This window comes from Streptomyces sp. NPDC102274, from assembly GCF_044766385.1.
Classification (GTDB): domain Bacteria; phylum Actinomycetota; class Actinomycetes; order Streptomycetales; family Streptomycetaceae; genus Streptomyces.
Genome location: NZ_JBIWLW010000002.1, coordinates 399,570 through 455,731 on the forward strand (window position 1 = coordinate 399,570; position 56,162 = coordinate 455,731).

Below are 56,162 nucleotides of genomic sequence, written 5' to 3' on the forward strand. Positions count from 1 at the left end.
AGCCACACACGCGGACGTGAGCAGCCACACACGCGGACGGGCGGCGCACCCTTCGCGGGGTACGCCGCCCGTCATCCGCCTGTCATCAGCCCGGCGGCCGGCCGGTCACACGCGCGGGCGCGCGGCCGGTGCAGCGGTCAGTGCCTGGTCAGTGCGCGCCACCCTGGGCCTCAAGTCGCTTGTACGAGGCCTCGATCTCGGCCTCGGCCTCGGCGCGGCCGACCCAGTCGGCGCCCTCGACGGACTTGCCGGGCTCCAGGTCCTTGTAGACCTCGAAGAAGTGCTGGATCTCCAGGCGGTCGAACTCCGAGACGTGGTGGATGTCGCGCAGGTGCTCCACCCGGGGGTCGGACGCCGGGACGCACAGCAGCTTGTCGTCCCCGCCGGCCTCGTCCGTCATCCGGAACATGCCGATGGCACGGCACTTGATGAGGCAGCCCGGGAAGGTCGGCTCGTCCAGGATGACCAGCGCGTCCAGCGGGTCGCCGTCCTCGCCGAGGGTGTTCTCGACGAACCCGTAGTCGGCCGGGTAGCTGGTCGAGGTGAAGAGACGACGGTCCAGACGGATCCGACCGGTCTCGTGGTCCACCTCGTACTTGTTCCGCGAACCCTTAGGGATCTCGATGGTGACGTCGAACTCCACGGGTGGCTCCTCCATGATCAACACATTTGTCAGTGGTGCTGCGTCTTCACGCAGGAGACCCCCCGTACGGGAGCGGACAGAGGGCCCACTCCTGGCCGGGGTGCCATGCTCGTCGCGAGGCGCAGTGATTAAGTGTCCCCCACGCAGCAGTGTGATCGCGAAAGGGGCTGGTCAACCATGCTTGAGCCGAAAGTGTGGCAGCTCACGGCGGGTTCCGTCGTGGTCGGCATGGCGCTCGCCGCCGTGGCGGTGGCCGCGGCCGGTCCCTGGGACTCCGGTCAGCGTAGGGCCGAGCGGGAGTGGGCGGTCGCGCAGAGCCGTACGGGTGGCGCACATCACGGCCCGAACGCCCCGCGTACACCCGCGCCCGCCCCCAGCGCCCCCGGCGTACTGTCCGCGCTCTCCGCACCCGGTACCGAGCCCCCGAATGCCGGAACGGCGTCCGTGGATCTCAAGAAGAAGCTCGGACCGCTCCTCGACGACCCCGCGCTCGGTTCGGCGCGGTCGGCGTCCGTCATCGACGCCACAACCGGTGAACCGCTGTACGGGAGGGCGGCCGGCACCCCGATGACCCCGGCCTCCACGGTCAAGATCGCGACGATGGCCGCCGCGCTCTCCGCGCTCGGCCCCGACCACCGCATCGCCACCACGGTGACGTCCACCGCGGACGCCCGGCGGATCACCCTGGTCGGCGGCGGCGACGCCACCCTCGGCCGGGCAGGACTGAGCGCCCTCGCCGACGACACCGCCCGCGCGCTGCGCGACCGGGGCGTCACCAAGGTCGACTTCCGCTACGACACCTCCCTCTACTCCGGCCGCCGGGAGCACCCGATCGGGCCCAACGACAACATCGCCCCCGTCGTCGCCCTGATGGCCGACCAGGGCCGGCTGAACACGTCCCGCAGCGGGCCCGCTCCCCGCAGCGGCAACCCGGCGGGTGACGCCGCCCGCGTCTTCGCCGAGCTGCTGCGCGACCGCGGCATCCGCACCTCGGCCGCGCCCGAGCCCGGCAAGTCGCCCAAGGGCTCGAAGACCGTCGCCAGGACCTACTCCCGTCCGCTCTCCGATCTCGTCGAACGCGCGCTGACCGAGAGCGACAACGACATCGCCGAGTCCCTGGCCCGGCAGACCGCCGTCGCGGCGGGTGAACCCGCGAGCTTCGAGGGCGCGGGCCGGGCCGTCGGCGCCGAACTCAGGAAGCTCGGACTGCCGGTCACCGGCGCCCGCTTCGCCGACGGCAGCGGCCTGAACCGCCAGAACAAGGTCAGCGCCGGCCTGCTCACCGCGCTGCTGGCCCGCGCGGCCGACCCCGCGCGCCCCGAGCTGCGCCCCGTGCTCACGGGGCTGCCGGTCGCCGGGTTCAACGGCACCCTCCGCAGCCGGTACGCGGACGCCGGGCCCGCCGCCGGACTCATCCGCGCCAAGACCGGCACGCTCACCGGGGTGAACGCCCTGGCGGGTACGGTCGTCGACGCCCGGGGCCGGCTGCTGGCCTTCGCCTTCATGGCGGGCTCCACCCCCGCCCCCGGCAGCGCCCAGCGGGCCCTGGACCGGCTCTCCGCGGCCCTGGTCCCGTAACGAGCGCCCCCGCCGGCCCGCTCCGGCCCCGCCCCGACGGCCCTCAGGGGGCCCGACGCGCCCCCTGAGGTTCTGTCCGGTCGATCTTCATGGATCAGTCTGCGGCGTCTGGTGCGGTGCATCGCAAGGCGGAGGATCGTCGTTGTGGATGGCCCGGCCGTACGTGGACGAATCCGACAACGCGGCGAGGTGCCGTGCCAGGCGTCGCGGGCCCACGAAGATCGGCCGGACAGGACCTAAGGGCCCGGTTAGGGGAAGAACCGGGCCACCCACACCCCACCGCTCCCCGGGCCGAGCACGTACGGTTGACGCATGACGAGCATCGGTGGTGCCCAGATGGTCGACTGGAATCTCGCGGTGGCGACCGCGACCCGCCTCGTGCGGCCGGGACCGGAAGTGACCCGGGACGAGGCGCGAGAGATCGTCGCCGAGCTTCGGCGGCACGCGAAGTCCTCGGAGGAGCACGTCCGCGCGTACACGCGCATGGTTCCCGACGGTCACGAGCCGCCCGACACCCCCGTCCTGGTCGTCGACCGGACCGGCTGGGTCAAGGCGAACGTCGCCGGATTCCGCGAGCTGCTCAAGCCCCTCCTGTCGAAGATGCAGGAACGCCGCCCCGGCGGACCCGGCGGCGCCGTGCTCGGTGCGGTCGGCGGCAAGGTGACCGGCGTGGAGCTGGGCATGCTGCTGTCGTTCATGTCGTCCCGCGTCCTCGGTCAGTACGAGACGTTCGCCCCCGCCACCCGCGACCTCCCCGCCGCCGCGAACGGCGGCGGCCGGCTGCTGCTCGTGGCCCCCAACATCGTCCACGTCGAACGCGAACTGGACGTGGAACCACACGACTTCAGGCTCTGGGTGGCCCTCCACGAGGAGACCCACCGCACCCAGTTCACCGGCGTGCCCTGGCTGCGCGACCACCTCCAGGGCGAGATCCAGTCATTCCTCGACCAGACCGAGGTCGACCCGATGACCCTCCTCGAACGGCTCCGCGAGGCCGCGCAGTCGCTCGCCGGCGGGCGCCCGGAGGGCGAGGAGAACGAGGACGGCCGCAGCATCGTCGAGCTGGTGCAGACCCCCGGTCAGCGCGAGATCCTCGGTCGGCTCACCGCCGTGATGTCCCTGCTCGAAGGCCACGCCGACTTCGTGATGGACGGCGTAGGACCGGCCGTCGTGCCGTCGGTCGCCGAGATCCGCGAGAAGTTCCAGCAGCGCAGGGCCCGCGGCGCCGGCCGCCTCGACCAGGCGCTGCGCAAACTGCTCGGCCTCGACGCCAAGCTGCGCCAGTACCGGGACGGGGAGCGGTTCGTACGGGCCGTGGTCGAGGAGACCGGCATGGATGGCTTCAACCGGGTCTGGACCTCGCCGAACACCCTCCCCACCAAGGCGGAGATCGCTAAACCGGCGGACTGGATCGCACGGGTGCACCGCAGGGCGGACTCCTGAGACGGGCGCGTCTCACGGCAGAAGTACGCCTCAGGTATCACCCATCCGAGGGACCGTGGGTGAGGGATAGGCGTGCAATGCTCGGGTAATGGCTCGGTTCTGTCACCATCGACGCACTCTGAGTGACGCTCTCCGTCCTTACTCCGACCGAGGCACCCCCCAAATAACATCACGAAGGGCACCGGATATGGGTCCCCATCCTGCGGTCGCGGCGATACGCCTGGCGGTCCGCCGCGTACTCCACGACGTCCTCACCGACCGGGCGGACAACTTCTCCGCAGTCCCGTCCGTCCCCACCGGCGAGCAGCCGCTCGTGCTCGTCGCCTGCTCCGGCGGCGCCGACTCCATGGCGCTCGCCTCCGCCCTCGCCTTCGAGGCCCCCAAACTTTCCGTCCGCGCCGGAGCCGTCACCGTCGATCACGGACTCCAGGCCGGCTCCGCCCTCCGCGCCGCCGAAGTCGTCACCCGACTCCGTGCCATGCGCCTCGACCCCGTCGAATCCGTCGCCGTGACCGTCGGCCGGGAGGGCGGGCCGGAGGCGGCCGCCCGCGACGCCCGCTACGCCGCGCTCGACGCCGCCGCGGAGCGCCACCGCGCCGCCGCCGTCCTGCTCGGCCACACCCGCGACGACCAGGCCGAGACCGTACTGCTCGGGCTCGCCCGCGGCTCCGGCACGCGCTCGCTGTCCGGGATGGCCGCCGTCTCCGGGGCGGCCGGTCGCTACCGGCGCCCCTTCCTCCAGCTCGACCGGCAGACCGCCCGCAAGGCCTGCCTCGTCCAGTCGATCCCCGTCTGGGACGACCCCCACAACACCGACCCCGCGTACACCCGTTCACGACTGCGCCACGAAGGACTGCCGGCCCTGGAGAAGGCGCTCGGCAAGGGCGTCGTCGAGGCCCTGGCCCGTACGGCACAGCTCTCCCGCGACGACGCCGACGCCCTGGACACCTGGGCGGCCACCGTCGAGGAGTCCGTACGGGACGATTCCGGGCAGCTGCGGTGCGCCAAGCTGTACGTCCTCCCGGCCGCCGTCCGCCGCCGCGTGCTGCGCCGCGCGGTCATCGCCGCGGGTGCCCCCGCGGGTTCGCTGTTCGCCCGTCACATCGAAGAGGTCGACCGCCTGATCACCGGCTGGCGCGGCCAGGGAGCCATCAACCTGCCCGGCCGCGTGGAGGCCCGGAGGCAGGGTGGCAGACTGGTCATCCGGCAGGGCTGAAGCGCTGATGCACTTACGGCTGTGTCTCCCGGGCCGCCAGTGCTTTGGCCCCGGACCCCCGGCCGACGACGAAAGTGATGCGGGTGGACGACAAGGACATGGGCTCCGACCTCCAGTCGGTGCTCATTACCAAGGAAGAGATCGACGCGAAGCTGGCCGAACTGGCCGCGAAGATCGACGCGGATTACGCGGGCAGGGACCTGCTTCTCGTCGGAGTCCTCAAGGGCGCCGTGATGGTCATGGCGGACCTGGCGCGGGCGCTGTCCACCCCCGTGACGATGGACTGGATGGCCGTCTCCTCGTACGGGGCGGGCACACAGTCCTCCGGCGTGGTCCGGATCCTCAAGGACCTGGACACCGACATCAAGGGCAAGCACGTACTGATCGTCGAGGACATCATCGACTCGGGTCTGACCCTGTCGTGGCTGCTCTCCAACCTCGGTTCGCGGGAGCCGGCGTCGCTCGAAGTCTGCACGCTGCTCCGTAAGCCGGATGCCGCAAAGGTCGCGATCGACGTCAAATGGATCGGCTTTGACATTCCCAATGAGTTTGTCGTGGGATATGGCCTGGATTACTCGGAAAAGTACCGCAACATGCCTTTCGTCGGGACGCTCGCTCCACATGTCTACGGCGGTTAGAGCGCGCCTCGGCGCACCTGAGCGCTCCGAAGAGCGGCGAAGTTCCAGGGAAAGGCTTCGCCGCAGCCGGGAACCCCAGACCCCCTCACGCCGTTGGAGCATGGGAAGACGGGTTTGCCAGCCGTCCCGTGCGGTCGCGGGCCACAATGCTGGGGTACCGTCCGAAGAACAGTCTTTTCTCACAGCAGCATTTACCTACGGGCAGGAGGGACGGGGCGACTTCGCTCCGTATGGATGGACGTGAAGCGATACTTCCGTGGGCCGGTCATGTGGATCGTGCTGGCCGTCCTCGCCGTGGTCGTGTTGATGCAGGTCGTCGGCTCGTCGGGCGGCTACAAGACGGTGGACACCGGTCAGGTCGTCCAGGCGATCGACAAGAACCAGGCCGAGCAGGTCAGACTGACCACCGGCGACGAACAGATCATCAAGGTCGACCTCAAAAACGGCCAGAAGATCAACGGCAGCGACAAGATCCAGGCGAGCTATATCGGCAGCCAGGGTTCGACGCTGGCCAAGACGCTCCAGACCAAGTTCCAGAGCGGCGACATCACCAAGGGCTATACGGTCTCGCCGTCGAAGCAGAGCCCGTTCGTATCGGTGCTGCTCTCGCTGCTTCCCTTTGTCCTGATTGTCGTGGTCTTCCTCTTCCTGATGAATCAGATGCAGGGCGGCGGCTCCCGCGTCATGCAGTTCGGGAAGTCCAAGGCCAAGCTGATCACCAAGGACACCCCGAAGACGACCTTCGCCGATGTGGCGGGGTCCGACGAGGCGGTCGAGGAGCTCCACGAGATCAAGGAGTTCCTCCAGGAGCCGGCGAAGTTCCAGGCCGTCGGCGCCAAGATCCCGAAGGGCGTGCTGCTCTACGGCCCGCCCGGTACGGGCAAGACGCTGCTCGCCCGCGCGGTCGCGGGTGAGGCCGGGGTGCCGTTCTACTCGATCTCCGGTTCCGACTTCGTCGAGATGTTCGTCGGTGTCGGCGCCTCGCGTGTGCGTGACCTTTTCGAGCAGGCCAAGGCGAACGCCCCGGCGATCGTCTTCGTCGACGAGATCGACGCCGTCGGCCGGCACCGCGGCGCGGGTCTCGGCGGTGGCCACGACGAGCGCGAGCAGACGCTGAACCAGCTGCTCGTGGAGATGGACGGCTTCGACGTGAAGGGCGGCGTCATCCTGATCGCCGCCACGAACCGGCCCGACATCCTCGACCCCGCGCTGCTGCGCCCGGGCCGCTTCGACCGGCAGATCGCCGTCGACCGCCCGGACATGCAGGGCCGGCTGGAGATCCTGAAGGTCCACCAGAAGGGCAAGCCGGTCGCCCCGGACGTCGATCTGGGCGCTGTCGCCCGTCGTACGCCCGGCTTCACCGGCGCGGATCTGGCGAACGTGCTGAACGAAGCGGCGCTCCTGACGGCGCGCAGCGACAAGAAGCTGGTCGACAACCACTCCCTGGACGAGGCGATCGACCGCGTCGTGGCGGGCCCTCAGAAGCGGACCCGGATCATGTCCGAGAAGGAGAAGAAGATCACCGCGTACCACGAGGGCGGTCACGCCCTGGTCGCCGCGGCGTCTCCGAACTCCGACCCGGTACACAAGATCACGATCCTGTCGCGCGGCCGGGCCCTGGGCTACACCATGGTCCTGCCCGACGAGGACAAGTACTCGACCACGCGCAACGAGATGCTGGACCAGCTCGCCTACATGATGGGCGGGCGCGCGGCCGAGGAGCTCGTCTTCCACGACCCGACGACGGGCGCGGCCAACGACATCGAGAAGGCCACGGCCACGGCTCGGGCGATGGTCACGCAGTACGGCATGACCGAGCGGCTCGGCGCGATCAAGTTCGGCGGCGACAACACCGAACCGTTCCTCGGCCGGGAGATGGCGCATCAGCGCGATTACTCGGAAGAGGTCGCGGCGCTGGTCGACGAAGAGGTCAAGAAGCTCATCGAGACCGCGCACAACGAGGCGTGGGAAATTCTCGTCGAGAACCGCGACGTGCTCGACAATCTGGTCCTGGCGCTCCTGGAGAAGGAGACGCTGAACAAGGAACAGATCGCCGAGGTCTTCTCGACCATCGTGAAGCGCCCGTCCCGTCCGGCGTGGACCGGCTCGTCGCGTCGTACACCCTCGACGCGGCCGCCGGTGCTCTCTCCCAAGGAGCTCGCGCTGACCAATGGCGCCTCGGGTTCGAACGGCGGGATGCCCGCGGTGACGAGCGGCGAGACGCCCAACGAGGCGGTCCCCGAGGACCGTCCCGAGAGCTGATCCCGGGCGCCGCACCTGGCCCGGAATGGATGCCGCGCCCCCCAGGTTTTAGCCTGTGGGGGCGCGGTATTCGTTTGCCCGCCCACAGGACGGCACAGGAACGAGGCACACATGACCGACCCGGTGATGCTGGACGGGGAGAGCCCCATCCGCGAATTCGACGAGAAGCGGGCCGAGAATGCCGTGCGTGAACTGCTGATCGCGGTCGGGGAGGACCCGGACCGCGAGGGGCTGAGGGCGACCCCAGGCCGGGTGGCGCGGGCGTACCGGGAGATATTCGCGGGGCTCTGGCAGACACCTGAAGAGGTGCTGACCACGACGTTCGACCTCGGTCATGACGAGATGGTCCTGGTGAAGGACATCGAAGTGATGTCTTCATGTGAACATCATCTTGTGCCATTTGTCGGGGTGGCTCATGTCGGTTATATCCCGTCCTCCGACGGGAAGATCACCGGGCTCTCCAAGCTGGCCAGGCTGGTGGATGTCTTCGCCCGCCGGCCGCAGGTCCAGGAACGACTGACCACGCAGATCGCCGATTCACTGATGGAGATCCTGGACCCGCGCGGGGTGATCGTGGTCGTCGAGTGCGAGCACATGTGCATGACCATGCGGGGCGTACGGAAGCCGGGTGCCAAGACGATCACTTCGGCGGTCCGCGGCCAGCTGCGAGTTCCGGCCACCCGCGCGGAGGCGATGAGCCTGATAATGGCGCGCTGACCCGGCCGTCCGTGCGAGGACGCGCGAGCCCGCGCCTGTTCAGGCGGCCGCGCCCGTTCAGGAGGCCGGGCCCGCCGGGGCGGTGCCGTTCTTGTCGTCGTGGTCTTCCGGGAGTTTGCAGACCCGCTCCAGGAAGAAGGCCGCGATGATCACCGCGAGGCCCGCCAGCACGGAGAAGGCCGCGTAGATGGCCTGGTCGCGGCGGGCGGGGATGTCGAGGGAGCCGAGCAGGAAAACGCCCGTGCCGCCGTACATGCCGGAGACGAGGGCCGCGACCAGGGCGCTGGCCTGGCCGAAGACGACCGCGCGGGCCGCCATCAGCGGGTTCACGCCCTGCGCGCCGGGGCGGCGCTCCCGCTGGGCCTTCAGCCGGGCGCGCAGCGAGAGGGCCGTGGCGGTCAGGACGACCGCGATCACCGCGAGCACGATCGGCGCCGCGAGAGGGACGCTCGGCAGCGTGCCGAAGGAGTCCCACAGACGGGCGGCGCCCCAGGAGAGCACGCCCGCCACCACGAACAGGCCGGCGAGGACGCCGATCCGCAACTGCTTCACCGAGAAAGCCCTTCGCCTCGCTGTACCGACCCTCGCCGTGCTGACACGCGCCGCACCGGTTTTCGCCGTACCGGCCCCGCCGAGCCTAACCATTAGTCGGGCAGGCGGAGTTCCAGATCGGTCCGGGTCTGGACACCGCCGCGGCCGACGTCCGCCAGCAGTTCGGCGACCGGGCCATGGCCCGGGACCTGCGCTTCCGGGTCCACGTCGTGCCACGGGGCGAGGACGAAGGCGCGTTCATGGACCCTGGGGTGGGGGAGGGTGAGCCGCGGGTCGTCCGAGACGACGTCCGCGTACGCCACGATGTCCACGTCGATGGTGCGCGGCCCCCAGCGCTCCTCGTGGACCCGGTCGAAGGCTTCCTCGATGGCCTGGCCGCGCTCCAGCAGCGAGGACGGCGGCAGCGTCGTCTTGATCACGACGACCGCGTTGAAGTAGGACGGCTGGGAACCGGGCTCGACGCCCCAGGGCTCGGTCTCGTACACCGGGGAGACCGCCTTGACCCGCAGCCCCGGGGTGTCCTCCAGCGCGTCGATGGCGCCCTGGATCGTCTCCAGACGGTTGCCGAGGTTGGAGCCGAGGGAGACCACGGCGCGTTTCGGGTTGGACAGCGTGCTGTCCGCGGCGTCGACCTGCGCGACCACGGAGGCGGGCACCGGCTGTACGGTCGGGTCGCCCTGGGGACCGTTGGCGGAAAACACACTCATACTCGGCTCCGGGTGATGGTGATGGTCACATCGTCGAAGGGGACGGTGATCGGGGCGTCCGGTTTGTGCACGACTACCTCGACCTCCTGGACGCCGTCGTGTTTCAGACACTGCTGGGCGATCCGTTCCGCCAGCGTCTCGATCAGGTCGACCGGCTCTCCCTGGACGACCTCCACGACCTCTTCGGCCACGATGCCGTAGTGCACGGTCTTCGCCAGGTCGTCGTCGGCAGCCGCGGGGCGGGTGTCGAGGCCGAGCATCAGATCCACGATGAAGGTCTGGCCCTCCTCGCGCTCCCGGGGGAAGACGCCATGATGCCCACGGGCCTTGAGGCCGCGCAGCGCGACACGATCCACACGAATCACTCCTGCTGTCGTTGGTCGTCGGGGCACTCGGCCGGGTGCGGGCGGCGCGGTGCCCTTGTTTGAATCTACCCGCGGGCACGGACAGTGCTCCCGTGCGGGGGTGAGGGACAGGTGTGGGATTGCCCGGCAGCCGCCCCTGCCCGGGCCCGCCGATCGGCCCGCAGGAGCTGCCCACCCATTTATGCGGGTGTCTCGTCGTCCGTTTCCTCATCGGTCTCGGCCAGAACCGGTGAGCCGTGGTGTGACCAGATTTTCCACCCTTCGGGTGTGCGGCGGAAGACGTTGGTGGCGACGACCAGCTGGCCGACGAGTGGTCCGAGCTCGCCGCTCTCCTCGGCGGGGCCGCCGCTGAGGATGTTCTCCGTGCAGGTCACGAGGGCGGTGTCGGCGCTGACCGACACCACGACATCGGTCAGGAAGAACTGGATGTACTCGGTGTTCGCCATGATCAGCGCGTACGAGCGGAGCACCTCACCGCGGCCGGTGAGTACCGGCCAGCCCGGGTGGACGCAGGAGATCCCGTCGTCGCCGCCGTCCAGCCAGAGCGCGGACAGCACGTCGAAGTCGCCGCGCTCCATGGCCTCGTAGAACGTGGTGTTGGCCACCTCGACCTGTTCGATGTCCGTCCGCGCGGTCACTGGGCTCCTTCGACGGCGCGGGCGACCCGTACCGCGTCGGCGGTCGCCCGTACCTCATGGACGCGGACCGCCCAGGCGTTCTGGTGGGCGGCGATCGCGGAGACGGCGGCGGTGGCGGCGTCGCGCTCACGGGCGGGCGGCGGGGAGCCCTCGCCGCCGGCGAGGACATGCCCGAGGAAGCGTTTACGGGAGGCCGCGACCAGAAGCGGCCGGCCCAGAGCGCGCAGTTCGGTGAGGTGCGCGAGGAGCGCGAGGTCGTGCTCGGCCTGTTTGGCGAAGCCGAGACCGGGATCGATGACGAGCCGCTCGGGGGCGACGCCTGCGGCTATCACCGCGTCCATCCGCGCGCGCAGTTCGGCGACGACCTCCGCGACGACGTCCGTGTAGACGGCGCGGCTGTTCATCCGCTCGCTGAAGCCGCGCCAGTGCATCACCACGAAGGGCACGCCCGCGGCGGCGACGGCGGGGACCATGGCCGGGTCCGCGAGTCCGCCGCTGACGTCATTGACCAGCGCGGCGCCGGCGGCGACCGCCTGCTCGGCGACGGAGGCGCACATGGTGTCGACGGAGACGGTGACGCCTTCGGCCGCCAGGCCCCGTACGACGGGGATCACGCGCCTGAGCTCCTCGTCCTCGTCGACGCGGGTGGCGCCGGGCCTGGTCGACTCGCCGCCGACGTCCACCAGGTCCGCGCCCTCGGCGACAAGATCGAGGCCGTGCTTGATGGCGGCGGTGGTGTCGAACCAGCGGCCACCGTCGGAGAAGGAGTCGGGCGTCACATTGACGACCCCCATCACCGCACAGCGGTCCCACTCCGGCAGCCCCTCGACCGTGCCCCGCGCGCGCAACGTACTCATACGCCCACCCTAGGGGGTCTCCCCGGGGGTGGGCCGCCCGGCCGGATCCGCTCGACGGGCGTGTGACGGGCGCTGGACCGGGCCTCTTCCACCGGACAGGGGCTGCTCCCCTCGGGCGGACGGCGCTACTTTGAAGACACGCCCTAGGCCGTACGGACCTCGTGGTCGGGCGGGTTTCCGAGGTCGTGGACGCAGGGGTGGCGGTCGCGGGCGAGGCGGCGCAGGGGGCGCGGCAGCGAGAGGGTGACGAAGCCCTCGGCCCGCATCGCGGCGAAGCCGATCCTGGGCAGTTCGCCGGTGCTGCGAAAGACCACGTAGCGCGGTTCCCAGCGCGGCTGGAACTTGGCGTTGAAGCGGTACAGCGACTCGATCTGGAACCAGCGGGAGAGAAATACCAACAGCCCCCGCCAGCCGCGCAGTACCGGTCCCGCGCCCAGCCGTTCGCCGCGGGCGAGCGCCGAGCGGAACATCGCGAAATTGAGGGAGATCCGCTCCACCCCGAGCGTGGGGGCGGCGTGCAGCGAGGCGACGATCAGCAGTTCGTTCATGCCGGGGTCGGCGGCGCGGTCGCGGCGCATCAGGTCCAGGGACATCCCGTCCGTACCCCATGGGACGAAGTGGAGGACGGCCTTCAGGTCGCCGTACGGGCCGGTCGCGTCCTCGCCGGGCCCGTGGGCCGTGGCGATCACGGAGTCGCCGTCCGCGGGGTCGCCGATCCGGCCGAGGGCCATGGAGAAGCCGCGTTCCGTGTCGGTGCCGCGCCAGTCGTCGGCGGCGCGGCGGATCCGGGCCAGCTCGCCGTCGGAGAGATCACGGACCCGCCGTACCCGCGTTGCGTAGCCGGCGCGCTCGATGCGCTTCACCATCTGGCGTACGTTCCGCATGGAGCGTCCGTGCAGGGAGAAATCCGGCACGTCCACCACCGCCTCGTCGCCGAGCTCCAGCGCGCCGAGTCCGGTCTCGCGGGTCCAGACCTCGCCGCCCGTCTCGCTGCAGCCCATGACGGCGGGGGTCCAGGAGTGGGCCTTGGCCTCGTCCATGAAGCGTTCGATGGCGCCGGGCCAGGCCTCGACATCGCCGATCGGGTCGCCGCTGGCGAGCATCACCCCGGAGACGACGCGGTAGCAGACGGCGGCCTTGCCGCTGGGGGAGAAGACCACGCCCTTGTCGCGGCGGAGCGCGAAGTGGCCGAGGGAGTCACGGCCGCCGTGCCGGGCGAGCAGGGCGCGCAGCCGCTGTTCGTCGTCCTCGGTGAGGCGGGCGGCGGGGTGTTCGGGGCGGAAGGCGAGATAGCCCGTGGTGAGGGCGGTGAGCAGCCCGAGCGCGCCGAGGGAGTCGCCGACGGTGCCGCTCACGATGCCGTTGTAGTCGATGGGTCCGTCGAGGCCGAACAGGCCGTACAGCACATGTTCGAGCCGTTCGGCCAGGCCGGGGTTGCCGACGGTGCGGCGCGGATGGACGCTGACGATGATCAGCCCCAGGCCGATGGAGCCCGCGCCCATCAGGAAGAAGTTGGCCAGCGCCTTCCAGCGGCTGCGCGGGTCGGGCAGGGCGGCGAACTCTCCGCGGTGGCGCAGCAGCAGGGTGAGCAGCACCACCGAGAGGAGGACTCCGACGAGTGAGTGCCGGTAGCCGAACTGCGCGACGGCGCCCGCGGGGAGCAGGACGACGGCGGCCCGCCAGGCGCGCCGCTTACGGCGTTTCAGGCCGTGTGCGAGCACCAGCAGGAGTACGCCGGCGCTGATGGAGAGCGCGGCGGACAGAGGGCCGAGCGCCCCCGGCAGCACCTCGGCGAAGGTGTGCATCCGGCTGTGGCGGAAGCGGGGGAAGACCCCGGCGGCGATGTCCAGCAACCCGACGAGGGTGCAGGCGGTGCCGACCAGCGTGGGGACGGTTTCGGGGCGCGGGCCGCGGAAGAGTCGGCGGGTCCGCCGGAACAAACGGCGTGTCAGTGGCTTGGGGGGTATGGCCGTGCTGTGCTGTGACCGATCCGGAACCGATCCTGATTTATCCCCATCCAGCGTCACAGACATCGCTTCCCGTGGTTCCGCGAGAGAGTGTGGTGCCCGTGTCCGCTTCTTCTTCGCGGGCCGGACATTTTGCGACCTCTAGGACGGGGGTTTCGGGGGTCGGGTTCCTCTGCGTTTCGGAAAATCTCACAGGAGAAAGCTCGGTCGACATGGGTCTTACCAGTCGTAAAGTCCTGGCCTTGGCGGTCCTGCTGGCTGTTGCGCTGTTCGTCGTGACCATCTGGCTCTGGCCGCGGCTGTCGCGGAGTACGCCGCGTGTCGTGTTCGGCCGGGTCGGACTGCTGTTCGCCACGCAGGTGGCGGTGTTCATGGCGGTCGGTCTCGTCGCCAACAACTCCTTCCTCTTCTACGGTTCGTGGTCCGACCTGTTCGGGCGGAAGCAGGACCTGGGGGCGGTCGTCGACCACTCGGCCAGTGGCAGTCACGTGACGGTGATGGACACACAGCGGACGCCGACGCCGGGCGGTTCGGTGCCCTCGGCGGCCGGCCAGGTCCAGCGGATCGTCGTCAGCGGCCCGAAATCCGGGATCGACAGCACCGCGTATGTCTATCTCCCGCCCGAGTACTTCCGGCCGGGGTTCGTGCACCGGACCTTCCCGGTCGCCGTCGTGCTCACCGGCTATCCGGGGATGGCGGAGAACCTGATCAAGGGGCTGAACTATCCGAAGACCGCCTGGCAGCTGGCAAAGGACGGCAAGATGCAGCCGATGGTGCTGGTGATGCTGCGGCCGACCGTGGCGCCGCCGCGGGACACCGAGTGCGTGGACGTCCCCCGCGGGCCGCAGACCGAGACGTTCTTCGCCAAGGACCTGCCGCTGGCGGTGTCCCGGACGTACCGGGTCGGGCGCGACCCGAAGAGCTGGGGCATCATGGGCAATTCCACCGGCGGCTACTGCGCGCTGAAGATCGCCATGCACCATCCGGAGCGGTACTCCGTGGGCGTCGGGCTCTCGGCGTACTACAAGGCGCCCGTCGACCCGACCACCGGTGATCTCTTCCGGGGCGACAAGCAGCTGCGGAACCGCTCCGATCTGCTGTGGACCCTGGACAACCGGCCGCAGGGCAATGTGTCCCTCCTGGTCACCTCGTCCAAGAAGGGTGAGGGAAATCTCAAGGCCACACAGACCTTCATCAGCAAGGTCAAGGCGCCCTCGCACGTGTCGTCGATCATCCTCGACAGCGGCGGGCACAACTTCAACACCTGGCGCAGGGAGATCCCGCCGGCCCTGGAGTGGATGAGCGGGCGGCTCTACTCGAACTGACGCCCGCCGTCGTGGCGGTCCTCAGACGGAGGCGACCTTGCTGACCGTCTCCAACTCCACGTCCGTACGGGGGATGGCCTGCGCGTCGGCGTCGATCGACCGGCGCAGCGCCTCGTGCAGCCTGGCCGGTGTGAGGACCCCGAGGAAGCGCCCCGTCTCCTCCTTGTCGATCACCGCGATCCACCCCGCGTCGTGCTGGAGCATCGTGGCGAACGCCTGCTTCAGGGAGGCGCCGACCGGCAGCCATGCCTCCATCCGGCGGGCGTGCTCCCGTACGGTCCCGGAGGCGCCGGTCTGCTCGGTGGAGATCCAGCCGTGCAGGTTGTCGGCGGAGTCCAGGACGACGGCCCAGCGGGCGCCCTCCTCGGCGAGCTTCGCCGCGGCGCGCCCCAGCGGGTCGTCGAGATGGACGAGGGGCGGCTGTTCGAGGTCGCCCTCCTCGATGGAGGTGACGGAGAGCCGCTTCAGGCCGCGGTCCGCGCCGACGAAATCGGCGACGTACGGGGTGGCGGGCGTGCCGAGCACGGCGGCGGGGGCGTCGAACTGTTCGATCCTGCCCTGTCCGTAGACGGCGATTCGGTCGCCGAGCCGGACCGCTTCCTCGATGTCGTGCGTGACAAACAGCACAGTCTTGCGGACCGCCGCCTGGAGCTTGAGGAACTCGCTCTGGAGATGGTCGCGCACGACGGGGTCGACCGCGCCGAACGGTTCGTCCATGAGCAGAACGGGCGGGTCGGCCGCCAGGGCGCGGGCCACGCCGACGCGCTGGCGCTGGCCGCCGGAGAGCTGCTCGGGGTAGCGGTCACCGTAGACGGACGGGTCGAGTCCGACCAGGTCGAGGAGTTCGGCGGCGCGCTCACGGCCCTTGCCGCGCTGCCAGCCGAGCAGATGCGGGACGGTCGCGGTGTTCTCCAGAACCGTCTTGTGCGGGAAGAGGCCGACCTGCTGGATGACATAGCCGATACGGCGCCTGAGCTGGACCGGGTCGATGGCGGAAATGTCGTCCCCGTCGAGGAATATCCGACCCTCGGTCGGCTCGATGAGGCGGTTGACCATTTTCATGGTGGTGGTCTTGCCGCAGCCGGAAGGTCCGACGAGCGTGACCAGCTCGCCCTGGGGAACCTCGAAGGAGAGGTCGTCGACGGCGATCGTGCCGTCCGGGTACCGCTTGGTGACGTGCTCGAATCGGATCATGGTTCCCCATTGTGCGGCGTGTTGTGTGAAGGCCATGTTGCTGGAATGTGGCGGGCTTCCGCGAATGTCAGTGGTCGGGGTTAGGGTCGCCAGGACATAGAGCCAGACATACGTTCGGGAAGACGGGGGAGGCGGGGATGGATGAGTACGCAAGGGTGCCTGGCGGCGAACGACTGGATCTGCGGGGAATATCTCCGCTCCCGTAGCCAGGAGTTGATCGACGCGACGGTCCAGCATGTGTGGATCACCGCGGTTTCGGTCGTCATAGGGCTGCTGGTGGCATTTCCGCTGGCCCTGCTGGCGCGGAGCAGGCCGTCATTCGCCGGACCGGTGCTGGGGCTGACGACGCTGCTCTACACGATTCCGTCGCTGGCGATGTTCTCGCTGCTGCTGCCGCTCTTCGGGCTCTCCGCCGGTCTGGTGATCACCGGCCTGGTGTTCTATTCACTGACCATCCTCGTGCGGAACATCATCGCGGGGCTCGAATCGGTGCCGGAAGAGGCACGGGAGGCGGCCCGCGGGATGGGGTACGGACCGGGGCGGCTGCTCTGGGAGGTCGAGCTGCCCCTGGCGCTGCCCGCGCTGATGGCGGGCCTGCGCATAGCCACGGTGTCGACGGTCGCGCTGACCACGGTCGGGTCCATCGTCGGCCGGGGCGGGCTCGGCAATCTCATCGAGGACGCGCTGCCGAGTTTCTTCAAGGCGCAGGTGCTGACGGCCTCGGTGCTGTGCGTGCTGCTCGCGGTCGTCGCCGATCTGCTGCTGCTCGGAGTGCAGCGGCTGCTGACTCCCTGGACGCGCGTACGGCCGGCGCGTACGTCCCGCCGTAATGCCGCGCGGAGCGGGCCCGCCGGGGCTGATCCTGCCGGGACCGGTTCTGCCGGGACCGGTCCCGCCGATGCCGTGAAGGCGGTGGGCTGACCATGGGAGTTCTGGGTGAGGCGGTCGGCTGGCTGACGACCGGTGCCAACTGGTCCGGCGACGGCGGGGTGTGGCAGCGGCTGGAGGAGCACATATTCGTCAGCGGGGTCGCGCTCGCGCTGGCGTGTGCGATCGCCCTGCCCACAGCGCTCTTTCTGGGGCACATCGGCAAGGGTGGCGCGCTCGCGATCAATATCTCCAATGTGGGCCGGGCGGTGCCGGTGTTCGCCGTGCTCGCCCTGTTCATGGTCTCGCCGCTGCGCAACTCGGGCTCGGTGCCCACGATCATCGCGCTGGTGCTCTTCGCCGTGCCGCCCCTGCTGACCAACGCCTACGTCGGGATGCGGGAGGTGGACAGCGCGGTCGTGGAGGCCGCCCGGGGGATGGGCATGTCCGGGCGCCAGCTCTTCGTACGGGTGGAGCTGCCCCTCGCGTACCCGCTGATCATGACCGGGCTGCGCTCGGCCTCCGTACAGGTGGTGGCCACCGCCACCATCGCGGCGATGGTGGGACAGGGCGGCCTCGGCCGGATCATCACCGCCGGCTTCAACACGTACAACACCCCGCAGGTGGTCGCGGGTGCGCTTCTCGTCGCGCTGCTCGCGCTGCTCGTCGAAGGCGTGCTGGTGGCGCTGGACCGGGTCATCGACCCGGCACCCTCGCTCGCCGCCCGGCCCTCCCGCACGACCGTGTGACGACCGACCCTTTTGGCTTCTTGGAGATGGTGAACCTCATGAGCAAGACCTCGCGCCTCGCGGGTGCCGTACTGGGAGTGGTGGCCCTGACCACCTCGCTCGCCGCGTGCGGCGGTGACAGCCTGGAGAAGGACAAGAGCGGCTCCGACGGCTCCGGTTCCGGATCCGGCTCGGGGAAGAAGGGCTCGCTCGTCATCGGCGCGGCGGCCTTCACGGAGTCCAAGGTGCTGGCGGAGCTGTACGCCCAGATCCTGGGCGACGCGGGCTACTCCACGTCCGTCACGACGGTGAAGAACCGCGAGCTGTACGAACCGTCCCTGGAGAAGGGCGAGATCGACGTGGTGCCCGAATACGCCGCGACGATCACGGAATTCCTCAACGCCAAGGTGAACGGCGCCAAGGCGGCCGAGGAGAAGCCGCTCGCGTCCAGCGACTCCGCCGCGACGGTCGCCGAGCTGGAGAAGCTCGCCGGGCCGCGCGGACTGAAGGTGCTGCCCGCCGGTCGGGCGGTTGACCAGAATGCCTTCGCGGTGACCAAGGAATTCGCCGAGAAGAACAAGCTGAAGACCCTTTCCGATCTTGGAAAGTCGAAGCTCAAGGTGAAGATCGCGGCCGGCGACGAGTGCGAGGTGCGGCCGTTCTGCGCCCCCGGCCTGAAGAAGACGTACGGCATCGACGTGGCGGGCATCGACCCCAAGGGCGTCGGCACCCCGCAGTCCAAGCAGGCCGTCAAGGACGGTGTGGACCAGGTCGTCCTGACCAGTACCACCGACGGCACGCTCGACAGCTTCGGACTGGTCGTACTCGAAGACGACAAGAAGCTTCAGAACGCCGACAACGTACTGCCCGTGGTCAATGCCAAGGACGCCGGTTCGGCGGAGATAGCCGATGTCCTGGGCAAGCTGACCGACGCGCTGACGACGGACGATCTCGCGCGGTTGAACCTCAAGATCGATGCCGAGCGGGCGAAGCCGGAGGATGTCGCCAAGGAGTACTTGGAGTCCAAAGGTCTGGTCAAGAAATAGCGACCGGACGGCGTCCGCGCGGTAACCGGCTCCAGGCAAAACGGAGTTCTGTAGAGGAAACAGGAGTGGAAGGGGAGGAGGGCCGGGCAACGGGCCGGGAAAGATTGTCCGACCGGCCCCCCATTTCGTCTCCACGCACGGTAAATTTCAGGCCATGCCACGTGGACGCCACCGCCATTCCCCACCCCTCCACAAGCTTCTGCCGCCGACGGCGGTCGCCGGAGCCGCGGTTCTCTGTGCCGCGGGCGCCTGGTTCCTCGCGGAGCCCGTGGTGCTCCGCGGTCTGGTCGCGGTGGCGGCCGCCGCGGCGGTCACCGGCGCGGGCTTCATGCGTGGCTGGGACCGCAGCGCCGGGCGCCGGGTCGCCGAGCTGACGCGCGGGCGGGAGAGCGACGGCTGGAAGGCCGAGGAGCGCCTAGCCGAACTGGAAGCGGACGTCGAGGAGTCGCGCGAACTGCGCCTCAAGCTTGAGGCCAAGCTGCGCGCCAAGCGCATCGAGCTGGCCGGGCTGCGCGGTGAACACGCCGCGCTGCTGCGCCGCTATGCCACCGCGGAGACCGAGCGCGCCACCGCGCTGGAGGGGCGGCGTCAGCTCGCCCTGGAGGCGGCGGCCGATCGCAAGGCGCTGCCCGCCGGGGGAAGCACGCCCACCAAGGCCGCGTATATCAGCGCCGCGCGGGCCCTGGACGAACTGCCGCGCAACGCCGCGGTCCAGCAGGCGAAGCGTACGGTCGAGGCGGCCCGTGCGCGCGATCTCGCCGAACGGGCGACGGAGGCGGGGGAGTCGCGGGGGAAGCACGCGGCGGCCGCCGGGGCCGAGCAGCACAGCCGCCCGTCGTCCGCCCTTCCCGCCACGCGCGTGCCCACGGCGTCCGCGATCGTCCCGTACGCCCCGGCGGGCCGCCCCGTGCGCCGTCCCGAGGGCGGCTTCGACTTCTTCGGTGCGCAGGCCGCCGCGCAGAACGCCCGCGGCGGGCACAAGAAGGCGGACGCGGACGAGACGGAGGAGCCCGCGCCGGCCGCCGAGCTGGCGCGCGTCGAACGCGAGGACCTCGCCGATGTGGTGGGGGAGGAAGCGCTCGCCGAGCGGCGCAGGGCCGAGGAACGCGGGATCGGACAGGTCATCGATCTGACCGCGCACGACGAGACCGAGCCGCTCGAACTGGGAGAGCTGCGCAACGCGGTCAGCGGCTGATCATCAGGGTCGCTGATCAACGGGGTCGCTGATCAGGGGGATCGCCGGGCGCGGGGTGTGCTGGGCGCGGGGGCCGCTGATCGCGAACGGCCGCCCGGCGCCCGCTACTTGTCGATGTCTCCGACGACGAAGAACAGCGAGCCGAGGATCGCCACCATGTCGGCGACCTGCGTCCCGGGCAGCAGCTCCGCCAGCGCCTGGATGTTGTTGAACGAGGCCGAGCGCAGCTTCAGCCGGTACGGCGTCTTCTCACCCTTCGACACCAGGTAGTAGCCGTTGATCCCGAGGGGGTTCTCGGTCCACGCGTACGTATGACCCTCGGGCGCCTTCAGCACCTTGGGCAGCCGCTGGTTGATCGGCCCGGGAGGCAGCTCGGCGATCCGGTCCAGACAGGCGTCCGCCAGGGCCAGCGCGTTGTGCGTCTGCTCCAGCAGGCATTCGAACCGCGCCAGGCAGTCGCCCTCCTCGCGGGTCACGACCGTGAGCGTGTCGCGCAGTTCGCCGTACGCGAGATACGGCTCGTCGCGGCGCAGATCGAAGTCGACCCCCGAGGCGCGGGCGATCGGCCCGGACACCCCGTACGCGTGGACCGCCTCCCGCGACAGCACCCCGACCCCGCGGGTACGGCCCCGGAAGATCTCGTTGCCGAGGACCAGCCGGTCGTACACGTCCATCCGCGAGCGCACCGACGCGATCGCGGCCCTGGCGCGCCCCTGCCAGCCCGCGGGGAGGTCGTCCTTGAGGCCGCCGACCCGGTTGAACATGTAGTGCATCCGGCCGCCGGAGATCTCCTCCATCACGCCCTGGAGCTCCTCGCGTTCCCGGAAGGCGTAGAACACCGGTGTGATACCGCCCAGTTCGAGGGGGTACGAGCCGAGGAACATCAAGTGGTTGAGCACCCGGTTCAGCTCGGCGAGCAGCGTTCTGGTCCATACGGCGCGCTCGGGCACCTCCATGCCGAGCATCCGCTCGACGGCCATCACCACGCCCAGCTCGTTGGAGAACGCCGAGAGCCAGTCGTGGCGGTTGGCGAGGACCAGGACCTGCCGGTAGTCGCGCGCCTCGAAGAGCTTCTCCGCGCCGCGGTGCATATAGCCGATGACCGGCTCCGCCTGCTGGATCACCTCGCCGTCGAGCACGAGGCGGAGCCGGAGCACCCCATGGGTGGAGGGGTGCTGCGGGCCGATGTTGAGCACCATGTCCGTGCTCTCCGCCGCGCCGCCGATACCGACCGTCGTCCGGGTGGTCTCCGTCATGGGCGACAGTCTCTCAGAGCGCCGGACGTGGATCCGGGCCCCGTGCCTCCGCAGCCGGAAAGGCCCCGGAAACCGGGAAGGCCCCCGGAGCCGGGAGGCCGACGGGCTGCATGAGCCACTGGAAGTCCCCCAGGCCGCCCCGGGCCGTCAGCTCCGCCGCCTCCCCGGCCGCCGCGAGGGCCCGTACGTACGCCGCCGGATCGGTGGTGGCGAGGGACAGCGGCGGCCGTTCGCCGCTCACCCCCAGCCGGTGCAGGGCCTCGCGCTGGGCCAGCAGCTCCGCGCCGGGCAGCGCGCAGGCGTCCAGCGCCACATGGGCGGTGAGATCGCTGCCGCCGTCCGGTACGGGAGGCACCTCCCGGCCCGCCCGGAAGCCGGTCAGCGTGCCGAAGGGCGGCCGGGCGTCCCGTAGATGGGCGTAGTCGACCGCGACCGCGAGCCCCCGCTCCAGGGTGGCGACGGCCGCCGCCCACGCCTCGTCGCGCGGCCGGCCGATCTCCGCGCGGGTGCCGGGGCGGACCGGCGCCCACCAGCGGGCGAGCCACTCGGCGTCGGGTCCGTCGACCGGTTCGCCCGGCTCCTCGGAGCCGTCCGGCCGGACGAGGACGTACCGCACGACCCCGTCGGGGCCGGTCTCCGCGATGTCGACGGGGACGTTGTCGAGCCACTCGTTCGCGAAGAGCAGCCCGCTGACCCCGGCCGGAGGCTCCGTACACCACTGGATACGGGGATCCAGCCCGGCGGGGCGCGGCGCGCGTTCGACGGCGTACGGCCGTACCGCGAGCCCGTCCGGGACCGCGGCCAGGATTCCGGAAAGCAGCTCGCCGCGGCCCGCGCCGATGTCGACGAGCGCCACCTCGTCCATGTCCAGCCGCTCGGCGGTCCGGGCCAGCAGCCGGGCGACGGCGGCGGCGAAGAGCGGGGAGGCGTGGACCGACGTACGGAAGTGCCTGGCCGGTCCCTCGGGGCGCAGATAGAAGCCCCCCGGGCCGTACAGCGCGCGCTCCGCGGCCGTACGCCACCGGAGCGGTCCGGCGCCGCACCGGCTGTCCGTCGCCCCTCGCGCTGTACCCGGTGTCCCGCGCGACTTACACGTCTCATCCGTCACGGCGTCAAGTCTCCACCTTGGGGAGTACGCTTCCGCCGACCGGATCGGCCCTCCGGCTGACCCTTCCACCTTGTCCGCCTCACTACGCTGGGTTACGTGCAGCGCTTTTACGACTTTCTCCGTGGACACCCGACGGGCGTCGACAGCTTCTGGGCTGTCCTGCTCTTCGGGCTTTCCCTGTTGTGGGTGGTCCAGGAGAACCAGGGCGTGGTGGCCATCCCGCTGGTCCTGCTGCTGAGTGTCTCCGTCGCGCTGCGCCGCCGCGCGTCCGAGAAGGTGCTGCTGCTCATGCTGGGCCTGGGCCTCGCCCAGCTCGCCCTGGACGTGCGGCCCAACGCGGCCGACTTCGCGATGCTGGTGATCATCTACACCGTCGCCGCGCAGGGCGGGCCGCGCTGGGCCTCGCGGCTCGCGCTGATCGGCGGACTGCTCGCCGCCCCCTTGGCGCAGGTGCGCTGGCCCGATGAGAGCGTCGGCGGCCCCATGAGTCAGGTTGGCGTCGCCATCGTCATCAGCGTGCCGTTCGCCCTCGCCTGGGTGCTGGGCGACTCCGTCCGTACCCGCCGCGCCTACTTCGACCAGCTGGAGGAGCGCGCCACCCGGCTGGAGAAGGAGCGCGAGGCGCAGGCCAAGGTGGCGGTCGCCGCCGAGCGGGCCAGGATCGCCCGTGAGCTGCACGATGTCGTCGCGCACAATGTCTCGGTGATGGTGGTCCAGGCGGACGGCGCCGCCTATGTGCTGGACGCCGCGCCCGACCAGGCCAAGCAGGCCCTGGAGACCATTTCGAGCACCGGCAGACAGGCGCTCGCCGAGATGCGCAGGCTGCTGGGCGTGCTGCGGACCGGTGACGCCAAGGAGAGCGGCGAGTACGTGCCGCAGCCCGATGTCGGACAGATCGAGGAACTGGTCGAGAACGTACGGGGCGCCGGTCTGACCGTGGACTTCCGGATCGAGGGCACCCCGCGCCCGCTGCCCAGCGGGGTGGAGCTGACCGCGTACCGCATCGTGCAGGAGGCCCTCACCAACAGCCGCAAGCACGGCGGACCCGATGTGGGCGCCAGCGTGCGTCTGGTCTACTTCGACGACGGGCTCGGACTGCTCGTCGAGGACGACGGGCGGGGCGCGGCCCACGAGATGTACGAGGACGGCGGGGCCGACGGGCGCGGTCATGGGCTCATCGGCATGCGGGAGCGGGTCGGTATGGTCGGCGGCACACTGGATGCCGGGCCGCGACCCGGCGGCGGCTTCCGGATCAGCGCGCTGCTGCCGCTGAAACCCGCGCACTGAAGCACGCGGAGGCGTATCGGCAGCCGCCCGGCCGCCGCCTCTACCGGCCCCTGCTCCTCCCCTATTCACCGTCTACTCCCCTACTCCCCTACTCCCCTACTCACCGTTCCCTCTCCGCCGCCGCCGCCCCGACCGGCCGCCGCTCCCTCCTACCGGACAAGGACCCGCAGATGTCGATCCGCGTCATGCTCGTCGACGATCAGGTGCTGCTGCGCACCGGATTCCGTATGGTGCTGGCCGCGCAGCCCGACATGGAGGTCGTCGCGGAGGCCGGGGACGGCGCGGAGGCGATCGAGAATCTCCGCTCCACCGCCGTCGACGTCGTCCTGATGGACGTCCGTATGCCCCGGCTGGACGGCGTCGAGGCGACCCGCCGGATCTGCGCGGAGCCCGGCGCTCCGAAGGTGCTCATCCTGACCACCTTCGACCTGGACGAGTACGCGTTCTCCGGGCTCAAGGCCGGGGCGAGCGGATTCATGCTGAAGGATGTGCCGCCGGGCGAGCTGCTCAGCGCGATCCGCTCGGTGCACAGCGGTGACGCCGTCGTCGCCCCGTCCACCACACGGCGGCTGCTGGACCGCTTCTCGCCGATGCTGCCCAGCGCGGGCAAGCCGCGGCACAAGGAGCTGGACCGGCTGACCGACCGGGAGCGCGAGGTCATGCTGCTGGTCGCGCAGGGGCTGTCGAACGGGGAGATCGCCGGCCGGCTCGTGCTCTCCGAGGCGACCGTGAAGACGCATGTCGGCCGGATACTCACCAAGCTCGGACTGCGCGACCGCGTGCAGGTGGTCGTCCTCGCCTACGAGACGGGACTGGTGCGGGCCGGAGGCGGCGGGGCCGTCTGAGCCGCGTGCTCCTGGGGATCAACGGCCCCTCCTGGGCGGCAGGACCCGGACCGCGTACGAACTCCGTCGGCGGCTGCCGGGCAGCGTCGTCCGCGACCCCGACATGTAGCGAGGACCCCCGGCCGCCCCGCCCGCTCACGGCTTCCCGGGGCCGGTGTGCCGTCAGCGCAGCACCCCCTCCAGGAAGTCGCTCCCGAGCCGGGCCACCACGGCGACATCCAGCTGACGCAGCACATAGCGTCCGCGTCGCTGGGTCGTCAGCAGCCCCGCCTTCCGCAGCACCGCGAGATGCCGGGAGACCTCGGGCGCGGTGATCCCGTACGTATCCGCCAGCTCGCTCGTCGAGTACGAGCCGCGGGCCAGGCTCCGGCACAGCCGCATCCGCATGGGGTGCGCGACCGCCTCCAGACGCAGCTTGACCGTGTCGACGGGCGTGGCGTCCGTCAGCTCCCGCGTGGAGACCGGGTATTGCACGACCGGCTGCCAGCCGGGCGTGCTCAGCGCCAGCAGATGGGGCCAGCCGAAGGCGGTCGGCAGGAACGTCAGCCTGTGTCCCGCGGCTCCCGTCGCGGCCGTACGGCCATGGGTCAGCTTGTCCACCACGATCCTCGTACGGAGCCCGTCCTCCTCCAGCGTGACGGCGGGGGAGACGGCGGCGACGGCCTCCGCGAGACCCTTGCGGCGCAGCGTCTCCGTCTTGTGCCGGGCGTCGGCGGCGAGCTGGACACGGACGCGCCGCCAGGTGTCCGCGAAGAACGCCTCCTCGCAGTCTTCGAGCAGCCGCCGTATCCAGGCCCTGACCCCGGGCGGATCCGCCAGCATCTGCCGTACGAACGCGGCTTGGCGTGGACCACGGGCCGCCGCCAGCTCCAGGGCGCGCTGCCGCACGCCCGCGTCGACGAGCGGTGAGGGCAGACCCTCGCCGTACTGGCTGGCACAGGAGATCTCCAGCGCCGCCGCCACATACGTCTCGTCGTCCATCAGATCGAGGTCGTCCAGCTCCTCGGCGAGCGTCTCCCGGGGCGTGGCGGGCAGCAGGATGTCGGCGCGGGTCGACCGCCACAGGAAGTCCGCTTCGTGCAGCCGGTCGGCCAGCTCGGGCTTGAGCCCGGCGGAGGTGGTGGTGATCCAGCCGTGCAGCCGGGCGTGGTGGGCGGGCTCGGAGAGTGCGTGCAGAGCGGCACCAAGCTCCGCCAGCGGGGACGGGCCGAAGGCGATCCGCTCCGGGGGCAGGCCGGTGATGTCGATGAACACGCTCATGAGGACATGGTGCACGCTGCCACTGACAACCGGTCCGCCGACCGGGCGTCAGCTCGGCTACCCGGCGCCCGGCGCTCCGGATTCTCAGAACGCTCCGGGCTTTCCGTAGAGCCCGGCGGGGCGCCCCTCCGCGCCGTACCAGCTCGGAGGGGCGCTCTTCAGGACCCGGTAGGCCCCCTCCCCGCGACATCCCTCAGGACTGCGCCTCCAGCACGCGGGTCACGAACTCCTCGACCGCCGCCCGTACCTCCTCCGCCGTCCACTCCAGCCCCGGCTCCGCCACCGTGACTTCAGTGAAGGAGAGACCACGAACGGCGGCCGCCGGGGCCGACCAGACCCGGAACAGCGCCGTCTTCGTCTCTTCCGCCTGCCGCACCGCCGCCTCGTTCAGCACGTCCGGGGTGTACGGCAGCCACACCTGGAACTGATGGGTGTGCGGCGGCTCCGGGTGTACGCGGAACCACGGGACGGCGGACGCCGCGAAGCCCTCGGCCAGCGCCGCGGCCACCACGCGCGCGTGCTCCACGTACGAGGGCAGCTTGGGCAGTTCGCGCTCCAGGCCCATGAGGGCCGCCAGCGCCGCCGGGTACTGCTGGAAGACCTGGCCCCCATAGCGGTGCCGCCAGACCCGCGCCTCCTCCACCAGCTCCGGGGGACCGGCGAGCACGGCGCCCGACAGCCCGTTGAGCGACTTGTAGAAGGACACGTACACGCTGTCCGCGAGGCTCGCGATCTCGGCCGGCGGGCGCCCGAAGTGCGGGGCGCATTCCCACAGCCGCGCGCCGTCGACATGCACCACCGCGTCCCGCTCACGCGCCGCGTCCACGGTCGCCACCAGCTCGTCCCAGGACGGCAGGACGAACCCCGCGTCGCGCAGCGGCAGTTCCAGCATCAGCGTGCCGAACGGCTCGGCCAGGTCCCGGATCTCCCCGGCGGTCGGCAGCCGCGGCTCCTTGGTCGGATGGACCGTACGCAGCCCGCTGACCACCGACAGCGCACCGGCCTCGTGCACCTCGGGGTGGGCGAGCGGATGCAGCGCCACCGTGCTGTTGCCCGTACGCCCCGCCCAGCAGCGCAGCGCAACTTGCTGCGCCATCGTGCCCGTCGGGAAGAAGGCCGCGGCCGGGAAGCCGAGCAGCGCGGCCACCCGCCGCTCCAGCTCCGCGACGATCCCGTCGCCGTACAGGTCCGGCTGTTCGTCCATGTCGTACACGGACCCCGCGTCCGCGGCCAGGGCGGTCAGCCGTTCGCCCATCGGCCGGTCCATCGGCGCACGGACCATCACGCGCTCCGACGCCCGCCATGCGGCGAGCCTGCGCCGCCGCGCGGCCTGTGCGGTCTTCTCGCCGTCCTGCTCGGCCTCATGGACCCCGTCAACCCCATCGACCCCATCGGTCCGATCGACCCGATCGGCTCCACCGGCCTGCTCACTCGTCTTTCCCATGGACCGATCATTGCCCACGCGCGGCGCCCTGCCCACAGCCTGTGGACAGTCAAGTGGCGGAGCGCGACGCTGGCGTAGCATGGCGAGAAATCGTCCGGTACCCACCGCGGACTGGAACGGAAGGCCCCACCGCGTGAACCCATCAGCACAGGAACCCTTCGACCCCCGGGACCGCCCCGCGCGGCTCACGGTCGGCGTCGTCGGAGCGGGCCGTGTCGGCCCCGCCCTGGCCGCGTCCCTGCGGCTCGCCGGACACCGTCCGGTCGCCGTCTCGGGCGTATCGGACGCCTCGGTACGGAGGGCGGCCGCGCTGCTGCCCGACGTCCCGATCGTTACCCCCGCCGACGTCCTCGCGCGCGCCGACCTGGTGCTGCTGACCGTTCCCGACGACGCCCTGCCCGGACTGGTCGACGGCCTCGCCGAGACCGGCGCCGTACGGCCTGGACAACTGCTCGTGCACACGTCGGGGCGGTACGGCGCGAAGGTGCTCGACCCGGCCCTGCGCGCCGGCGCCCTGCCGCTCGCCCTCCACCCCGTGATGACCTTCACCGGCACCTCGGTGGACGTCCAGCGGCTGGCCGGCTGCTCCTTCGGCGTCACCGCTCCCGAGGAGCTGCGACTCGCCGCCGAGGCGCTGGTCATCGAGATGGGCGGTGAGCCCGAGTGGATCGCGGAGGAGTCCCGTCCGCTCTACCACGCGGCCCTGGCGCTGGGCGCGAACCACCTGGTCACGTTGGTCGCCCAGTCGATGGAGCTGCTGCGCACCGCCGGGGTCGAGGCGCCCGACCGGATGCTCGGCCCGCTGCTCGGCGCCGCCCTGGACAACGCGCTGCGCTCCGGGGACGCCGCCCTCACCGGACCCGTCGCGCGCGGGGACGCGGGCACGGTCGCCGCGCATGTCGCCGAGTTGCGCGCGCACGCGCCCGGCGCCGTGGCCGGGTACCTCGCGATGGCGCGTACGACCGCCGACCGGGCGCTGGCGCACGGTCTGCTCAAGCCCGAGCTCGCGGAGGACCTCCTCGACGTCCTCGCCGGCGGCGCCACCCCCGGAGATGCCCGCGGGGACGGCGTCGGAGGCACCCGATGACCACGCGTACGCATCCTGACGCGCATCCCGAAGATGACCGCGCACGCGCATCCTGGAGACGTGGAGACCATCCGATGAGCTTCGAACTCGCCCCCACGCGCGCGGACCTCGACCGCCTCCTGGAGAGGCGCGCGGCCCCCGGGCGTATCGCGGTGGTGATGACCATGGGCGCGCTCCACGACGGGCACGCGAGCCTCGTACGGGCCGCCCGCGCCCATGCCGGACCCGACGGGTTCGTCGTGGTCACCGTCTTCGTCAACCCGCTCCAGTTCGGCGCCGGCGAGGACCTGGAGCGCTACCCCCGCACGCTCGAAGCCGATCTGAAGACCGCGGCGGAGGCGGGCGCCGACGCCGTCTTCGCGCCGTCCGCCGACGAGGTCTACCCCGGCGGAGCCCCCCAGGTCACGGTCACGGCGGGCCCCATGGGCGCGCGCCTCGAAGGCGCCTCGCGCCCCGGACACTTCGACGGGATGCTGACCGTCGTCGCCAAGCTGCTCCACCTCACCCGGGCCGATGCCGCCTTCTTCGGTCAGAAGGACGCCCAGCAGCTCGCCCTGGTCCGCCGGATGACCCGCGATCTGAACTTCCCGGCCGAGATCGTCGGCGTACCGACGGTCCGTTCCGACGACGGTCTCGCGCTGTCCAGCCGGAACCGCTATCTGTCCGTCCCCGAGCGCCGCACCGCCCTCGCGCTGTCCCGGGCCCTGTTCGCCGCCCACGACCGGCTCGGCGCCCAGCAGGCCCTGCGCGCCCGCGCCGAGTACGCGCCCACGCCCGGCGCGCGGGCCGCCGGGCTCTCCGCCCTCGGCGAGGCCCGGCTCGCGGCCGACGCCCACGCGGTGGCCGCCGCCGGCAGCGCGGGAGAGAACTGGAACGGGGCCGACGGCGTACGGGCGGCGGCCCGCGCCGTCCTCGACCAGGCGGCCAGGTCCGTACCGCCGCTGACCCTCGACTATCTCGCCCTTGTCGACCCCGCCGACTTCACTGAGGTCCCCGACGACCACACCGGCGAGGCGGTCCTCGCCGTCGCCGCGCGCGTCGGTGCCACGCGGCTGATCGACAACATCCCACTGACCTTCGGAGCCTCCCAATGACCGGAACCGGTATACGGCTGACCGCCCCCGCTCCCGGCTGGGCCATCGACGCCGACGTCGTCGTGGTCGGCTCCGGCGTCGCCGGTCTCACCGCGGCCCTGCGCTGCACCGCCGCCGGGCTCCGTACGGTCGTCGTCACCAAGGCCCGCCTCGACGACGGCTCCACGCGCTGGGCGCAGGGCGGCATCGCCGCGGCGCTGGGCGAGGGCGACACCCCCGAACAGCATCTGGCGGACACCCTCGTCGCGGGCGCGGGCCTGTGCGACGAGGAGGCGGTCCGCACCCTCGTCACCGAGGGCCCCGCGGCCGTACGGCGGCTGATCGGCACCGGCGCGCACTTCGACACCTCCGCGACCGGCGAGCTCCAGCTCACCCGCGAGGGCGGTCACCACCGCCGCCGTATCGCCCACGCGGGCGGCGACGCGACCGGCGCCGAGATCTCCCGCGCCCTGGTCGAAGCGGTCCGCGACGCGGCGCTCCGTACGGTTGAGAACGCGCTGGTCCTGGACCTGCTGACGGACGAGCACGGCCGTGCGTCGGGCGTCACCCTGCATGTGATGGGCGAGGGCCAGCACGACGGGGTCGGCGCGGTCCGAGCCCCCGCGGTGATCCTGGCCACCGGCGGCATGGGCCAGGTCTTCTCGGCGACGACCAACCCAGCCGTCTCCACGGGCGACGGGGTGGCGCTGGCGCTGCGGGCGGGCGCGGAGGTCTCCGACCTGGAGTTCGTGCAGTTCCACCCGACGGTGCTCTTCCTCGGCAGCGGCGCCGAGGGCCAGCAGCCGCTGGTCTCCGAGGCGGTACGGGGCGAGGGAGCCCATCTCGTCGACGCCGACGGCGTCCGGTTCATGCTCGGACAGCACGAACTGGCGGAGCTGGCCCCGCGCGACATCGTCGCCAAGGCGATCACGCGCAGGATGCGGGAGCAGGGCACCGAGCACATGTATCTGGACGCCACGCACTTCGGCGCCGCGATGTGGGAAACCCGTTTCCCCACCATCCTGGCGGCCTGCCGGGCGCACGGCATCGACCCCGTCACGGAACCGATCCCGGTGGCGCCGGCCGCCCACTACGCGTCGGGCGGAGTCCGTACGGACCTGCGCGGGCGGACGACCGTCCCGGGGCTGTACGCGTGCGGCGAGGTCGCCTGCACGGGCGTCCACGGCGCCAACCGGCTGGCCTCCAACTCCCTCCTGGAGGGCCTGGTCTTCGCGGAACGCATAGCGGCGGACATCGCGGCGGACCCGGCGGCGAACCCCACACCGGGCAGCGTGGCGGACGGCACGGCCGCGCCGCGCCCCGCGGCGGCGACGTCCGGGCCCACCGCCCTCCCGGCCGGACCGGCCGGCACCGTCCTGCTGCCGCTCATCGCCCCCGAGGCCCGCGCCGGAATCCAGCGGATCATGTCCGAGGGCGCGGGCGTGCTCAGATCCGCCGGAAGCCTGGGCACCGCCGCGGCGGCCCTGGAGACCGTGTACGAGCAGGCTCAGGACCAGGACGGCCCCGGCCACGGAAAGCCCGCCGTCCCCGGCGTCGAATCCTGGGAGACGTCGAATCTGCTCTGTGTCGCCCGGGTCCTGGTCGCCGCGGGCCTGGAGCGCGAGGAGACCCGTGGCTCCCACTGGCGCGAGGACCGCCCCGAGCGCGACGACACCGACTGGGCCCGCCATCTCGTGATCACCCTGACGCCCGACCGCCGGCCGGTACTGCACCGCACGGCTACGGCCGCGTTCCCGCCCGTGGACCCCGGCCCCGTGTCCACCGCCGCGGCGTCCAGCTCGTCATTCCCCACCGCGCCCAGCCCCGCTTTTCCCACCGCGCCCAGCCCCGCTTTTCCCACCGCGCCCAGCCCCGCAACCCCACCCCCCGCCGACGCCCCCAGGGAGCCGTAACCGTGAGCACGCCCCAAGACAGTCCGCGCCCCGAGCCCGTGGACGTACCGCTCATCCAGATCGGCGCCCCGGCCGCGACGCCCACCGCCCAGGGCGGCTGCGGCGACGGCTGCGGCTGCTCCGCCGACGCGGACGGCTACGGACCCGACGACCTGGAGTGCGGCCTCGACCCCGCTCTCGCGGAGCTGCTCGCCGACGCGGGCCTGGACCCCGTCCAGGTCGAGGACATCGCGCATGTCGCCGTCGCCGAGGACCTCGACCACGGCGTGGACGTGACGAGCGTCGCGACCGTCGCCGAGGACGCCGTCGCCACCGGCGACTTCACCGCCCGCGAGAGCGGTACGGTCGCGGGCCTGCACATCGCCGAGGCCGTGCTCTCCCTCGTCTGCACCGAGGAGTTCGCCGTCGAGCGCCATGCCGCCGACAGCGACCGCGTCGAGGCCGGCCAGAAGCTGCTGAGCGTCACCACCCGCACCCGCGACCTGCTCACCGCCGAGCGCAGCGCGCTCAACCTGCTGTGCCGGCTCTCCGGTATCGCGACGGCCACGCGCGCGTGGGCCGACGTACTCGAAGGCACCGGCACCAAGGTCCGCGACACCCGCAAGACCACCCCCGGGCTGCGCGCCCTGGAGAAGTACGCGGTGCGCTGCGGCGGCGGGGTCAACCACCGGATGTCGCTCTCCGACGCGGCCCTGGTGAAGGACAACCACGTCGTCGCGGCGGGCGGGGTCGCCGAGGCGTTCAAGGCCGTACGGGACCGGTTCCCCGACGTACCGATCGAGGTCGAGGTCGACACCCTCCACCAGGTCCGCGAAGTCCTGGACGCGGGCGCCGATCTGATCCTGCTGGACAACTTCACCCCCGCCGAGACCGCGGAGGCCGTGGGCATCGTCGCGGGCCGCGCGGTCCTGGAGTCCTCGGGCCGGCTCGTCCTCGGCAACGCGCGCGCCTACGCGGAGACGGGCGTCGACTTCCTCGCGGTCGGCGCGCTCACCCACTCCTCCCCGATCCTCGACATCGGCCTCGACCTGCGAGAGGCCGGAGCCTGATGCTGCTCACCATCGACGTCGGCAACACCCATACCGTCCTCGGCCTGTTCGACGGCGAGGAGATCGTCGAGCACTGGCGCATCTCCACCGACGCCCGCCGCACCGCCGACGAACTCGCCGTGCTCCTCCAGGGACTGATGGGGATGCACCCGCTGCTCGGCGACGAGCTGGGCGACGGCATCGAGGGGATCGCGATCTGCTCGACGGTCCCGTCCGTCCTGCACGAACTGCGCGAGGTGACCCGCCGCTACTACGGCGACGTTCCCGCCGTCCTCGTGGAGCCCGGCATCAAGACGGGCGTGCCGATCCTGATGGACAACCCCAAGGAGGTCGGCGCCGACCGCATCATCAACGCGGTCGCGGCGGTCGAGCTGTACGGCGGCCCGGCGATCGTCGTCGACTTCGGTACGGCGACGACCTTCGACGCGGTCAGCGCGCGCGGCGAGTACGCGGGCGGTGTCATCGCCCCCGGCATCGAGATCTCGGTCGAGGCGCTCGGTGTCAAGGGCGCCCAACTGCGCAAGATCGAGTTGGCCCGGCCGCGGAGCGTGATCGGCAAGAACACGGTCGAGGCGATGCAGGCGGGCATCCTGTACGGCTTCGCCGGCCAGGTCGACGGGGTGGTGGCGCGGATGGCGCGTGAGCTGGCCGAGGACCCCGAGGAGGTCACGGTGATCGCGACCGGTGGCCTCGCCCCCATGGTGCTGGGCGAGTCGTCCGTGATCGACGAGCACGAGCCCTGGCTCACCCTGATCGGCCTGCGCCTGGTGTACGAGCGCAACGTCTCGCGTATGTGAGCACCCGGACGCCGGACGCCGGACGACACCCGGAGGCACCCGGCAGGGGCGGTGAACGGCGCGGGCGGGGAGCACCGTCGTACCCCGTTCGCCGGTCCCTCGTTCGTCCGTCCCTCGTTCGGCGGGCGGGCCGCGCCAGAAGAGGGGCGTTAAGCGGATTTTGTCCCTTTGGCGCGTAGTGTCGCCGCATGCCCACGCCATACGGATCCCGCGGCGGCATGGCCTTCGGTGCCGACGAGCTGAGTGTGCTCCGACGTGCCCTCGCCGTTGCCCTCCATCCCGCCCCGCTCCCGAACGAGGACGTCCGGGCCTGCCTGGCCCTCGCCGAGTCCGTGGACGAGGCCGTGCGCGAGGCCGGACGCCTGCGGGCCTTCCTCCAGGCCGACCTCGCGAGGTACCGGGAAGCTCTTCCCGGGTCTCTCACGGGTTATCTGGAGCTTCTCCAGGACGCCCTGGCGGCCGGCTACCGCCCCCGGCCCGACGATCTCGCGGCGCTGCGCGCCCTGCGCGGCAATCCGGTCGCGGCGGCCCTGCTCGACCGCTGCCGGCGGCTCGCGGACAGGTCGGTGCGCGCCGTACTGGCCGGTGTCCCCGCCGCCACGGCCCCCGCGCCCCGCACGCGCCTGCTCGCGCTCCCCGGCGGACGCGCCGCCGACGAACCGGCCCAGGAGCCCCGCGAGCCCCGCAAGCCGCGAGAGCCCCGCGAGCCCCGCCGGCCCGGCCGGCCGGAGCGCCCCGAGAAGGACCGCCCGATGCCCAAGCCGTCCGAGGTCTTCCCCCCGCGCCGCCGACCCACGCCCCCGCCGGAGGAGCGCGCCGCCGGATAGCTACTCTGGACGGCATGGACTACGTATCCGCGCTCCTGCCTCCCGTGGTGATGGCCGCCTTCTTCATCGGCCTGGTCGTGACGATCGTCAAGAGTCAGGGCGGTCCCAACAAGTCCAAGGAGGACGCCGCCGTCGACGCGGCGATGGCCCGCGCGGAGGCCGCCCGGCAGCAGGGTGGTACCCCGGGTCCGCACGGCGTCTGAGGTGCGCGACAGCGCCTGAGGCGCTGTGCACTCAACATATGACCGGGACGTACGACTGATTCCAGTCGTACGTCCTTTTTGTTACGTCAATAACCGGCGATTCGGACATCTCGCACTATGGTGGCGCTGTGCCCCGACAATTGGGAGACCTGGAAGACGCCGTCATGACACGCGTCTGGCAATGGAACCGTCCGGTCACCGTCCGGGAAGTCCTCGAAGACCTTCAGCAGGAGCGGTCCATCGCCTACACCACTGTCATGACCGTAATGGACAATCTCCATCAGAAGGGCTGGGTGCGCAGGGAAGTCGACGGCCGCGCCTATCGATATACGGCGGTCTCCACCCGCGCCGCCTACGCCGCGGCCCTGATGAACGAAGCCTGGTCGAAGAGCGACAACCCCGCCGCCGCGCTTGTCGCCTTCTTCGGCATGATGTCGCCCGAGCAGCGCCGGTCGCTGGAGGACGCGGTCGCCCTGGTGCGCCGGGACGCTTCCGAAGAAGCCGATACGGAAGCGATCAGTACGGAAACGGAAGCGGTCAGTAACGAAGGCGCCGCTGTGCAAGACCGGGAAGAACCGGAAGAGCGGGAAGAGCCGGAAGCGTCCGAAGAGCCGGACGAGGGCGCCGACGCCGGGCGTGAGTCGGGGCGATAGCGTCCAGTCATGCCGCGAGCCGTTCCGCTTCCCAATGCCGAAGCAAATGCCCTCACCGTCAGACGGGCCAGGACCAGGGATGTACCGGCGGTCCGCCGTCTCGTGGGCCCTTACGTGAGCGAAGGCATCCTGCTCGACAAAGCGCCGGTGACGCTTTACGAGGACATCCAGGAGTTCTGGGTCGCGGAACGCGACGAGGACGCGAGTGTCATCGGCTGCGGTGCCTTGCATGTGATGTGGGAAGACCTCGCCGAAGTACGCACACTCGCCGTGGATCCCGCCGTCAGGGGCACCGGCGCCGGGCATCAACTACTGGACAAGCTGCTGGAGACCGCCCGCTGGCTCGGAGTGCGGCGCGTATTCTGTCTCACCTTCGAAGTCGAGTTCTTCGCGAAGCGCGGCTTCGTGGAGATCGGCGAGACGCCGGTCGACGGAGATGTGTACAGAGAGCTGCTGCGTTCCTATGACGAGGGTGTTGCGGAGTTCCTCGGTCTCGAACGGGTGAAGCCGAACACCTTGGGCAACAGCCGGATGCTTCTGCACCTGTGACCGCCGGGAAGACACCAGACCCTATGTCCGAATCGCGCACGTTTCCCGTGTTCTCGCGGGACTGAACCTCTGCCGGGGGTTTGTGTTTTCCTGAGAAAAGCGGTTTCCTTTCCGCGTACTGCATTTTTCGATGAAAGGAAATCCGGTGGCACAGAAGGTTCAGGTCCTTCTTGTCGATGACCTCGACGGCGGCGAGGCGGACGAGACGGTGACGTTCGCTCTGGACGGCAAGACCTACGAGATTGACCTCACGACCGCCAATGCGGACAAGCTGCGGGGTCTGCTCGATCCGTACACCAAGGGTGGCCGGCGTACCGGCGGTCGTGCCGCGGGGAGCCGTGGCAAGGGCCGTGTCGCCGCGGGCGGTAACAAGGACACCGCGGAAATCCGCAAGTGGGCGAAGGAGAACGGCTACAGCGTCAACGACCGCGGCCGTGTTCCCGCTGAGATCCGCGAAGCCTACGAGAAGGCCAACGGCTGAGTTCTCGTACGAAGAGTATTTCCGCGCAGCAAACGGGCCCGGTGGCACTCCGTCGCCGCCGCGTCCACGAGTCGTACGAGATCGGGGGCACCCCCACCGCTGCCCCCGTCACCGCCGCCGTACCCGAACGGTGCGAGCGCCGGCAGCGTCGGCTCCACCTCGCGTCCGGGCTCGGGGGGCCGCAGCCAGACGGCGGCCCCCACCGCGGCGGCAGCCGTGGCGCACCACCACCGGGGCGGTACGGGAGCCGGCATCCGTCCGTCCGCGCCGAGCGCGGTCAGGCCCAGGGCGATCCCGCCCCACTCCAGCCAGTCGAGCAGCCCCGGCACCTCGTCGGCGCTCCCCGCGGCCACCAGAAACGCCATCCGCTCCCCGTGGAGCGCCACCGGCCCCGTCGCGCCGGTCCGCCGCAACACGGCGTCCCCCGCGTCCGCGGGCAGCTCCAGTACGTCGAAGCGGAGCCCGGTGAGCAGCTGGAGCGGCGGCCCCGCGACGGTCGCCCAGCCCAGCCCTTTCTCGTACCACCGCGCGAACGACCGCGCGTCGTGCGCGGGGTCGGGCCGCTGCGCGCGGCCCCCTTCGAGCGGGGTGCGGGGGAGCGGGACGGTGGAGGACATACCCGGGGCAACTCCCCAACCCCGCCCGGAGTTACGCTGGGTTCGGCTTCGATTGCGGAGAGTTCCCAACTCGGGGGCGCGCGGGCGCGTTCGGGAGTGCAAGGGTGTTCGCCCGTAGCGGAGGGAATCGGGGTGCGCCGCATGGAGTGTCACTGCTTGCGGGTAGGACATTCCTAGTGGGAAGGGGCGACACGCGGTTCCGGGCGTCTCACGTTCGCCATCGGCGTACTGATGGTGGGGGTATATGCCTGGCCTGCGGGAACATCGTCTCGCACCATCGGGTTGGAGCTGTTGTCCAGTGTTCGGGGCTGGGAGCCTGGGACAGGTAGTCGGCAGTTGGAATGAGCGGTCCCCGCTTGCGGGACTAAGCTGCGGAAGGACAGGGAGGGGACCGACCCCTTTACTGCCTGACCGCTCTGAGGAGCGATTAACGATGTTCGAGAGGTTCACCGACCGCGCGCGGCGGGTTGTCGTCCTGGCTCAGGAAGAAGCCCGGATGCTCAACCACAACTACATCGGCACCGAGCACATCCTCCTGGGCCTTATCCATGAGGGTGAGGGTGTCGCCGCTAAGGCCCTGGAGAGCCTCGGGATTTCGCTCGAGGCGGTCCGCCAGCAGGTGGAGGAGATCATCGGGCAGGGGCAGCAGGCCCCGTCCGGCCACATCCCCTTCACCCCCCGTGCCAAGAAGGTCCTGGAGCTGTCGCTCCGCGAGGCTCTTCAGCTGGGCCACAACTACATCGGTACGGAGCACATCCTGCTCGGCCTGATCCGCGAGGGCGAGGGCGTCGCCGCCCAGGTCCTCGTGAAGCTGGGCGCCGACCTCAACCGGGTGCGGCAGCAGGTCATCCAGCTGCTCTCCGGATACCAGGGCAAAGAGGCCGCCACAGCGGGCGGTCCTGCCGAGGGCACGCCCTCCACGTCCCTGGTCCTCGACCAGTTCGGCCGGAATCTCACCCAGGCCGCCCGCGAATCCAAGCTCGACCCGGTCATCGGGCGCGAGAAGGAGATCGAGCGGGTCATGCAGGTGCTGTCCCGCCGTACGAAGAACAACCCCGTGCTCATCGGCGAGCCCGGCGTCGGAAAGACGGCGGTCGTCGAGGGGCTGGCCCAGGCCATCGTCAAGGGCGAGGTGCCCGAGACCCTCAAGGACAAGCACCTCTACACCCTCGACCTCGGCGCGCTCGTCGCCGGTTCCCGCTACCGCGGTGACTTCGAGGAGCGGCTGAAGAAGGTCCTGAAGGAGATCCGCACCCGCGGGGACATCATCCTGTTCATCGACGAGCTCCACACCCTGGTGGGTGCGGGTGCCGCCGAGGGCGCGATCGACGCGGCGAGCATCCTGAAGCCGATGCTGGCCCGTGGCGAGCTCCAGACCATCGGTGCGACGACGCTTGACGAGTACCGCAAGCACCTGGAGAAGGACGCGGCCCTGGAGCGCCGCTTCCAGCCCATCCAGGTCGCGGAGCCGTCGCTGCCGCACACGATCGAGATCCTCAAGGGTCTGCGCGACCGTTACGAGGCGCACCACCGCGTGTCCATCACGGACTCCGCCCTGGTCGCCGCCGCGACGCTCGCCGACCGCTACATCTCGGACCGCTTCCTGCCGGACAAGGCGATCGACCTGATCGACGAGGCCGGCTCCCGGATGCGTATCCGCCGTATGACCGCTCCGCCGGACCTCCGCGAGTTCGACGAGAAGATCGCGGGCGTCCGCCGTGACAAGGAGTCGGCCATCGACTCCCAGGACTTCGAGAAGGCGGCGTCTCTCCGTGACAAGGAGAAGCAGCTGCTGGCCGCGAAGACCAAGCGGGAGAAGGAGTGGAAGGCCGGCGACATGGACGTCGTCGCCGAGGTGGACGAGGAGCTGATCGCCGAGGTGCTGGCGACGGCCACGGGCATCCCGGTCTTCAAGCTCACCGAGGAGGAGTCCTCGCGGCTGCTCCGCATGGAGGACGAGCTCCACAAGCGCGTCATCGGCCAGAAGGACGCCATCAAGGCGCTCTCGCAGGCGATCCGCCGTACGCGAGCGGGTCTGAAGGACCCCAAGCGTCCCGGTGGCTCGTTCATCTTCGCCGGCCCGTCCGGTGTCGGTAAGACGGAGCTGTCCAAGACGCTCGCCGAGTTCCTCTTCGGCGACGAGGACGCGCTGATCGCTCTCGACATGTCGGAGTTCAGCGAGAAGCACACGGTCTCGCGTCTCTTCGGCTCTCCCCCCGGATACGTGGGGTACGAGGAGGGCGGCCAGCTCACCGAGAAGGTGCGCAGGAAGCCGTTCTCCGTCGTCCTCTTCGACGAGGTCGAGAAGGCCCACCCCGATATCTTCAACTCCCTGCTCCAGATCCTGGAGGACGGTCGGCTGACCGACTCCCAGGGCCGGGTCGTGGACTTCAAGAACACGGTCATCATCATGACGACCAACCTCGGGACCCGGGACATCTCCAAGGGGTTCAACCTGGGCTTCGCCGCCCAGGGCGACACCAAGACCAACTATGAGCGGATGAAGAACAAGGTCAACGAAGAGCTGAAGCAGCACTTCCGGCCGGAGTTCCTCAACCGCGTCGACGACACGGTGGTCTTCCACCAGCTCACCGAGGAAGACATCATCCAGATCGTCGACCTCATGGTGGACAAGGTGGACGAGCGGCTGAAGGACCGGGACATGGGCCTTGAGCTCAGCGCGAACGCCAAGTCGCTGCTGGCCAAGAAGGGTTACGACCCGGTCCTGGGCGCCCGGCCGCTGCGCCGGACGATCCAGCGCGAGATCGAGGACGTCCTCTCCGAGAAGATCCTCTTCGGCGAGCTGCGCCCCGGTCACATCGTGGTCGTGGACACCGAGGGCGAGGGCGAGGCGAGGAAGTTCACCTTCCGCGGCGAGGAGAAGTCGCCTCTGCCGGACGTCCCTCCGATCGAGCAGGCGGCCGGCGGCGGCCCGAACCTGACGAAGGACGTATGAGGCTCAGGCCCCAGGGCTGAGTGACCGAAGGGGCTGCCCCGGACCGTGTTCTCCACGGTCCGGGGCAGCCCCTTCTGTGCGTGGGGCCGTGCCTCAGCCGCGTACGGTCAGCCGGTGCGTACGGTCAGCCGGTCGCCGAAGGGCTCACCGCCGATGACGGTGGGCGGTACGGCGTGCCGGAGCGGCACGATCTCCACCCGGAGGCCGGGCAGGCTCCGCAGGGGAGTCAGATCCAGCTCGCGGCTCTCCGGTACCTCCGTGGTGATTTCGAGCAGCGAGAGAGAGGGAAAGATCCCGGCCAGGTGTGCCAGTCCCGCATATCCCGACCTGATACGGACTCTGAGATCGCGTACCTGGCGGGTGGGGGCCATGCCCTGGCCGCTGTGGACCAGCCAGGTGCAGGAGCCGAACGACAAAGTGAGGAAGCGGAGCGAGGTCCACTCGGGGAGCGAGGAGAAGTCGATCGGTTTATCGCACTCGATGGTGAGGCTCTCTACATCGGGGTGTGCGGTGGGCAGTTGTTGTGCGAGCGGCGAATCTCCGTAGCTGAGCCGCAGCGACGAGAGTTTCGGCATCTGATGGAGGGGAGAGAGATGCGCGTGCGTGAGCCGGCCCACCTCCATGCGGAGCACTTCGATCCCCGACTCCCGCAGCCCCGAGAGGTCTTTCAGGGCTGAACAGCCGGACAACCCCAGCAAGTTCAGCCGCGGCAGTTCACGGAGGAACGACAGCTCGTCCAGCGTTTTGTTGGAGCGGATGCGCAGCTGCCCGAAGTCAACACCCGGAAGAAATGAGCGGAGTTGTGTTCCGTCGCAACTGCCGGTGAGTCCGAGTGATTCGACGGCGGGCAGTTCGCGAAGGTGCCGCAATTGGTCGGCACCGGTCACGACGAGCATCGTGTCCGCCAACGGCATACACGCCAGGACCTCCCGCGCGTACTCCTCCGCCGGGAATCGGCTCCAGCTCATCGCGAACTGTGATCGCACCGAAGCGCTTTCGTGCAGCGCGTACGGACGCGCGAAGGGAATGGCCTCCGGGCCGCCGATTTCGCAGATGAGACGGGCGACGCGTTCGGCCGTCACCGAATCGAGCCCGGACGGACCGGGAAGGAAGGGCAGTACATAGGGCCCCAATGAGGCAAGTGTTTCCTCCGGCGCCATCGGATGGGGCGGAACAATGCCGCGTACACGCGCGGCGACCTCCTCACCGACCGTTTCGTCGACCACGACGGCGTTGAGGAGACAGCGGGCGGCGAGTACGTACAGCGCCTCGCGCCGCGTACGGTCGGGGGCGGCCTCCCCGGTGGCGAGCAGGCCGCCGATCAGCCCGCGGATCTCGTGGGGGCGGCAGTGGCCGACCGCCAGCAGAATCGTGTCGTGCCACCGCTCGTCATGGGCGTTCTGGAGGAGTTCAACGAGCGATCCGTCCTCGATGAACGCGCGGGCCGCCAGATAGTCCTGGAAGGTGCGGTGGATGAACTGGACTGCCTCGTCGCCGCGTTCCTGGAGCAGACCGCTGCGATTGAGCAGATGCGTGAGTACGGCCGCCGCCGAGCCCTGCGATCTCACCTGTGGCAGTCGCCGCATCGCCACCTCGATCTGGCGTTCCGCGTCCTGGTGCGAGAGCTGCGCCTGGCCGCCCCGTACCAGCCAGACCGCGATGGACTGCAACAGCTCCTGATGCTCGTCGAAGCCCATCGTGATGCCCTCGGGGCTGCTGATCCTGCGCTGGGCGTCCCGGCTGCCCAGGAGCATCGCGAGGGTGGAACGGTACAGCTCCCAGCGCGTGTCCGGGAGGAGGCCGCCTCTGCGGCGGTGCAGGGCGCAGATGACCGCGCAGAGGAGTGGGGTCCGGGCGAGGGCGCTCAGAGCCTCGTTCTGCTCGAACTGTGTCCGCAATTCCGCTTCGAGGCGGTCGAGTTCGCCGCGCTCGGCGGCAGCGCGCTGTTCGTCGGCACACATGTCCCATTCGAGCCGCGCCGCCCTGTGCCAGGCGATGACGAAGGCCTCGATGTCCTTGTCGCACATGGGCAGGAGCTGAAGCTCCTCGAAGCCCTCGGGCCATAACCAGTCCTGCTCGACGGCGAGCGGACGCACCGTGGCGAGACAGCGGGTGCCGGGGTAGAGACTCAGCAGCTCGGTGAGCCACGTACGGGCGTTCTCACGGCCGGATTCCGGCACCTCGTCCACGCCGTCAACCAGGAGCAGGGCGCGACCGGACTCCAGCACACGGCGAGCCCAGCCGCGAGGCGCCTCATCCGCCAGAATCCCCGCCGCGGCGGGGAGCTGGGCCGGTGTCGGAAGGCCGAGGCCGCGGGCGTGCACGGTACGCAGCGGGACGACGAACGGCACCAGCCCGTTGAGAGCCGCGAGTTCGGGGTCGAGCGTGCCGCACGCCGCGTGGGAGGCGAGCCACCAGACGAGGGTGGTCTTGCCCGCGCCCGCCTCGCCGCGCAGCAGCGTACGGGGCCGGTCCGCCAGCAGGTCGTCGATCCGGCGGGGTTGGGCAGGAGCGGATCCGAAAGGGACCCGCGGGTCGGGGACGAGCCCGTCCCGCTGTCCTGCCTCCAGACTCAGATACGCCGTATCCAGGTCCCAGGTGGCTTCGTTGGTGCCCAGTTCGTCGATTCCGAAGATCCGCGTCTTGCGGTAGCGGGCCTTGAGGGCCCTCGCGTACTCGTCCTCGAAGCGCTGATCCCGGGGGTGGAAGTCGGTGACCGACTCGGATCGGAACGAGTCCATCAAGACATCGGTCGCCAGGATCCGGTCCATCGGCACGCCTTCGACACGTACGTGGTTTCGGCCCCGAGGGACCTCCGTGACGAGTCCGAGCAGCACAGGGCCCGCGAAGACCGGCGCACCGGAGAGCCCTTCCAGTGGCGAGGTGCCGTCGTGGCGTTCGGCGGCCGCCGGGTGATCCAGCTCACAGACCAGCGCGCCACGGACGGAGCCGGCGGCGGGGAGGACCGTGGCACGGTACTGGTCCAGGTCCAGGGCGCCGTCGTCCCCGTACCGCTGGATGTCCGGGAAACCCAGAATCTCGCAGTGCGGGAGCGGTGACTCGGTGGCGAGTGCGCCGATCCGGAGCCGGCCGAACGGGGGGAACCATTCCGCGTCGAGGCCGCTGTGGTCGATGTACAGCAGCGCGGTGTCGAGGGCGTCGTCGCGCCACTGGACCTCAGTGGCGATGTGCCCCGCGCGGCTCGGGTGCGCGATCGCTGGTGTCTTCGAGCCGCCGACGACATGTGCGCAGGTCAGTACGAGGTGGGGGGCGAGCAGTACCCCCGTCCCCTGCGCATCGCCCAGTACGGCGACGACTCTGTCGCGGCTCATCGCGCGCTCACCTCGGGCCGCGGCCGAATCCGGCCGTACTGCCCTGGTCCTCGTTGCCGACCTTCCACGGCGCGCCGGTGCGGGCGTCCCGGGGCTTCAGGGTGAACGCGACCCTGTGGGTGCGGCCCGTCGCGCGGCCGGCGTCCGCGCCCGCTTCCACCACCCATGCCTTGACCTTGGCGCCGGCCTTGGCCTCCTTGCGCAGCTCCAGCGTGAATTCCATCTGTATGTCGTCCACCTCGAAGGCCAGGGGCCGGTCCGTGGCGCGGGTGGCGGCGTCGAGGAGCTGGTCGCGTACGGACTCGATGGCGTCGGCGAGTTCGATGCCGTCGAAGTCGTGGCCGTCGGACGAGGCGGTCATGGTGGCGTCCCCCTTGGGCGGGATTCCCGCGGTACGAGGCAGTGGGTACCTGCCGGTGTTCGGCCGGAGTAACCGGGACTTTGGTCCTGAATCGGAAGGCATTCCTACCCAGCGGCCGTGACAAGCAGCACAGGCGTTTCCGACCCTACTAGGGGTCATAGTGGCGACGCCGGGCATCGGCGGGGACGTTCGGCCCTGCCGCGGGCGGGGCTTTCGCCGGATGGCGCCGGCCGCGCCGCGCGCCGGGACCGGCTGGCGGTTCCCTGGCGTTTCACGTGCCATTAAACAGGTTGAAATCGCTGCATAACACACCACTGTGCGGCGTCGGCCGAGGGCGTCAAGAGGCGAACCGCCGTGGGGATCGCTACGACGTAATGCCGTAGATGGGGTGTTTTGGGATGAGGTGGGGGCCGGGTTACCAAGGTGTGGCCAGCCCGGCTCTCGCCTCTTGTGCGCCGGGTCCCTTGATCCCCGGAGGTTTACCCGTATGTCGCCGCGCAAGCTGTCCCGTCTGGCCCGACCGTCCGTCCTTCGTACCCGTGCCGGTGTCCTGGCTGCCGGACTCGGAGTGTCGTTGGCGGCCGGAGCCGGGGCCGCGTTCGCCGCGACCGGTGGTGACGCGGCCACCGGCGCCACTGCGGCCAACGCGACCGTCTCGGCCGTCACGCACCAGGCCGGCGTCCAGGCCAAGGCCGCCTCCAAGGCGGACGACGCCAAGGCGAACGCCAAGAAGGCCGCCTCCTGGACCGACCCGGTCAAGCACTACACGCTCAGCGCCGGCTTCGGTCTCGGCGGCAACATGTGGGCGCACAAGCACTCCGGCCAGGACTTCGCGGTTCCGGTCGGTACGCCGGTCCACGCCGCCCACAGCGGCACCGTCGTCAAGGCCGGCTCGAACGGCGCCGGTGACGGCCCCGCGTACGGCAACGCGATCGTGATCAAGCACAAGGACGGTATGTACTCGCAGTACGCGCACCTGTCCAAGGTCAAGGTGTACGTGGGCGAGAAGGTCAAGACCGACGAGGTGATAGGGCTCTCCGGCAACACCGGCAACACCAGCGGCCCGCACCTGCACTTCGAGATCCGTACGACCCCGAACTACGGCTCGGGTATCAACCCGGTCCCGTTCCTGCGCTCGGAGGGCGTCAAGGTGTGACCCGATGAGCCTGGCTCATCAGCTCGGTGGAGACCTCCAGGATGGCTTTGCGCTTCTCCTCGGGGTCTCCTTCGATGTCTCTGAGGGCGAGCATCCCCGCGTGCATCGTGAAGAGCGCGCTGACGCAGCGGACCCGGTTCTTCATGGAGGCGTCCGGGTCCTGGATCAGATCCAGCATCTCCATCATCCGTCCCTTGAACGTCTCGCCGACGCTGAGCTCGCGGATGGCCGCCTGGTTCTCCTGCATGAAGCGGAAGAGGGGGGCCGCGCTCTGCAGCGCCTCGCTGTAGCGGCGCAGGATCTCCTGCTTGGTCTCCAGGGTGTGCGGCTGCGTACCGCCCCAGGCGATCAGGTCGTCGAGCGGGCGCGTCAGATCCTCGAAGAGGCTGATCAGGATGTCTTCCTTGGTCTTGAAGTGGTAGTACAGCGCCGCCTTCGTGACATCCAGCCGCTCGGCGATCTCCCGTAGTGACGTCTTCTCGTACCCCTGCTCGGCGAAGAGCTCCAGCGCGACGTCCTGGATGCGCTGGCGGGTGTTCCCCCGCCGAGGGTGCTGTGTGCTGCCCATGGGTGCTCTCCCGAGAAATAACTTACTTGACGCCCGGCAAGTAGGGGGTCTACGTTACCCCAGTGTAGTCAACTTGCCGGGCGGCAAGTAAGTACCAGGGGAGTACAGGGGAGTGGGGACGATGAGTCCGACCGGGAAGCAGACGAAGCTGCAGAAGAGCCCAGGAAGTCCAGGGAGCTCGGCAAGCCCAGGAAGTCCGGAAAGCGCGAAGAAGCCCGCGCCACAGCCGCGCAGCGTGCGCGTGGTGCTGCTCGCGCTCATGATCGCGATGCTGCTGGCGATGCTGGACAACATGATCGTCGGTACCGCGATGCCGACCATCGTCGGTGAGCTGGGCGGCCTGGCGCATCTGTCCTGGGTGGTCACCGCGTACACCCTGGCGACCGCCGCCTCCACGCCGATCTGGGGCAAGCTCGGCGACATATATGGCCGCAAGGGCGTCTTCCTCACCTCGATCGTGGTCTTCCTGATCGGATCGGCGCTCAGCGGCATGGCCCAGGACATGGGCCAGCTGATCGGCTTCCGGGCCGTCCAGGGCCTGGGCGCCGGCGGTCTGATGGTCGGCGTCATGGCGATCATCGGCGACCTGATACCGCCCCGGGAGCGTGGCAAGTACCAGGGCATGATGGCCGGCGTCATGGCGCTCGCGATGATCGGCGGACCGCTCGTCGGCGGCACCATCACCGACCACCTCGGCTGGCGCTGGAGCTTCTACATCAATCTGCCGCTCGGCGCGCTGGCGCTCGTGATGATCACGGCCGTCCTGCATCTGCCCGCCAAGGACCGGACGAAGGCCAAGGTCGACTATCTCGGTGCCGCGCTGCTGACCGTCGGCATCACGGCGATCGTGCTGGTCACCACCTGGGGCGGTACGGAGTACGCCTGGAGCTCCGCCATGATCATGGAGCTGATCGCGATCGGCGTGGTCGCCCTCGTCGGCTTCGTCTTCGTGCAGACCAAGGTCCCCGAGCCGATCATGCCGCTGCACATCTTCCGCAACCGCAACTTCTCGCTGATGTCCGTGATCGGATTCCTGACCGGCTTCGTGATGTTCGGCGCGGTGCTCTTCCTCCCGCTCTACCAGCAGGCCGTACAGGGCGCCTCGGCCACCAACTCCGGGCTGCTGCTGCTGCCGATGCTCCTGTCGATGATGGCCGTCTCGCTGATCGCGGGCCGGATCACCACCAGCAGCGGCAAGTACAAGATCTTCCCGATCGTGGGCGGCGCCCTGATGGTCGTCGGCCTGTTCCTGCTGGCGCAGATGGACACCGGCACCTCGCGGCTGACCTCCGGCCTCTACATGGCCGTCCTCGGCGCGGGCATGGGCTTTCTGATGCAGATCACCATGCTCGTCGCGCAGAACAGCGTCGAGATGAAGGACATGGGCGTCGGCTCGTCCACCACCACCCTCTTCCGTACGCTCGGCGGCTCCTTCGGCGCCGCCATCATGGGCGCCCTGTTCACCAGCCGGGTGCAGGACGAGATGGCCGCCCGTGCCGGGGCGGGCGGGGCGGGAGCCACCCAGCAGTCGACCCAGTTGGACGCGGCGAGCCTGGCGAAGCTGCCGGACGTGGTGCGCGAGGCGTATCAGCACGCGGTGTCGACCGGTACGCACGCGGCGTTCACGCTGGGCGCGGCCATCGCGGTGATCGGTTTCGTCGCGGCGTTCTTCGTCAAGGAGGTCCCGCTGCGGGGCGGGGAGCCGAAGCCCGAGTCCGCGCCGGCGTCCAGCCAGGCGGACGACAGGATCACGCAGTCCGTTTGATTCCCTCCGGGATCTCTTCCGGATGATGGGAACGGCCCCCGGCGCATCGGCGCCAGGGGCCGTTGTCAGTGGTACGTGTCAGCATCGAGGTGTGGACAGTCGCCCGCGGGGGCGGGGCAGGCGGCGCCGTTCGCCGCCGACATCACACCTTCGACGAGGGAGCGCCCCATGATCAAGGGTCTTGCCATTTCCACCGTCTGGGTCCTGGACCAGGACCGCGCGAAGGAGTTCTACACCGAGAAGCTGGGCCTGGAGCTGCGTACGGACATGACGCTCGGCGAGGGAGGGATGCGCTGGGTGACGGTCGGCGCGAAGGACCAGCCCGAGGTGGTGCTGACCCTCATGGTGCCGGGCAGCCCGGTGATGGACGAGGAGTCCGCCGCCGCGGTCAGATCGCTCGTCGCCAAGGGCGTGCTGGGCGCGGGTGCGCTGGCCACGGACGACATCCATGGGGACTACGAGAAGCTCAGGGCGCGCGGGGTGGAGTTCGTGCAGCCGCCGCAGGAGCGTCCGTACGGTACGGAGGCGATCCTGCGGGACGACTCCGGCAACTGGTTCTCGTTCACGCAGCCGCGCGAGGACCTCGACCTGGACAAGGAATGGGCCTAGGACCTGTCTTCAAAGTCCCGCCTGCCCGGCGGGCTCAGCCCGGCGGCTTCAGTATCGGGAAACTGCCGGTCGTCGTCGGGGCGTGTTCCGGGAGCCAGAGGACCGCGATCGCGCCGCCCGAGCCGTCCCGGCCCTCGATGCCCTCGGGTGTCGCGTTCCGGAAGGTCAGCCGCGCTCCGAGGACCCGGGCCTGGCCCGCCGCGATGGTCAGGCCCAGCCCGTGGCCGTGGCCCGCGCGGTCGGTCGCGCCCGTACGGAAGCGGCTCGGGCCCTCCTGCAGCAGGGCGTCCGGGAAGCCGGGGCCGTGGTCCCGTACGCGTACCACCCGGCCCTCGACCGTCACCTCGACGGGCGTCCCGCCGTGCTTGGCCGCGTTGGCCAGCAGATTGCCCAGGATGCGTTCGAGCCGACGCGGATCGGTACTGACCCAGGACTCGTGCACCACCTTGATCTTGATCGCGGGGTCCAGCACCCCCACCCGCCGCTCGACGAACTCGGCGAGAGCGATCTCCTGGAGTTCCGCGCGCTCCGAGGCGCTGTCGAGCCGCGCGACCTCCAGTACGTCCTCGACCAGCGTGCGCATGGCCTGGGCCCGGTCCCGTACCAGCTCCGTGGGGCGGCCCGGCGGCAGCAGTTCGGCGGCGGTCAGCAGCCCGGTCACCGGCGTACGCAGTTCGTGGGCGATATCCGCGGTGACCCGGCGCTCGGCCTCTATGCGCTCGTTCAGCGCGTCGGTCAGCGCGTCCACCGCGCGGGCCAGCTCGTCCGTCTCGTCCCGTACGACGCCGCCGACGGCGTCCCCGACGCGCACCTCCGTAATGCCCTGCGCGACCCGCCCCGCCGCCGCGGCGGCCCTGCGCAGACGCCGCGAGAGCTGCCCGCCGATCAGCACACCCAGGGCGCAGCCCCCGAAGACCACCGCGACCGAACCGATGATCAGCGACCGGTCCAGATCCTTCATGATCGTCGTGGAGTCGGCGAACGTGCTGTGCAGCGAGAGCACCGCGCCGTTGCTCAGCGGGACGGCCGCCCACACATCGGGCACACCGCTCGCGGTCTGCTGCACATGGGTCGCGCGCCGGCCCTCGTTCATCTTCGCGCGCAGGTCGTGCGGGAGCGCCGGGTCGTTGAGCTTCGTGCCGAGCTTGGGCTCCTTCGTGGACTCGTACATCCGCTCCGCGTAGAGCAGCCGCTCCATCTGCACCTCGCGCGAGTTGTCGAGCATCGAGACCCGCGCCGAGTTGTGCACCACCAGACTCAGCGCCACCGCGACCAGCGCGCCGACCGCCGCGATCGCGATGCTGATCTTCCACCGGACTCCGGTGCGCAGGGTCGGCCGTTTCATGCCTTGAGCTTGTATCCGAAGCCGCGGACCGTGTCGATCCGGTCCTGACCGATCTTGGTGCGCAGCCGCTGGACATGGACGTCCACCACCCGGGTGTCACCGCCCCAGCCGTAGTCCCAGACCCGCTCAAGCAGTTTGTCGCGGGAGAGCACGGTCCCGGGAGCGGACGAGAACTCCAGCAGCAGCCGCATCTCGGTCGGCGTCAGCGCCACCGGCGCGCCTGCCCTGCGTACCTCCATGCCCTCCGTGTCGATCTCCACATCGCCGAAGGTCAGCACCCCGTTCTCAGCGGGCTCGCCCGGTCCGCCGGCCTCCCGGGCGGGCCCGCCCGCGTGCCCGAAGCGGCGCAGTACGGCGCGGATCCTGGCGACCAGCACCGCGCCGTCGAAGGGCTTGGTCACGTAGTCGTCGGCGCCGGCCTCCAGCCCGAGCACCACATCGATCGAGTCGGCGCGCGCGGACAGCATGATCACGGGCACGGTCGACTCGTCACGGATACGCCGGCACAGGCTGACCCCGTCCAGACCCGGCACCATCACATCGAGCAGCGCGATGTCAGGACGGTCCGCGCGGAACGCGTCGAGGCCGGCGAGTCCGTCCGGCCTGGCGGTGACCACGAAGCCGTCGCGCTCCAGCGCCAGCTGGGTCGCTTCGCGGATGACATCGTCGTCCTCGACGAACAGGACATGGGTCTCGGGCATCCTGTGGATCTCAGCTCTCAGTCGTGGCTCGTCACAGTGGGCGCGGGTACGGCCCCTTCGCCGTTGCCCACCGCTCTGCTGTAGTCGTTGCGCACCCGGTAGCGCTCGCTGAACTTGGTGTCGGCCCAGCTGTACGTCACGACGTCCTCGCCGGACGGAAAGGACAGCGGATCGCCCTTCGCGTACACCTGCTGGGTGACGACCAGCTCACCGCGGTCGATCGTGGCATAGACGGCGGGCTCCTCCGTCGCGAAGACGTTCTGGTACCCCTCGTTCCGCTCGCGGTACACATACGTCCCGACGCCCACCGAGTCGCCGCACGTCATCACGTTGATCACCAGATCGGGTGCGGTACCGCCGGTCAGGTTCCCGTACGACGTGTCCACCGGGTACGCGTCCTCGCCGCACGGTTTGAGGTCGGCCTTGACCCGCGGGCTGACCGCGGGGTCCTTCCGGAGCAGCGCCACCGCGTCGACGGTTCTGGCGGGGGCCGGCGCGGACGCCCTGGGGGGAGTGGGCGCGCCGGGCTCCACGGGGGAGGTCACGGCCGCGCCCTCGTCCCTGGTCCCCGTACCGCCGGTCGAACAGCCGGATATGAGCAGACCGACGGCGGCGAACGCCGACAGTGCCGTACCCACGGCGAAGGGTCCGCCCCCCGGCCGCCCCGGGTCTCTCAGGCCGCGCACCTCTCCCGCCCCCGCTCCTCATGACCGCCGAGGCCGCCGCGTGTGCCGCGAGCGCCCCGACCGTCACGCCTGTCGCTCCCGTCGCGCCTGCCGCGACGGAGATCCGACCGCTCCGGCGCGTGGACATCCGGGTCCTGGCTGGCCAGTTCCCGGCTCTCCAGTTCCTGACGGAGCCGGGCCAGCGCGCGGTGCAGTGTGCTCTTTACGGTACCCGCCGACATGCCGAGCGCCGCAGCCGTCTCCTCCGTGCTCATCTGCTCCCAGTGCCGCAGCACCACCACGCTGCGCTGCTTGGGCGCGAGGACCCCCAGGATGTCCATCAGTAGCGCGCGGTCGGCACGCTGCTCGGTGCCGTCGTCGATGCTCGCGTCGGGCAGTTGCTCGGTGGGGACCTCTTCGAGCTTGCGGGCGCGCCACCACTCCGTACGCGTGTTGATCATGACGCGGCGCAGATAGGCGTCGGCGAGGGACTTGTCGGCGATGCCGTCCCAGCGCCCGTACGTACGGGCCAGCGCGGTCTGGAGCAGGTCCTGCGCGTCGACGGGGTCGGGCACGAGGCGCCGGGCGCTCCGCAGCAGGGCCTCCTGCCGGTTACGTACGTACTCCTCGAATCCGAGTACCTCTCCCTGCGCCATGCCAACCGCCTCCGACCCCGTGACCATCCATGCCGTTCGCTTACGGCACCGAAATTACGGAGCGCTTGTCACGAGGCTGTGCGTGACAGCCGTCGGCGGACGCACGGCTGTCCATCGGTTGTGTAACGGCCGCCGGGGCGACCGCCGGGGCGACCGCTGTGACGCGGCGCGCGGTCGGCGCGGCGTCAGCGCGGTTCGGCCCGGCTCTGCGGCAGTCGGTAGACCCCGTTCTCCATCGGCTCGACCAGCCCGTCGGAGACCAGCCCGTCCAGCGCCCTGGCCCGCTGCACCGGCTCGTCCCAGACCGCGTCCAGAACCCCCTGGGGCACCGGCGCGACCGCCTCGCGCAGGACGGCGAGGAGCTTGCCCCGCACCTGACGGTCCGTGCCCGCGTACGTCTGACCGCGCCGCGTGGGGCCCTCGTACGGCGGTTTCCCGGCCAGCCGCCAGGCGCACCGGTCGGAGATCGGGCAACGTACGCAACCCTCGTTCTTCGCCGTGCAGATGAGCGCGCCCAGCTCCATGGACGACGCCGCCCAGCGCGCCGCGGTCGGGGCGTCCTCGGGCAGCAGCGCGCGGGCCAGCTTGCGTTCGGCGGCGGTGGTCGCGTTCGGCGGGTACTGGACACCGGCCACGGCGCGCGCGAAGACGCGGCGCACGTTCGTGTCGAGCACCGCGTGCCGCTGTCCGTACGCGAACGAGGCCACGGCGGCGGCCGTGTACTCACCGATCCCGGGCAGCGAGAGCAACTGCGCGTGCTCGCGCGGTACATCGCCTCCGTGCCGCTCCGTTATCGCCTGCGCGGCGCCGTGCAGACGCAGCGCACGGCGTGGATAGCCGAGCCGGCCCCAGGCGCGGACCGCCTCGCCGGGGGCCTCGGCGGCCAGATCGGCGGGGCGCGGCCAGCGGCTGAGCCACTGCTCGTACACGGGGAGCACCCGGTTCACCGGGGTCTGCTGGAGCATGAACTCGCTGACCATCACCCCCCAGGCGCCCGCTTCGGGGCGGCGCCAGGGCAGATCGCGCGCGTTCGAGTCGAACCACGCGATGACGGGGGTGTGGAGGGCGGCCGGATCGACGGCGGTCGGAGAGGACGCGGAGTGCGCGGAGGTAGCAGTCATGGCAGTTCCGATCCTGGCATGTCCCGGGCCGTGGAGGGCGCGGCAGGCCGGGCGGGGCGGAGGTGTCACGCGCCCGGTCCCGCGCACGCCCCACGTTCGCCCCGCCCGCCGGTCCCTCATGGCCCCCGGGTCCCACACGTCCGCCGGGTCCCTCACGACCCGCTGGTCACGCCACTCTGCGGTCACGCCCGCTCGGTCACACCCGCTCGCTCACACCGGTCACGCCCGCGTTGTCGGCCGTGCGTGCCCGCCCCGCCCCGGCGAGCAGGAGGGCCAGACTCGACCCGCTCGTCCGCATCGTCCCGACCAGCGTGCTCACCGGCCGGGCGGCCGCCAGGACCACGAGCGTCGACACCACGCCGCCGAACACCAGCCCCACCGCCACGTCGTGCGGATAGTGGACCCCGACGAAGACCCGGGAGAACGCCATCAGCAGCGCCATCGGGACGGTGAGACAGGCGAGCACAGGACGGGCGATGGCCAGTGCGATCGCCGCCGCTCCGGCGATCGTGGCGTGGTTGCTGGGGAAGGACCAGTCGCCCACCGGCGGACAGGGGATGAGCGAGGCCCCGGCTTCGGCGACCGCCCGGCACGGCCTCTCCTCGGTCAGCGCCGACTTGGTCAGCTCACTGCACACATACGCGACGGCGGTCGCGAGCGGAGCGAGGACCGCCACGGCCACGGCGCGTGAGCCGGCCGGTCGCGCGGACCACCAGACCGTTATGAAGAGCACGCCGAACAGCAGCAGTCCGGCCTCGGTCCAGAGCTCCGCCAGGTGTTGGAACCAGGAAGGGGTGGTACGGGCGAAGTCGGTGATATCGCGATAGAGATCGCTCGTTGCGCTGCTGTTCATGGGAAGAACGTACAGAGATCACGGGGAGTTCCCCTCTCCCGATGGCCGGGGTGTACCCCTGATGAAAGGAGAAGCCCTGGTCACCGGGGCTCGCTGCGGGATGATGATCCGTAAAACTTGCGAGACGGGCGGCATGGGGGGCGGGAGTTGGCGCGGATCTCTCGTACAGTTTGCGCCGTGGGATCTTTGCGCAATCCGGTCGGGCCGCTTCCCTCCACCATCTACTGGCGACGGAGGGCAGTAGCGGCGACGCTGATCGCGCTGCTCGCGTTGCTCGTCGTATGGGTCGTCACATCCCGTGGGGGTGACGGCAAGAACAGCGGGGACACAGCGGACGGCGCCAATCCCGCGACGTCCATCACCCCGGGCCCCTCCGGTTCCGGGCCGGCCATCAGTGAACAGCCGGGCGGACGCGACGAGTCGGGCTCGACCGGCGGGACCGGTGGCGGCGAGGGCGGTACGGACGCCGGCGCCGACGGCGGCAAGAACGGCGACACCGACACCGGCGGCGCCGGCGGGGCCGGTTCCGGCGGTACGGACGACGCGGCGGAGACCGGCGGCGCCAGTGGCGGCGGTACGGCGGGCAGCGGGGGCGGAAGCACCAGCACCGGCCGGCAGGTACCGGCCGGCTCGGGACTGCCCAACTGCCCCCCGAGCGCCCTCTCTCTGCGCCTCACCGCGACGAAGGTCGCGTACGCGCCCGGCGAGAAGCCCGCGTTCCGGCTGATCGCCACGAACACCTCGGACACCGCCTGCAAGGCCGACTTCGGACCGAAGGCCGTGGTGCTGACGATCACCAACGCGGACGATGTCGACGTCTGGTCGTCCAAGGACTGCCCGAAGACCGGCGCGGTGCTCTACGAGGTCCCGGCGGGCGGGACGATCACTCGCACGATCGAGTGGGACCGCGAGCGGAGCGCGCCGCAGTGCGCCACGCCGCCCGCGGGGGCGGTGGACCCCGGAACGTATCTGGTGGAGGCCAAGACCTCGGGCGCCTCGGTGAAGCAGGGCCAGGCGTCCATCCGCCTGGAGAAGGACTGATACCGGTCCTGCATACCGGTCCTGCATACCGGTCCGCACAGGCGCATACGGCGGCGCCCCGACCCTCTCCCGGGTCGGAGCGCCGCCGTCGTTCACGTACGCCGCCGCGGACGGCGCTATACGTATCGCTCCAGGATCGAGGACTCCGCCAGCCGCGACAGCCCCTCGCGCACGCTGCGGGCCCGCGCCTCGCCGACTCCGTCCACCGTCTGCAGATCGTCGACGCTCGCCGCCAGCAGCTTCTGGAGCCCGCCGAAGTGCTCGACGAGCCGCTCGATGATGGCGCCCGGCAGCCGCGGCACCTTGGCCAGCAGCCGGTAACCACGCGGCGAGACCGCGGAGTCGAGGGTCTCGGGCGCACCGCTGTAGCCCAGCGCCCTTGCCACGATGGGCAGTTCCAGCAGCTCGGGATGGCTCAGCGAGTCCAGTTCGCCGAGCGCCTCGTCGACCGTACGGGAGCGCTTCGCGGTCGGCTCGGGGACGTAGTCCCGTGCGACCAGGTCCCGTTCCGGCTCCACGCCCGCGATCAACTCGTCCAGTTGGAGCGAGAGAAGCCGGCCGTCGGTGCCCAGCTCGACCACGTACTCGGCGATCTCCGTGGCGATCCTGCGCACCATCTCAAGACGCTGGGCGACGGCCGTCACGTCCCGGACCGTCACCAGGTCCTCGATCTCCAGCGCGGAGAGCGTGCCCGCGACCTCGTCCAGCCGGAGCTTGTAGCGCTCCAGGGTCGCCAGCGCCTGGTTCGCCCGCGACAGGATCGCCGCCGACTCCTCCAGGACCCGGCGCTCCCCGTTCACGTACAGCGCGATCAGCCGCATCGACTGCGACACGGAGACGACCGGGAAGCCGCACTGTTTGGACACGCGGTCCGCCGTGCGGTGCCGCGTGCCCGTCTCCTCCGTGGGGATGGACGACTCCGGGACCAGCTGGACGCCGGCCCGCAGGATCTTGGTCATGTCTTTGTCCAGGATGAGCGCGCCGTCGAGTTTGCACAGCTCGCGCAGGCGGGTCGCGGTGAACTCCACGTCCAGCACGAAACCGCCCGTGCACATCGACTCGACGGTCTTGTCCATGCCCAGGACGATCAGACCTCCGGTGTTACCGCGCAGGATCCGCTCCAGGCCGTCGCGCAGCGCCATGCCCGGCGCTACCGCGCTCAGGGAGGCGCGCATCAGCGCTTCGTTGCCGGAGCCCGCGCCGGACTTTCCGGGCGCTGATGCCCGGTCGTTGGCTGCCACTGCACTCCTCCGGCTCGTACGGATGGGCGAGACCAGGGCAAAGTCTACCGGCGAGCGTTGTCTTCCCGTGGGGCGTCCGCACGACCGCGGCGCGGCAGCACCCTGAGAGCATCACCCATGTCAGCGACTTCTGTGACCTTCATACCGGCCGGGATCTTCCCCGGATCGGTGGGAACAAGCGCCTGCGTGAAGCCGAGACGGTGGGCCTCGGCCAGCCGGCGCTGGACGCCCGTAACCCGTCTGACCTCGCCCGCGAGCCCGACTTCCCCGATCGCGACCAGGTTCTTCGGCAGGGGGGTGTCGCTGGCCGCGGACGCCAGCGCGAGGGCGATCGCCAGGTCGGCGGCGGGCTCGGTGAGCTTCACCCCGCCGACCGTCGCGCTGTAGATGTCGCGCTTGCCGAGCGCGCTGATCCGGCCGCGCTGCTCCAGCACGGCGAGCATCATCGAGACCCGGGAGGTCTCCAGACCGGAGGTGGTGCGCCGGGGTGAGGGGATCTGCGAGTCGACCGTCAGCGCCTGCACCTCGGCGACGAGCGGCCGGCGCCCCTCCAGCGTGACGGTCAGGCAGGTGCCGGGAACGGGCTCGTCGCGCCGGGTGAGGAACAGCCCGGACGGGTCGGCGAGACCGGTGATCCCCTCGTCGTGCAGCTCGAAGCAGCCGACCTCGTCGGTCGTCCCGTAGCGGTTCTTGATCCCCCGGACGAGCCTCAGCCTGGCGTGCCGGTCGCCCTCGAACGACAGCACGACGTCCACAAGATGTTCGAGCAGCCGCGGTCCCGCGATCGCGCCGTCCTTGGTGACATGCCCCACCAGGAGCGTGGACATGGCGCGCTCCTTGGAGGCCCGGATGAGCGCGCCCGCGACCTCACGGACCTGGGCCATACCGCCGGGCGCGCCATCGATCTCCGGCGAGGCCACGGTCTGGACGGAGTCCAGGATCAGCAGCGACGGCTTGACCGCGTCGAGGTGACCGAGGACCGCGGAGAGATCCGTCTCCGCGGCCAGATAGAGGTGGTCGTCGATCGCCTTGATCCGGTCGGCGCGCAGCCGTACCTGGCTGGTGGACTCCTCGCCCGTCACATAGAGCGTGCGGTGCTCGTCGCTCGCCGACTTCGCCGCGACATCGAGCAGCAGCGTCGACTTGCCCACGCCCGGCTCGCCCGCGACCAGCACGACCGCGCCCGGCACCAGCCCGCCGCCGAGCACCCGGTCCAGCTCGTCCACGCCGGTGGAGCGCGCGGTGGCCGTACGGGCGTCGACCTGGCCGATCGGCAGCGCGGCCGTGGAGACCCGGCCCGCCGCGGTGGTCCGTACGGCGGGCGCGCCGTACTCCTCGACCGTGCCCCACGCCTGGCATTCGGGGCAGCGGCCGAGCCACTTGGCGGTCGTCCAACCGCACTCGG

Annotated in this window: 52 protein-coding genes (1 of these 52 only partly in view); 28 read left to right on the forward strand and 24 right to left on the reverse strand. The window is 70.5% G+C overall.

Annotated elements, in window-relative coordinates; all coding sequences use genetic code 11:
- Positions 1-148: 148 nt before the first annotated feature.
- Positions 149-643 carry an inorganic diphosphatase gene (locus tag ACIRQP_RS04195; RefSeq protein WP_003968257.1) on the reverse strand — a complete coding sequence of 165 codons (495 nt, stop codon included), beginning with the start codon at positions 641-643 and terminating at the stop codon, positions 149-151.
- A 177-nt stretch (positions 644-820) separates the two neighbouring features.
- Here ACIRQP_RS04195 and dacB point away from each other — a divergent pair, with 177 nt between their 5' ends.
- The 6 genes from dacB to folE all read left to right on the forward strand — a co-directional run bounded on the left by dacB (position 821) and on the right by folE (position 8,497).
- Positions 821-2,221 carry a D-alanyl-D-alanine carboxypeptidase/D-alanyl-D-alanine-endopeptidase gene (gene dacB, locus ACIRQP_RS04200; protein WP_403883081.1) on the forward strand — a complete coding sequence of 467 codons (1,401 nt, stop codon included), beginning with the start codon at positions 821-823 and terminating at the stop codon, positions 2,219-2,221.
- Positions 2,222-2,533: 312 nt separating this feature from the next.
- Positions 2,534-3,664, forward strand: a complete 1,131-nt coding sequence (locus tag ACIRQP_RS04205) for a zinc-dependent metalloprotease (protein WP_403883084.1) — start codon at positions 2,534-2,536, stop codon at positions 3,662-3,664.
- 187 nt (positions 3,665-3,851) lie between these two features.
- Entirely contained in the window at positions 3,852-4,880 is a 1,029-nt protein-coding gene (gene tilS / locus ACIRQP_RS04210) for a tRNA lysidine(34) synthetase TilS (RefSeq protein WP_403883087.1), read from the forward strand.
- Positions 4,881-4,957: 77 nt separating this feature from the next.
- Positions 4,958-5,518, forward strand: a complete 561-nt coding sequence (gene hpt, locus ACIRQP_RS04215) for a hypoxanthine phosphoribosyltransferase (RefSeq protein WP_403883090.1) — start codon at positions 4,958-4,960, stop codon at positions 5,516-5,518.
- A gap of 234 nt (positions 5,519-5,752) precedes the next feature.
- A complete protein-coding gene (gene ftsH, locus ACIRQP_RS04220) occupies positions 5,753-7,780 on the forward strand; it encodes an ATP-dependent zinc metalloprotease FtsH (protein WP_403883093.1) in 2,028 nt (675 codons plus the stop codon).
- Positions 7,781-7,891: 111 nt separating this feature from the next.
- Complete coding sequence (gene folE, locus ACIRQP_RS04225) at positions 7,892-8,497, forward strand: GTP cyclohydrolase I FolE (protein WP_129770978.1); 606 nt, start codon at positions 7,892-7,894, stop codon at positions 8,495-8,497.
- 57 nt (positions 8,498-8,554) lie between these two features.
- On the opposite strand, the gene ACIRQP_RS04230 is transcribed toward folE, so the two are convergent.
- From ACIRQP_RS04230 to ACIRQP_RS04255, 6 genes are all read right to left on the reverse strand, one after another.
- A complete protein-coding gene (locus ACIRQP_RS04230) occupies positions 8,555-9,049 on the reverse strand; it encodes a DUF3180 domain-containing protein (protein WP_403883096.1) in 495 nt (164 codons plus the stop codon).
- 92 nt (positions 9,050-9,141) lie between these two features.
- Positions 9,142-9,756, reverse strand: a complete 615-nt coding sequence (folK, locus tag ACIRQP_RS04235) for a 2-amino-4-hydroxy-6-hydroxymethyldihydropteridine diphosphokinase (protein WP_403883099.1) — start codon at positions 9,754-9,756, stop codon at positions 9,142-9,144.
- Positions 9,753-10,112, reverse strand: coding sequence for a dihydroneopterin aldolase (folB, locus tag ACIRQP_RS04240; RefSeq protein WP_030354471.1), 360 nt, complete (start codon positions 10,110-10,112; stop codon positions 9,753-9,755). The genes folK and folB overlap by 4 nt, the downstream gene beginning before the upstream one ends.
- Positions 10,113-10,300: 188 nt before the next feature.
- Positions 10,301-10,699 (reverse strand): nuclear transport factor 2 family protein, encoded by a 399-nt coding sequence (locus ACIRQP_RS04245; RefSeq protein ID WP_403883307.1) that lies wholly within the window; start codon positions 10,697-10,699, stop codon positions 10,301-10,303.
- A 56-nt stretch (positions 10,700-10,755) separates the two neighbouring features.
- Positions 10,756-11,616, reverse strand: a complete 861-nt coding sequence (folP, locus tag ACIRQP_RS04250; protein ID WP_403883102.1) for a dihydropteroate synthase — start codon at positions 11,614-11,616, stop codon at positions 10,756-10,758.
- Between the two features lie 143 nt (positions 11,617-11,759).
- Positions 11,760-13,649 carry a phosphatidylglycerol lysyltransferase domain-containing protein gene (locus ACIRQP_RS04255; RefSeq protein ID WP_403883105.1) on the reverse strand — a complete coding sequence of 630 codons (1,890 nt, stop codon included), beginning with the start codon at positions 13,647-13,649 and terminating at the stop codon, positions 11,760-11,762.
- Positions 13,650-13,795: 146 nt separating this feature from the next.
- On the opposite strand from ACIRQP_RS04255, the gene ACIRQP_RS04260 reads away from it, so the two are divergent.
- Positions 13,796-14,908, forward strand: a complete 1,113-nt coding sequence (locus ACIRQP_RS04260) for an alpha/beta hydrolase (protein WP_403883108.1) — start codon at positions 13,796-13,798, stop codon at positions 14,906-14,908.
- A gap of 21 nt (positions 14,909-14,929) precedes the next feature.
- On the opposite strand, the gene ACIRQP_RS04265 is transcribed toward ACIRQP_RS04260, so the two are convergent.
- Positions 14,930-16,102 carry an ABC transporter ATP-binding protein gene (locus ACIRQP_RS04265; protein WP_403883111.1) on the reverse strand — a complete coding sequence of 391 codons (1,173 nt, stop codon included), beginning with the start codon at positions 16,100-16,102 and terminating at the stop codon, positions 14,930-14,932.
- A gap of 141 nt (positions 16,103-16,243) precedes the next feature.
- On the opposite strand from ACIRQP_RS04265, the gene ACIRQP_RS04270 reads away from it, so the two are divergent.
- The 4 genes from ACIRQP_RS04270 to ACIRQP_RS04285 all read left to right on the forward strand — a co-directional run bounded on the left by ACIRQP_RS04270 (position 16,244) and on the right by ACIRQP_RS04285 (position 19,938).
- A complete protein-coding gene (locus ACIRQP_RS04270) occupies positions 16,244-17,023 on the forward strand; it encodes an ABC transporter permease (protein ID WP_403883114.1) in 780 nt (259 codons plus the stop codon).
- 2 nt (positions 17,024-17,025) lie between these two features.
- Positions 17,026-17,718: an ABC transporter permease gene (locus ACIRQP_RS04275; RefSeq protein ID WP_403883117.1), complete on the forward strand. Its 693-nt coding sequence runs from the start codon at positions 17,026-17,028 to the stop codon at positions 17,716-17,718.
- Positions 17,719-17,756: 38 nt separating this feature from the next.
- Positions 17,757-18,743 (forward strand): ABC transporter substrate-binding protein, encoded by a 987-nt coding sequence (locus ACIRQP_RS04280; RefSeq protein ID WP_403883120.1) that lies wholly within the window; start codon positions 17,757-17,759, stop codon positions 18,741-18,743.
- Positions 18,744-18,897: 154 nt separating this feature from the next.
- Positions 18,898-19,938: a hypothetical protein gene (locus tag ACIRQP_RS04285; protein WP_403883123.1), complete on the forward strand. Its 1,041-nt coding sequence runs from the start codon at positions 18,898-18,900 to the stop codon at positions 19,936-19,938.
- Positions 19,939-20,042: 104 nt separating this feature from the next.
- Here the strand turns inward: ACIRQP_RS04285 and ACIRQP_RS04290 are convergent, their stop codons facing one another.
- Entirely contained in the window at positions 20,043-21,194 is a 1,152-nt protein-coding gene (locus tag ACIRQP_RS04290; protein ID WP_403883126.1) for an NADH-quinone oxidoreductase subunit D, read from the reverse strand.
- 13 nt (positions 21,195-21,207) lie between these two features.
- Entirely contained in the window at positions 21,208-22,191 is a 984-nt protein-coding gene (locus ACIRQP_RS04295) for an SAM-dependent methyltransferase (RefSeq protein ID WP_403883310.1), read from the reverse strand.
- 207 nt (positions 22,192-22,398) lie between these two features.
- On the opposite strand from ACIRQP_RS04295, the gene ACIRQP_RS04300 reads away from it, so the two are divergent.
- Positions 22,399-23,589 (forward strand): sensor histidine kinase, encoded by a 1,191-nt coding sequence (locus tag ACIRQP_RS04300; RefSeq protein WP_403883129.1) that lies wholly within the window; start codon positions 22,399-22,401, stop codon positions 23,587-23,589.
- A gap of 170 nt (positions 23,590-23,759) precedes the next feature.
- A complete protein-coding gene (locus ACIRQP_RS04305; RefSeq protein ID WP_403883132.1) occupies positions 23,760-24,434 on the forward strand; it encodes a response regulator in 675 nt (224 codons plus the stop codon).
- A gap of 162 nt (positions 24,435-24,596) precedes the next feature.
- On the opposite strand, the gene ACIRQP_RS04310 is transcribed toward ACIRQP_RS04305, so the two are convergent.
- Both ACIRQP_RS04310 and ACIRQP_RS04315 read right to left on the reverse strand, forming a co-directional pair.
- On the reverse strand, positions 24,597-25,694 hold the full coding sequence (locus ACIRQP_RS04310; RefSeq protein ID WP_403883135.1) for a DUF5937 family protein: 1,098 nt from the start codon (positions 25,692-25,694) through the stop codon (positions 24,597-24,599).
- Between the two features lie 193 nt (positions 25,695-25,887).
- Positions 25,888-27,138: a threonine aldolase family protein gene (locus ACIRQP_RS04315; protein WP_403883138.1), complete on the reverse strand. Its 1,251-nt coding sequence runs from the start codon at positions 27,136-27,138 to the stop codon at positions 25,888-25,890.
- Between the two features lie 79 nt (positions 27,139-27,217).
- On the opposite strand from ACIRQP_RS04315, the gene ACIRQP_RS04320 reads away from it, so the two are divergent.
- From ACIRQP_RS04320 to ACIRQP_RS04365, 10 genes are all read left to right on the forward strand, one after another.
- Entirely contained in the window at positions 27,218-28,225 is a 1,008-nt protein-coding gene (locus tag ACIRQP_RS04320) for a Rossmann-like and DUF2520 domain-containing protein (RefSeq protein ID WP_403883141.1), read from the forward strand.
- A 74-nt stretch (positions 28,226-28,299) separates the two neighbouring features.
- Positions 28,300-29,319 (forward strand): pantoate--beta-alanine ligase, encoded by a 1,020-nt coding sequence (panC, locus tag ACIRQP_RS04325; protein WP_403883144.1) that lies wholly within the window; start codon positions 28,300-28,302, stop codon positions 29,317-29,319.
- On the forward strand, positions 29,316-31,211 hold the full coding sequence (locus ACIRQP_RS04330) for an L-aspartate oxidase (protein WP_403883148.1): 1,896 nt from the start codon (positions 29,316-29,318) through the stop codon (positions 31,209-31,211). The genes panC and ACIRQP_RS04330 overlap by 4 nt, the downstream gene beginning before the upstream one ends.
- Before the next feature lie 2 nt (positions 31,212-31,213).
- Entirely contained in the window at positions 31,214-32,260 is a 1,047-nt protein-coding gene (gene nadC, locus ACIRQP_RS04335) for a carboxylating nicotinate-nucleotide diphosphorylase (RefSeq protein ID WP_403883151.1), read from the forward strand.
- On the forward strand, positions 32,260-33,057 hold the full coding sequence (locus ACIRQP_RS04340; protein ID WP_403883154.1) for a type III pantothenate kinase: 798 nt from the start codon (positions 32,260-32,262) through the stop codon (positions 33,055-33,057). The genes nadC and ACIRQP_RS04340 overlap by 1 nt, the downstream gene beginning before the upstream one ends.
- Before the next feature lie 218 nt (positions 33,058-33,275).
- Complete coding sequence (locus ACIRQP_RS04345) at positions 33,276-33,884, forward strand: hypothetical protein (RefSeq protein WP_403883314.1); 609 nt, start codon at positions 33,276-33,278, stop codon at positions 33,882-33,884.
- 14 nt (positions 33,885-33,898) lie between these two features.
- Positions 33,899-34,087 (forward strand): hypothetical protein, encoded by a 189-nt coding sequence (locus tag ACIRQP_RS04350; RefSeq protein WP_403883157.1) that lies wholly within the window; start codon positions 33,899-33,901, stop codon positions 34,085-34,087.
- 128 nt (positions 34,088-34,215) lie between these two features.
- On the forward strand, positions 34,216-34,740 hold the full coding sequence (locus ACIRQP_RS04355; RefSeq protein WP_403883160.1) for a BlaI/MecI/CopY family transcriptional regulator: 525 nt from the start codon (positions 34,216-34,218) through the stop codon (positions 34,738-34,740).
- A gap of 9 nt (positions 34,741-34,749) precedes the next feature.
- On the forward strand, positions 34,750-35,289 hold the full coding sequence (locus ACIRQP_RS04360; protein WP_403883164.1) for an amino-acid N-acetyltransferase: 540 nt from the start codon (positions 34,750-34,752) through the stop codon (positions 35,287-35,289).
- Between the two features lie 145 nt (positions 35,290-35,434).
- On the forward strand, positions 35,435-35,770 hold the full coding sequence (locus ACIRQP_RS04365; RefSeq protein ID WP_030354444.1) for an Lsr2 family protein: 336 nt from the start codon (positions 35,435-35,437) through the stop codon (positions 35,768-35,770).
- Here ACIRQP_RS04365 and ACIRQP_RS04370 read toward each other — a convergent pair.
- Complete coding sequence (locus ACIRQP_RS04370; RefSeq protein WP_403883167.1) at positions 35,749-36,387, reverse strand: SCO3374 family protein; 639 nt, start codon at positions 36,385-36,387, stop codon at positions 35,749-35,751. The two genes, ACIRQP_RS04365 and ACIRQP_RS04370, sit on opposite strands and share 22 nt — an antisense overlap.
- A gap of 433 nt (positions 36,388-36,820) precedes the next feature.
- On the opposite strand from ACIRQP_RS04370, the gene ACIRQP_RS04375 reads away from it, so the two are divergent.
- A complete protein-coding gene (locus tag ACIRQP_RS04375; protein WP_403883170.1) occupies positions 36,821-39,343 on the forward strand; it encodes an ATP-dependent Clp protease ATP-binding subunit in 2,523 nt (840 codons plus the stop codon).
- A 107-nt stretch (positions 39,344-39,450) separates the two neighbouring features.
- Here ACIRQP_RS04375 and ACIRQP_RS04380 read toward each other — a convergent pair whose 3' ends face one another.
- A complete protein-coding gene (locus ACIRQP_RS04380) occupies positions 39,451-42,675 on the reverse strand; it encodes an NACHT domain-containing protein (RefSeq protein WP_403883173.1) in 3,225 nt (1,074 codons plus the stop codon).
- 7 nt (positions 42,676-42,682) lie between these two features.
- A complete protein-coding gene (locus ACIRQP_RS04385; protein ID WP_403883176.1) occupies positions 42,683-43,036 on the reverse strand; it encodes a trypco2 family protein in 354 nt (117 codons plus the stop codon).
- Positions 43,037-43,523: 487 nt separating this feature from the next.
- Between ACIRQP_RS04385 and ACIRQP_RS04390 the strand changes: the two genes are divergently transcribed.
- Positions 43,524-44,192 carry a M23 family metallopeptidase gene (locus ACIRQP_RS04390; RefSeq protein WP_403883179.1) on the forward strand — a complete coding sequence of 223 codons (669 nt, stop codon included), beginning with the start codon at positions 43,524-43,526 and terminating at the stop codon, positions 44,190-44,192.
- Here the strand turns inward: ACIRQP_RS04390 and ACIRQP_RS04395 are convergent.
- Positions 44,182-44,760 (reverse strand): TetR/AcrR family transcriptional regulator, encoded by a 579-nt coding sequence (locus tag ACIRQP_RS04395; RefSeq protein ID WP_403883181.1) that lies wholly within the window; start codon positions 44,758-44,760, stop codon positions 44,182-44,184. The two genes, ACIRQP_RS04390 and ACIRQP_RS04395, sit on opposite strands and share 11 nt — an antisense overlap.
- A gap of 121 nt (positions 44,761-44,881) precedes the next feature.
- Between ACIRQP_RS04395 and ACIRQP_RS04400 the strand changes: the two genes are divergently transcribed.
- Positions 44,882-46,525 (forward strand): MDR family MFS transporter, encoded by a 1,644-nt coding sequence (locus tag ACIRQP_RS04400; RefSeq protein ID WP_403883184.1) that lies wholly within the window; start codon positions 44,882-44,884, stop codon positions 46,523-46,525.
- A 168-nt stretch (positions 46,526-46,693) separates the two neighbouring features.
- Positions 46,694-47,134, forward strand: a complete 441-nt coding sequence (locus tag ACIRQP_RS04405; protein WP_403883187.1) for a VOC family protein — start codon at positions 46,694-46,696, stop codon at positions 47,132-47,134.
- Between the two features lie 34 nt (positions 47,135-47,168).
- Here ACIRQP_RS04405 and cseC read toward each other — a convergent pair whose 3' ends face one another.
- The 6 genes from cseC to ACIRQP_RS04435 form a co-directional block, all read right to left on the reverse strand.
- The gene (cseC, locus tag ACIRQP_RS04410; RefSeq protein WP_403883190.1) at positions 47,169-48,479 is read right to left on the reverse strand and encodes a two-component system sensor histidine kinase CseC; all 1,311 of its coding nucleotides are present in this window, start codon (positions 48,477-48,479) and stop codon (positions 47,169-47,171) included.
- Positions 48,476-49,180 carry a two-component system response regulator CseB gene (cseB, locus tag ACIRQP_RS04415; RefSeq protein WP_403883193.1) on the reverse strand — a complete coding sequence of 235 codons (705 nt, stop codon included), beginning with the start codon at positions 49,178-49,180 and terminating at the stop codon, positions 48,476-48,478. Before cseB ends, cseC begins: the two co-directional genes overlap by 4 nt.
- A gap of 17 nt (positions 49,181-49,197) precedes the next feature.
- A complete protein-coding gene (locus ACIRQP_RS04420) occupies positions 49,198-49,818 on the reverse strand; it encodes a hypothetical protein (protein ID WP_403883196.1) in 621 nt (206 codons plus the stop codon).
- 35 nt (positions 49,819-49,853) lie between these two features.
- Positions 49,854-50,501, reverse strand: coding sequence for a SigE family RNA polymerase sigma factor (locus ACIRQP_RS04425; protein WP_403883198.1), 648 nt, complete (start codon positions 50,499-50,501; stop codon positions 49,854-49,856).
- Between the two features lie 185 nt (positions 50,502-50,686).
- Positions 50,687-51,622, reverse strand: coding sequence for an A/G-specific adenine glycosylase (locus ACIRQP_RS04430; RefSeq protein WP_403883201.1), 936 nt, complete (start codon positions 51,620-51,622; stop codon positions 50,687-50,689).
- 196 nt (positions 51,623-51,818) lie between these two features.
- Entirely contained in the window at positions 51,819-52,475 is a 657-nt protein-coding gene (locus ACIRQP_RS04435; RefSeq protein WP_403883204.1) for a phosphatase PAP2 family protein, read from the reverse strand.
- Positions 52,476-52,652: 177 nt separating this feature from the next.
- On the opposite strand from ACIRQP_RS04435, the gene ACIRQP_RS04440 reads away from it, so the two are divergent.
- Positions 52,653-53,516: a hypothetical protein gene (locus ACIRQP_RS04440; protein WP_403883207.1), complete on the forward strand. Its 864-nt coding sequence runs from the start codon at positions 52,653-52,655 to the stop codon at positions 53,514-53,516.
- A 116-nt stretch (positions 53,517-53,632) separates the two neighbouring features.
- Here ACIRQP_RS04440 and disA read toward each other — a convergent pair whose 3' ends face one another.
- Positions 53,633-54,757 carry a DNA integrity scanning diadenylate cyclase DisA gene (disA, locus tag ACIRQP_RS04445; protein WP_403883210.1) on the reverse strand — a complete coding sequence of 375 codons (1,125 nt, stop codon included), beginning with the start codon at positions 54,755-54,757 and terminating at the stop codon, positions 53,633-53,635.
- A gap of 44 nt (positions 54,758-54,801) precedes the next feature.
- Positions 54,802-56,162, reverse strand: the 3' portion of a protein-coding gene (radA, locus tag ACIRQP_RS04450) for a DNA repair protein RadA (protein ID WP_403883213.1). Its footprint extends 49 nt past the window's final position; the window shows 1,361 of its 1,410 coding nt (coding positions 50-1,410); its start codon lies off the right edge, out of view; it ends in the stop codon at positions 54,802-54,804.

Bases quoted from the DNA above. Each gene is read 5' to 3' on its own strand.
- dacB (WP_403883081.1), top strand. From the start codon at position 821: ATGCTTGAGCCGAAAGTGTGGCAGCTCACGGCGGGTTCCGTCGTGGTC.
- ACIRQP_RS04205 (WP_403883084.1), top strand. From the start codon at position 2,534: ATGACGAGCATCGGTGGTGCCCAGATGGTCGACTGGAATCTCGCGGTG.
- tilS (WP_403883087.1), top strand. From the start codon at position 3,852: ATGGGTCCCCATCCTGCGGTCGCGGCGATACGCCTGGCGGTCCGCCGC.
- hpt (WP_403883090.1), top strand. From the start codon at position 4,958: ATGCGGGTGGACGACAAGGACATGGGCTCCGACCTCCAGTCGGTGCTC.
- ftsH (WP_403883093.1), top strand. From the start codon at position 5,753: ATGGACGTGAAGCGATACTTCCGTGGGCCGGTCATGTGGATCGTGCTG.
- folE (WP_129770978.1), top strand. From the start codon at position 7,892: ATGACCGACCCGGTGATGCTGGACGGGGAGAGCCCCATCCGCGAATTC.
- folK (WP_403883099.1), bottom strand. From the start codon at position 9,756: ATGAGTGTGTTTTCCGCCAACGGTCCCCAGGGCGACCCGACCGTACAG.
- ACIRQP_RS04245 (WP_403883307.1), bottom strand. From the start codon at position 10,699: ATGGAGCGCGGCGACTTCGACGTGCTGTCCGCGCTCTGGCTGGACGGC.
- folP (WP_403883102.1), bottom strand. From the start codon at position 11,616: ATGAGTACGTTGCGCGCGCGGGGCACGGTCGAGGGGCTGCCGGAGTGG.
- ACIRQP_RS04255 (WP_403883105.1), bottom strand. From the start codon at position 13,649: ATGTCTGTGACGCTGGATGGGGATAAATCAGGATCGGTTCCGGATCGG.
- ACIRQP_RS04260 (WP_403883108.1), top strand. From the start codon at position 13,796: ATGGGTCTTACCAGTCGTAAAGTCCTGGCCTTGGCGGTCCTGCTGGCT.
- ACIRQP_RS04265 (WP_403883111.1), bottom strand. From the start codon at position 16,102: ATGATCCGATTCGAGCACGTCACCAAGCGGTACCCGGACGGCACGATC.
- ACIRQP_RS04270 (WP_403883114.1), top strand. From the start codon at position 16,244: ATGAGTACGCAAGGGTGCCTGGCGGCGAACGACTGGATCTGCGGGGAA.
- ACIRQP_RS04275 (WP_403883117.1), top strand. From the start codon at position 17,026: ATGGGAGTTCTGGGTGAGGCGGTCGGCTGGCTGACGACCGGTGCCAAC.
- ACIRQP_RS04280 (WP_403883120.1), top strand. From the start codon at position 17,757: ATGAGCAAGACCTCGCGCCTCGCGGGTGCCGTACTGGGAGTGGTGGCC.
- ACIRQP_RS04285 (WP_403883123.1), top strand. From the start codon at position 18,898: ATGCCACGTGGACGCCACCGCCATTCCCCACCCCTCCACAAGCTTCTG.
- ACIRQP_RS04290 (WP_403883126.1), bottom strand. From the start codon at position 21,194: ATGACGGAGACCACCCGGACGACGGTCGGTATCGGCGGCGCGGCGGAG.
- ACIRQP_RS04305 (WP_403883132.1), top strand. From the start codon at position 23,760: ATGTCGATCCGCGTCATGCTCGTCGACGATCAGGTGCTGCTGCGCACC.
- ACIRQP_RS04310 (WP_403883135.1), bottom strand. From the start codon at position 25,694: ATGAGCGTGTTCATCGACATCACCGGCCTGCCCCCGGAGCGGATCGCC.
- ACIRQP_RS04315 (WP_403883138.1), bottom strand. From the start codon at position 27,138: ATGGGAAAGACGAGTGAGCAGGCCGGTGGAGCCGATCGGGTCGATCGG.
- ACIRQP_RS04320 (WP_403883141.1), top strand. From the start codon at position 27,218: ATGGCGAGAAATCGTCCGGTACCCACCGCGGACTGGAACGGAAGGCCC.
- panC (WP_403883144.1), top strand. From the start codon at position 28,300: ATGAGCTTCGAACTCGCCCCCACGCGCGCGGACCTCGACCGCCTCCTG.
- ACIRQP_RS04330 (WP_403883148.1), top strand. From the start codon at position 29,316: ATGACCGGAACCGGTATACGGCTGACCGCCCCCGCTCCCGGCTGGGCC.
- ACIRQP_RS04340 (WP_403883154.1), top strand. From the start codon at position 32,260: ATGCTGCTCACCATCGACGTCGGCAACACCCATACCGTCCTCGGCCTG.
- ACIRQP_RS04345 (WP_403883314.1), top strand. From the start codon at position 33,276: ATGGCCTTCGGTGCCGACGAGCTGAGTGTGCTCCGACGTGCCCTCGCC.
- ACIRQP_RS04350 (WP_403883157.1), top strand. From the start codon at position 33,899: ATGGACTACGTATCCGCGCTCCTGCCTCCCGTGGTGATGGCCGCCTTC.
- ACIRQP_RS04360 (WP_403883164.1), top strand. From the start codon at position 34,750: ATGCCGCGAGCCGTTCCGCTTCCCAATGCCGAAGCAAATGCCCTCACC.
- ACIRQP_RS04370 (WP_403883167.1), bottom strand. From the start codon at position 36,387: ATGTCCTCCACCGTCCCGCTCCCCCGCACCCCGCTCGAAGGGGGCCGC.
- ACIRQP_RS04375 (WP_403883170.1), top strand. From the start codon at position 36,821: ATGTTCGAGAGGTTCACCGACCGCGCGCGGCGGGTTGTCGTCCTGGCT.
- ACIRQP_RS04380 (WP_403883173.1), bottom strand. From the start codon at position 42,675: ATGAGCCGCGACAGAGTCGTCGCCGTACTGGGCGATGCGCAGGGGACG.
- ACIRQP_RS04385 (WP_403883176.1), bottom strand. From the start codon at position 43,036: ATGACCGCCTCGTCCGACGGCCACGACTTCGACGGCATCGAACTCGCC.
- ACIRQP_RS04390 (WP_403883179.1), top strand. From the start codon at position 43,524: ATGTCGCCGCGCAAGCTGTCCCGTCTGGCCCGACCGTCCGTCCTTCGT.
- ACIRQP_RS04395 (WP_403883181.1), bottom strand. From the start codon at position 44,760: ATGGGCAGCACACAGCACCCTCGGCGGGGGAACACCCGCCAGCGCATC.
- ACIRQP_RS04400 (WP_403883184.1), top strand. From the start codon at position 44,882: ATGAGTCCGACCGGGAAGCAGACGAAGCTGCAGAAGAGCCCAGGAAGT.
- ACIRQP_RS04405 (WP_403883187.1), top strand. From the start codon at position 46,694: ATGATCAAGGGTCTTGCCATTTCCACCGTCTGGGTCCTGGACCAGGAC.
- cseC (WP_403883190.1), bottom strand. From the start codon at position 48,479: ATGAAACGGCCGACCCTGCGCACCGGAGTCCGGTGGAAGATCAGCATC.
- cseB (WP_403883193.1), bottom strand. From the start codon at position 49,180: ATGCCCGAGACCCATGTCCTGTTCGTCGAGGACGACGATGTCATCCGC.
- ACIRQP_RS04425 (WP_403883198.1), bottom strand. From the start codon at position 50,501: ATGGCGCAGGGAGAGGTACTCGGATTCGAGGAGTACGTACGTAACCGG.
- ACIRQP_RS04430 (WP_403883201.1), bottom strand. From the start codon at position 51,622: ATGACTGCTACCTCCGCGCACTCCGCGTCCTCTCCGACCGCCGTCGAT.
- ACIRQP_RS04435 (WP_403883204.1), bottom strand. From the start codon at position 52,475: ATGAACAGCAGCGCAACGAGCGATCTCTATCGCGATATCACCGACTTC.